Raw genomic sequence first — 57671 nt, forward strand, 5'->3', positions numbered from 1 at the left:
AAAATTTCCTTATGTTAAACAGAAAAAAACCCCGCAAATAAAAAATCCTTTTTAAAAAAAACAATAGATTCAAAAACAAATCAAAATACCCTTTAAAAAACAATTAAGAAAAAAAAAAATATCTTTAACAAACAAAATATATACATTTTGTTTTTGTATAATATTTTACAAAATGATATCCCTTATAAAAATCAACTAACTTATGCATTAATATTCTTAATCCTCTATAGAGCAAATTAATATTTAATCTCACATTTACAGCATAGCAAGCGGATTAATGATCACAAAAAAGCCCTTTCAATATGGAATTGAAAGGGCTAAATCTTCATCAATATAAAAACAATATTATTGCAGTTGTGGCCAGTGGTTAATTCGCCATCACCGCCTTCATTAACACTTCTGTCGTGAACTTATCATTATTGATAACTGGGAACCTGTCATAGGTTTGGAAGATCACTTGGTCTTGAAACTTGATCATCGCCACTACGCCATATTGGATACTTTTATCGATCGATTTAGCGGGCAATGTAAATTTAAATGGCACAGGTGCTCTGGCGATATTGAAGGTTTTTTGTGCGACGATGACACCTGGAGTATTCAAATCAATAATGGCAATAATGATTTGGCAGCCTTGAGGTAATGGGATCTTCTCTAGATAGCCAGCGGCGCCATTGATGATAATCGGTTGTTCAGGTGTTACAGTCACACAGCCATTGAGCAAGACAGCCATGAGAGAGAACAATATAAACGATTTTATTTTCAGATACATACTAACGTCCTTTTACCATGCGTATCAGGCCTTCTTGAGTAGAAGAAGCCATTAACTCGCCTTGTTGATTGAAAAACTGCCCTCTGACGTAACCTCTGCCACCGCTAGCATTAGGGCTATCGATACTGTAAAGCAACCACTCTCCCATATTAATCGGGCGGTGGAACCACATCGCATGGTCGATCGTCGCCATTCGTACCCCAGGACTTAAGAAGGATACACCGTGGGGCTGAGCTGCCGTGACTAAAAAGTTAAAGTCTGAGGCATAGGCGAGTAAATATTCATGGATATGGGCATCATTTGGCATAGGACCATTAGCCCTCATCCAAACATAACGGTACGGCTCGGTTTCTTTAGGCGCAAAAGGGTGCAGTGGATTGACCAATCGCATCTCAATTGGCGCATCGGCCATAAACTTTTCAAGTATGCTCGGCGGTACTTTATCCCGCATCGTCAGCGCCAATTCCTGCTGATTCAACAAACCTTCAGGTCCGGGCACTTGCGGCATAATAGCTTGATGATTAAAGCCTTCCTCAGGTTCTTGGAAGGAGCAGGTCATATGAAAAATGGGGCGACCTTTTTGAATAGCACTAACCCGACGAGCGCTAAAACTACCGCCATCACGCATATTTTCTACTTCATAAACAATCGGCAACTTCTCGTCACCTGCACGTAAAAAGTAGGAGTGTAATGAATGGATCTTACGCTCAGCAGCTACTGTCTGTTTTGCGGCGCTCAGTGCTTGGCCCATCACTTGACCACCAAACACATGCCCAAAACCCAGATCTTGGCTTTGACCACGAAAGAGGCCAATTTCAATTTGCTCAAGGGAAAGTAATGATAAAAGATCGTCTAATACCTGACTCATGGGATCCTACTGCGTAATTAGCAATTAATCTTAAAGGGTAACTCAGTTAGCCTTAAACTGACCAGTCTTCTATCGATTATTCACAATCAAATCATCACTCCAACGGTGAGAAATTAAACGAGGCACGCTGGAGTGTCTATGTTATTTATTGTGGTTAGCATTTACGGATTTATTGAGCCACTTACTGCATTTAAATCGCTATAGATGCAGGCTTAGCTCAAATACAAGCATGATGAATCAATCGATTTTAATGTGATGTTCTAGTGCACTTAACTTAGACCAAGACAATACTTTATCCTCTCCACAGGAGTGCAAAGTCACGGGGAAGGATTGGTGTAACTGTGGCCACTGCTGCGCGAGGTTATCTGGCGTAAAAAGACCTTCATTAAAATACATAGGCTGAAACTCGACAAACATGCCGTGGCTAACACTGCCCGCTCCGGCGAGTAGATGTTGACCATTTGGCGCCTGTTCACTCACCAAGAAAGCCGTAGTAGCCGTTAATGATTCAAAGGAAAATAGCGGCTGAATCGCACTCGCTAAATGTTTGGCCGTCATCGCGGTTACGGCCTGAGGGCATAAGCTATTGACTCGAATATTATGAATTTCACCTTCTAATGATAAGCTATTCACCATGCCGACCAGCGCCATCTTGCTCGCACTAAAACCAACTTGGTGCAAGTCACCGAACAAGGCCGAAACTCCCGTTGTCATCATTATCCGGCCAAAATGCTGTTGTTGCATATAGGGCCAAACAGCTTGAGTGAGATAAAAGCTGCCATTGAGATCGACATCCAATTGGTGCTGCCACTGCTCAAGTTTAATGTGTTCAAAGGGACAAGCACCATAAACGCCCGCGTTATTAATCAAGATATCAATGCGATGCCAGCGTAGGATCACCTCTTCGATCATGCTATTCACTTCATTTCGCTGACTCACATCAAGCACAAAATAAATGCAATCTCCACCGAGTTTAATAATGCTGCAATAGGTCTGCATTAATTCTAAGTTGGCTTGGCTCGTCAGAGCACCGTCGGTGGAAATTGACTCATAGGACGATAACGGCTGGTCGACGAGTATCACTTTTGCCCCCCGTTCAGCCAACATGATGGCATACGCTCGACCTAACCCAGCCGCAGCCCCAGTGACTAATGCCACTTTATTGTCAAAACGCATCCAAATATGTCCTTATCGGCATTGTTGTAGCGGCAAAAAATAACGAGCATAGGGTAACAACCGCCTATGCTATCTACTAAACAGAGTATTTAGCGTTACGCCTATGTCATGGACAGCACAAAGCATCCATCAACATTAACTATGGAAACACAGACTTTTTTGATTTTCTTTGAACTTAACGACAAATCTCATCCTGCATCAGTGAACATATGTGCGCCAATTCAAACTCTGTTAAATGCGTTTATTAGATAGTGCTCACTTTCGTGTTAAATCTTGTTATGCTATGCGCTAATTGAGCCCTTGCTCGGTACCATTTCCATTTACCAATAACGACTGGACGCCATGAATCCTTGGATTTTAGCAATAAGACCCCGTACGCTACCCGCGGCCATAGGTCCCCTACTGATAGGCAACATTCTCGCCCTGCATCTTGAGAGTTACAGCTGGTTAATCGCTGCCACTTCAATGTTGTGTGCTGTCTTATTACAAATCGCCGTCAACCTCGCTAACGACTATTTTGATTTTAAAAACGGCATAGATACAGACGAGCGCTTAGGGCCCGTTCGCGTGACTCAAAGTGGGTTAATTTCACCAACAAGCGTTCGCAATGCCATGATATTTTGTCTCTTAATGGCGCTTGCCGTGGGATCATATCTGATTTGGCACGGAGGCTGGCCCATCGCCATTCTCGCCGCAGCCGCTATTTTAGGTGCTCTTGGCTACAGTGGTGGCCCCTATCCCCTCGCCTCCCATGGGCTCGGTGAAGTAGCGGCATTTGTCTTTTTTGGCTTAGTTGCAGTGGTGGGCAGTTATTATTTGCAGGCGGGCGATACGACTATTAATGCTTGGTTATTAGGCTGTGCGATTGGCTTATTTAACGCTGCGATTATGTTGGTGAATAACACTCGCGACATCCGTACCGACACCCAAGCTGGCAAGCATACTCTAGCAGTACGTATCGGCGAAGCTCATGCAAAAGTGCTTTATCAAGCCTTAATCTATTTGCCCTTTGGTCTAGTCATCGCTGGCTTTTTATTCGGTATCCTACCCGGTTTACCAGTACTACTTGCGGGATTATCTCTGCTTATTGCCCGCAAACTCAGTAGCGATTTTTATGCCGTTTCTGGTGAAGCCTTAAATCCGTTACTCGGCCGTACAGCTAAGTTAACCATGATTTTCAGTACCTTGTTTAGCGTGGGTTTAGTTTTTACCGCATGAGAGTAAATCCGCTAAGCTAATGCTACACCACAGCTCAATGCTGAATATAAAAAGGTTCATATCTTCGATAGATACGAACCTTTTTATTGGCCGCAGCACAACTTCAATTTGGCTTATTATCGACGAGGGAAATCCTACCCCATTTATTGCCAGATATAACCAGAGATCAGCGTGTTTAACAAAATACCATTAAAGTTGCGTTCGGCATGGGATGAACCATTATGGCCTGCACCAAAACACACATGTAGCGGTAATAAATGTTCTTCCCGCGGATGACTGAAACGCGCTTCAGGGGCTGATTTCCAATGAGTTAACGCTTTTTTTACCTCGGCAGCACTATCACTTGCCGTTAAAGTTTGCGTCAACCAATGATCAAATTCTGCACTGCGGCTTTGCACTGTGAGATCGCTTGAGAAAAATGCCCGCATATTGTGAAACGACATGCCAGACCCCACGATCAACACCCCTTGGTCCCGCAGCGGCGCTAAAGCCTCCCCAATCGCTATATGGGTTTTAGGATCGAGGCTGTGGACTAACGACATCTGCACCACGGGAATATTCGCCTCAGGATACATCAACTTAAGTGGTACAAAAGTACCGTGATCAAATGCGCGTTCGCTATCTAAGCGGGCTGTGATGCCCTTATCCGATAGCATATTCGCAATCTGTGCGGCTAATTCTGGCTCACCAGGTGCAGGATATGTCAGCTGATAAGCCTCAGGTGGAAATCCATAGTAATCATACAAAATACTTGGCTTTGGGCTACTCGACAAAGTCACCACAGATTCTTCCCAATGGGCAGTGATCAACACAATCGCCTTCGGAGTGGGCATTGGCGCTGTTACTGAAGTTAAAAATGCACGCAACTCCCTATGATTAACATCATTGAGCAAAGGCATAGGGCCACCACCATGGGGCACAAATAGCACAGGCATACGACTCGCGTTAACTTGCATCATAATCCTCTCGTGTTGATTAACTTATATCTGTACTACTGGCTTTAAACTCAGCATTTCTCACTTAACTCACGGTTCTACATAACACTTCAATGCACGCTTAAAATGCGGAACGACTCTGCACCAACTGCCGCTGAAATCGCACTAAACGCTCAACAATTTCATCGAGTTTAATAATCAGAAAGAGTCCTGCCGATAAGCTCAATGCCGGCAGTGCATTAATCGGCGCTTCATAGTTAAAGTGGAAATAAATCGCCCCCAACATAATCGCCAGTAAACCGCTCGCCGATAGCACTCGGTAGTCACGTAGACACAACCCAAGGGCGCCAATCACTTCCATCAAACCAATAAAATAGCCAAATCCGGTGGGAAGATTCATCAAAGTAAACGGAACATGGAACATAGACACGCTAAATAACTTGGCAAATCCCGAGATGAAAAACACTATGCTCATCGCCAATGTGACGGTTGCAGCGGCGCGATTGAGTGTATTGGCACAAAGGAATAACTTCTGTGTATCAACCTCTGCAACTAAGCCATTGATACTTGAACCCTTAGTATCACATAAGTTTGAAAATCGCATCGCACACACCCCATTAAACGTGATATTTGCCGTCAGTCTTGGGCATAAATTCGCAGAAGACGAGTGAGAATGGAATCGATTATGAGCCGATAAAAGATAAATAAATATGGAATAAAATCTAATATCTCATAAACTAATAATTTATAACTTGCGAGCAATCCTTGTGACCTTAGACCAACTGCTGATGTTTAAAACCGTAGCTGAGGCGGGCTCACTCAAAGCTGCCAGTGACAAGCTACATAAAACCCAACCCGCCATTAGCCAAAGTATCAAACAGTTAGAATCCCAACTCGATCTTATCCTGTTTAATCGCGAAGGTTATCGACTCGCCATCACTGAGCAAGGTCGAAAACTGCTGCAACATACCCTGCGGGTACTGAATGAAGCGCAAGAAATGAAGCAAGTAGCGAAGCATTTAGCCAAAGGTAACGAAGCAAGCATCACCTTAGCTTTTGAAGCCTCCTTTAATCTCGCTCGAATTTTGCCGATTTTAGAGCTGACTCAAAATGAGTTTCCCTATACCCAAATTATTCTCAAACAAGAGTTTTTAACTGGTGCACTCGAAGCGCTGAATCAAGATAAAGCTGAAATCATCATCTCCGCAGGCGGAATTGAGCCCATACGTTCGAGCCATTTAGAATTAGCCTATCTTTTTTCCGGTAGCCTTCTCGATGTTGCAGCACCGCGCATGCTTGAGCGTCATCCGACACTGACCTACGCACGAGAGCTCGTTAATGAATACCAAATCGTGATCCAAGATACAGGCTCAGGCACTGCGAATATTGAGTTTGGGGTACAGGCGGGGCAACGACGTTGGTATGTTAATGATTTTTATACTAAGAAAATGCTTATTCAAAGTGGTATGGGCTGGGGCAAGCTGCCGCACTATATGATTGAAGATTCACTCAAACAGGGCGCGTTGATTGCACTGGATCTGCGTGAAAGGCAAAACAACATTCAACTCGATTACTATGTGATGCGAAAACCCCACTCACCTTTAGGCCCCGTCGCCCAAGCACTCTGGCAAAAGCTGATCGCCTTTGCTGCTGATGAACTTACATAGTTAAAAAGTAAAAAGGGCCAACTGGCCCTTTTAAATCAAACAAAAACTACTGTATTTCTTGTTTGGCAATGGCACGATCTAACTTAGCTCGTTCAACTTCGGGTGACGCCTTAATAGCGTTCACTAAGCTGATGAGATCTGTGCCTTCTTCAGCGGCTAACAAGAGTAAATTACTCTTATTCTGCCAATCCACTTTCAGGCCATGAGCTTTTGCAAAATCTGCAGCTGAAACACCAGGTTTGAGCTTAACAACCAATTTTCCTGTCATTTCTGCAAATGGCTTACCAGACTGAGTTACCACTTTTTGCCCTTTCGTCAACTGTTTTGCTTGCTTCACGCCCGCGTCAGTTTTGACGTAATACTGGGTATCAGTTCCTAAAAACTCAGCACGACTCACGGTGACCCCTTTTGTTTCGCCTTGAGGGTCAACCAAATCAACTTTGTCATGTGCCATAACTTGTGCAGATAACGTAAGAGCAACTGCAACTAATGATAAATTCAACGCTTTCATTTAATACTCCTTAAGATGCAGACTTGGCAGCATGGCCATGGAAACGAATTGACCAACCTTTTAGTTTTCCATCAGCTTCATTAGGAATAGAGATATAACCTTGATCATATTTGATAAATTTATAGCTACCACTATTCACATCAATAAGCTTGATAGTCCATTCTCCCTTAGCTGATTCACCATAGAAAGCATTAGACAGCATAGGCGTTGCATCAAAGCCTGTAATGAGATCTTCAGGATCTGTTTTATCCATAACACCTTGATATACCATACCATTATAAGGTGTCATTAATACACTTTTCGTTCCTGCTGGAGATATTAGCTCAACAGCCAGATCCGGTAGGCGTAAGTGATCTGCCGTTAACTCGATTTGTACAGCTTCAATGATTAAATCATCCGCTACCATCTGAGTATCACTAACACCATTGACGTCTGCGTCAGGAATAGCTTTTGCCAATTCTTGGCTCGCTTGCCATTCAGTTACCACATATTCACCTAAATCCTCTGCATAGGATTTAGCCAATTTTACCGCTTCGCTTACGTTAACTCGGCCGAAACCATAAAAATTATGGAATGAATAACCCGCAGCATTTTGTTGCCATCCCGGAATAGCAGCATATTCTGGAGCACCTTCACCCTCACCAATAGTAACGGTTTTAGTCGCAATATCAGCATTCACTTTAGTTGATGTTTTGGCTAGAACATGACGTACATCACGCCAAGTCAAATCAGGATTTGCACTCATGATCACGGCGACTGCACCTGAAGTATTTGGTGCCGCTGATGAGGTACCGTTCATCGTTGAAGTGTAATCACAATTTGAGTTTAAAGGATGTAATCCACCATGGAACGGCGTACTTGGGCGATCTTCTGCAATCGCAGAGCCATTCTCACAACCTACACGATCTGTTGTCACTATTGCTGGGTTATCTTCACCGTATTCACCACCAGGTGCAGTAACAAAAATGTTAGAACCTACAGATGAATAGCTCGATAACACGCCTTTAGCATTGATTGCACTAACGACTAAGTTGTAGACGTTTGCATTATCACTGGACATGTTTGAATTATGGAAAGGTAATCCATGGTTAGCAGGGTTTTCGGCTGTAGCAGAAAAATAATCACCTGGAAGCCAAAAGGTACTGAAACGGTAATAGTCATAACCATTACCTGCAGATTTAACGAAAATACTCCCTTTTCCATCAAAGCTCTGAGTGGCCACATCGCGATATACCTCAGACTCATCCTCATCAAAACCGTGTGGGAAAGGAACACTGTAACCATAGCTTTGGTTAAAAACACGCGCACTGTCGCTGTAAGCACTAGCGCCATGTGATTTAGTAAAATTTTCAAATGTTTGAACATTTGTCACTTTACCTGTCGGATCGGAATCTAAGAAGTTAAAACCAATTAGTTGTGCCTTTGGGGCGACACCACGACCACCAATACCGTTCCAACCTTCTGCTGCGATAATCCCGCCCACTGCAGTGCCGTGACCAGATTCACCAGAAAAAGGTGTAGGATCAACTGAACCTGTGATCAGATTATACGATCCTCCCTTGACAGTATTATTGACCAGATCGGGATGAGAAATTTCCAAGCCATCATCCACAACGGCAACTGTGATGCCTTGACCCATAACTTGCTTTGAAATTGCTTCACTAACATTCATGTCTTCGCCAGCGATACCACGATTCAATGCAAAAGAATTCTGGCCTGTGTTTTTCAAATGCCATTGATAAGCATATAAGGGATCGCCATTTTTGATATGAATTGTTAATGTGCCCTCTGCTTGATACTGACCGTCAGATACTTTAAATCTGACAACATCAGTGCCTTCACTGGCATTGGAAGCATAAGTAAATTCACCGGTACTTTTATTAACTAAAGTCAAAGTACCTAGTTTTAAATCAGTTGGATCAACTAAAGAGTAAGTCAAACCGCCTTCGGCATCTGTCGCATCTAATTTGCCAGTAAATAATAGAGACTGCGACACATCAATGGTCATATCGGCAGTTGTTGGTGCTGTGTTGATCTTAGCGACTGGCTCTGGAGCCTTTTTGTCACTTCCACAACCTGCCAATAAGGCGGCCGTGATGCTTAATGCAACAATGGACATACGCATGGATAGACATTCCTTCTTGTCATTACATCTTATAATTTAATATTGGATAGCTAGAATTCACTCGCCTTTTATCCGCATTAAATACTGTTATTTTAGTTATTATTTAACCACCAAAAAACCAATATTAGCATTTGATGGTGATACATCTTTTAACACACAAGTAATCAAAATGAAAACAACAATAAACAGAAAAGTAGATTTAATGTGAGCTAAGCATCCATGCACAAAAATAGCAACAGCCTTAACCTCTCATTTGCAAATGAGATAAATACCTACAAAATCAAAAAATTAAGTCAAACCAATAAATATTTAAGTAAATAAAAGCTATTTGGTAGAATGTTTAAAATTTAAAATAAATTGTTACATCTTTACGAAAGATGCATATTTTACAGCATGAAATACCTATTAATGTGAGAAATAAATACGCTAAAGCAAGTATGAAAAAACATACTTAGTCTAAATGCCGAACAGCAATATTATTAAAAAACTATTCTTATGGCGGGTTGAAAAGAGAGAATACATATAAGAATCACTAACCATACTCAGAAGACTAGAATCCATCAACTTGATCTTACTGACTCATATTTAACTTTATAACCCAAGGCATAAGGTTAATCTCGAAAAGTAATAGGCTATTGCGGAAATAAACTATTATCTTTGGCGCTAATGAGTTAATTGTCATTTCGTGCAAGCATAAAAAAACCCTCAATATTGAGGGTCTTTATAAAATACTATATACGAGTTTTCACGAACATTAAACCTTAGCTAAGGTGCGCTCTTTGGCGCTCCAATCTAAGTGATATTTCTCGCCGGCTGGGGTATCGATACGCTCAAATGTATGGGAACCGAAAAAATCACGCTGACCTTGGAGCAAGTTTGCCGGTAATGTTTCGCAGCGGTAACTGTCGTAATACGCCAGAGCTGAGCTAATACAAGGTGCTGGGATGCCTTGCATCACCGCAGTCGCGACTGCGGTACGCCATAGGCCTTGCTTTTCAGACAAGGCAGACGCAAAACTGTCCGCCATCAACAGATTGCTAAGATCAGATTTGTCTTCATAGGCTTGAGTGATTGATTGCAAGAACGTCGCGCGAATAATACAACCCGCACGCCAAATTTTTGCAATTTCAGCAAAGTCTAACTGCCATTTTTGTTCATGAGCCGTCATCGCCATCAACTGGAAGCCTTGGGCGTAACAACACACTTTCGCGCAATATAACGCGCTTTCAAGGGCTTCAATCAACAGTGCTTTTTGTGCGTCATCGATAACAGGTGCATTTGGCCCAGCCAATTTCTGGCTGAGTTGTAGACGTAAGGATTTTTGGGTACTTACGGCGCGCGCATACACAGCTTCAGCAATCGTCGGCGCCGGACAGCCAATTTGTAAACTGCTCACGGCCGTCCACAAACCCGTGCCTTTTTGGCCCGCTTTATCTAAGATCATTTCCACCAGCGGTTTACCCGTTAATGGATCGGCTTGTTTTAAGACTTCGGCACTGATCCCCATCAAATAGCTGTTTAAACTGCCTTTGTTCCAGCGTTCAAACACATCGCCCACTTCTGCAGCGCTCATGCCTAAACCGTCATGCAGCATTTGATACGCTTCGCAAATCAACTGCATGTCAGCGTATTCAATACCGTTATGCACCATCTTCACATAATGGCCAGAACCCGCAGGACCAATATAAGTCGTGCATGGCTCGCCTTCTGTCACGGGATTACCCGGCTCAAAGCGCTCTATGGGTAAACCTGTACTCGCATCAACCTTAGCGGCAATCGCTTTCCAAATCGGCGCAACATGGTGCCATGCATCGATATCACCGCTAGGCATAAGTGAGGGTCCAAAACGCGCACCGACTTCGCCGCCCGAAACTGCAGAGCTGAAAAATACAAACTGCCCTTTGTAGCGCGCTTCACGCTCAACAGTGTCAGTCCATAGGCTGTTACCAGTATCGATCACAATATCATCGGACTCAATTCCGGCAGAAATCAAAGCACTACAGACACCATCGACGGGTGCACCCGCGGGAACAGAAAGCACAAAAATACGGGGTTTTGTGAGACTGGCTAACATTTCGGTAAGATTAGCACAGCCAAGAATGCGAGACTCGAGTCCAGCACGTTCCTGTTTTTCTTGCTGTATTACACCATTAACTTTAACAGGATCGAGGTCAAACGCGCTGACGTGATATTGGTTATCTGCGATGTTTAGCGCAAGGTTTTTACCCATAACACCAAGGCCAATTACGCCGATATCATTAAGATTGCTGTGGTTTTGCATTATATTATTCCCACGGGTCACAGAGGTTAGAGCTAACCAATTTTGAGGGGTAATTATACCGATCTTTGTAACTTAATTACCAGAGACATACGATTGGCAATTTCGATTGTGCCGAAAGTACCAATCGTTTAGGTCTCATTTTATCTAGGGCGTGTTGACGTTTCAGGGTTGTTTTTGCAGCGAGTTAGCTGGCTTTTATGCAAGGCAAAGCCCGTGCAGTGCAGTTATTCTACATAAACGGGTGATAACGCAGCAGAAACGCCGGCCAAACGCTGCCCGAAGGGGTCGTCTGGCAAGCTCTTGCTCTTTGTCACTCGTCATTTGAGTAGAATAACTACACGTCACTCCTCGTTTCGTGATCACGAGCTTGCCAGAGCGAACAAAATTTAATCTCGAAACGTCAACACGCCCTAGTAGAACCGTCAATTAATGGGCAAGTTTAAGCCCTAAAACACCCAGTAATATCAGTATCAAACTGGCGATTTTAAGTAAGCTAACGCCTTCTCCTAAGAGGATAATTCCCGCAATTGCGGTGCCCATAGCGCCAATACCAACCCACACGCCGTAAGCCGTACCGATAGGTAGCTGCTTAACCGCGAGTCCTAGTAGCAACACACTCACTGCCATCGACGCGACTGTAAAGATACTTGGCCACAAACGCGTAAAACCGTCGGTATATTTAAGCCCTATAGCCCAACCAATTTCAAATAAACCCGCAAGAACTAATAAGAACCAACTCATAGTGAACTCCCATAAAGGGGTCGTCCCCATGTTAGATTAGGCGTATTTAGAGTCGTCCCTAAGCCATTTGATTACAGTAAAACTGTAGGTGATGATTGTGCGTGATAGCTGTACGTGATGAGCCTGCAAGACTAGCAAATTTGAGGTGAAAATTTCAATCTTTGATTTTGCCGAAATAAGAAATGCCATGCGCAAAAAGGCGATAGCAAGCTTGGTCAGTTTACTATCGCCTTGATATTTCAACTCTCTATAAGACCTTTACACTCTTTCTATAAAAGCCTTTACGCTCTATTTCTTACACTAAGGCATCGGCATAACCCATGCGAGTGAGCGCGGTACGCACTAACTCTAAGGTCTGTGGATCTTCTATGGTCGCTGGCGCAGTATATTGCTGATTATCGGCAATTTTTCGCATAGTACCGCGTAAAATTTTACCCGAGCGCGTTTTAGGTAATTTTTGAATCGCACTCACTAACCTAAAGGAGGCGACGGGACCAATTTCTTGGCGTACCAAGGTTATTAACTGTTTATGCAGCTCTTCATCACTGATCGTCACGCCTTTCTTGAGTACCACTAATCCGAGGGGAACTTGGCCCTTAAGCGCATCATCTACCCCAATTACCGCGGCTTCGGCCACATCAGGGTGTTGACATAACACTTCTTCGAAGCGTCCCGTCGATAGCCTGTGCCCCGCCACGTTTATGATGTCATCGATACGACTCATAATGTAGAGATAGCCGTCTTCATCAGTATAACCCGCATCGCCAGTTAAGTAATAACCCGGATACATAGACAAGTAACTATCTTGATAGCGTTGATCATTTTGCCACAGTGTCGTTAAGGTTCCCGGCGGTAGAGGCAATTTAATAACCACATTACCTGAAGTATTGGCCGCAACTTGCTCACCTAATTCGTCTAGCACTTCAACCGCATAACCCGGCACAGGTAAAGCTGGCGAACCTGGTTTAATGGTAACCGGCGCTGTGCCCATCAAATTTGCTGCGACAGGCCAGCCCGTTTCGGTTTGCCACCAGTGATCAATAACAGGTTTAGCGAGCTTAGTGTGTGCCCAAACTAAGGTATCGGGATCGCAACGCTCCCCCGCCAAAAACACATTTTTAAGACAATTTAAATCAACACCTTGTAGATATTCACCATCAGGATCTTCACGCTTGATTGCGCGAATAGCCGTCGGCGCGGTGAAGAAACTTTTGACCTTATATTTGGCAATCGTGCGCCAAAATGCGCCGGGATCTGGCGTTCCCACAGGTTTGCCTTCATACATTAAGGTTGTAGCGCCCACCAGCAGCGGTCCGTACACTATGTAAGAATGACCCACAACCCAGCCCACATCGGACGCAGCCCAAAACACATCACCCGCTTGAATATCGTAAATATGCTGCATCGACCAAGCCAGTGCCACTGCATGACCACCATTATCGCGCACCACACCTTTAGGCTGACCCGTGGTGCCTGAGGTATAAAGCACATACAAGGGATCTGTGGCCTTAAGAGAAACACAATCGGCCTTAGGTGCAGTCGCTAATGCGGCTTGCCAATCTAAGTCACGGCCCTCCTGCAAATCGGCTTGATACTGGCTGCGATTTAAAATCAGGCAATGCTCCACCTGATGAACAGCATGTTCCAATGCTTTGTCTAGTAAAGGCTTATAAGGAATGACGCCCGAAGGCTCAATGCCGCAAGATGCCGACAAGACTAATTTAGGCTTGGCATCGTTAATCCGAGTCGCGAGTTCATTGGCGGCAAAACCACCAAAAACCACCGAATGAATCGCACCTATGCGGGCACAGGCCAGCATAGCGAAAGCGGTTTCCGGCACCATAGGCATATAAATCACCACACGGTCGCCCTTCCCTATACCAATAGATTGCATAAAGCCCGCGAGTCGGCTCACTTGAGCCTGTAACTCCCCGTAGCTAATGCCGTATTCCGTATCAGTAACAGGACTCACATACTGGATAGCCACTTGGTCACCGCGTCCAGCCAACACATGGCGGTCAACGGCGTTATAACAAGTGTTCATCTCACCATCGGCGAACCAATGATAAAACGGCGCCTGCGATTCATCGAGCACCGTTTGCGCCGGCTTAATCCAATCGAGCGTCTTCGCCGCTTCTCCCCAGAATTCGGCTTTATTAAGCAAGGATGCTTGGTGCAACGCTTGATGTTTTTGTTGGTTCTGTTTTTGATTTGTGGCTTGCGCTACAGATGCATTTTGCTGTTCGGTCAACATATGTCCTCCAATCAGGACTGCGACTCACATCGTCAGCCGCAATAACTACCCCTTCCTGCTTCTATTATTAGCAAGGAGGTCTAAAGCCCACTATTAGACGTTAGCCTATAACCAGAAGATATTTGTGGTTTTATGTGAGAACACTAATTTAAAGCACACGTTTTAATCTCGCTGCACAAGCTTATGGCAATTGGGATTGACACTTTTATAGCAACAGAATAAAAGCCAAAATCTTTACCTTTACGTAAACTTCATATATCTTGCTTAAAACTGATTATTTAGGGTGCATGAATGAGCGCAACGAACACACCACAAACGACTTACTCGATCAGTGATCTCTCAAAAGAGTTTGATATCACTACTCGTAGTATTCGTTTTTACGAAGACCAAGGTTTGCTTAAACCTAAACGCCGCGGCCAAACCCGTATTTATAGCCTCAAAGACAGGGTGCGTCTCAAGCTCATTCTTCGCGGTAAACGCTTGGGCTTTTCTTTGGCAGAAACCCGTCGTTTGTTCGAATTATACGATGCCGACAAGAGCAGCACCTCACAGCTCAATACCATGCTGGCGCTAGTGGAAGAAAAGAAGTCCGCACTACAACAGCAAATGGACGACATCAAAGTCGTATTGATGGAACTCAATTCCGCCGAGCAGCAGTGCCGTTTAGCCTTAGAAGATAACAAAACGGCAAAAGCCTAAACCCCCGTTGACACAAAATCAAATCAATTTGATGGCGATAACGACTACAGATTTAAGTACAAGATTTAAAAGACTCAAGCACCTAAAAATCATAAAAACTATAACAATCTGAAATTAGAACATCTGAAAGGACACAAGCAATGAACTCTCTCTACACAAGTCTGAATTTTGGCCTAGGCGAAGACGTCGATATGCTGCGCGATACAGTGCAGGATTTTGCCGCGAATGAAATCGCCCCAATTGCCGCGAAAGTGGATCACGACAATGCCTTTCCCAATGAACTTTGGCCTGTGCTTGGAGGAATGGGACTGCTCGGAGTAACGGTACCCGAAGAGTTCGGCGGCGCAAACATGGGCTACCTAGCCCACGTCGTCGCAATGGAAGAAATCTCCCGCGCATCCGCTTCTATCGGCCTAAGTTACGGCGCCCACTCAAACCTGTGTGTCAATCAAATCAACCGTAACGGTAATGCAGCGCAAAAAGCCAAGTACCTGCCAAAACTGGTGAGCGGTGAGCATATTGGCGCGCTGGCCATGAGTGAGCCAAACGCAGGTTCTGACGTGGTTTCGATGAAGCTACATGCCCGTAAAGAAGGCGACCGATTCATCTTAAACGGCAACAAAATGTGGATCACTAACGGTCCAGATGCACACACCTATGTCATTTACGCGAAAACCGACTTAACCAAAGGCGCACACGGTATTACCGCCTTTATCGTTGAACGTGATTCGAAAGGTTTTAGCCAAGCGCAAAAGCTCGACAAACTCGGCATGCGCGGCTCTAACACCTGCGAACTGGTGTTTGAAGATGTAGAAGTACCAGAAGAAAACATTTTAGGCGGCCTCAATAACGGCGTAAAAGTGCTGATGAGCGGCCTAGATTACGAGCGCGTCGTACTGTCTGGCGGTCCGCTGGGGATCATGAATGCCTGTATGGATATCGTTGTGCCTTACATCCACGAGCGTGAGCAATTTGGTAAATCGATTGGTGAATTCCAACTAGTGCAAGGCAAGTTAGCCGACATGTACACAGGCATGAATGCCGCCAAATCCTATGTCTATAACGTGGCAAAATCCTGCGATCGCGGTGAAACCACCCGTAAAGATGCTGCAGGCGCCATTCTTTATAGCGCAGAACTCGCCACCAAAATGGCACTGGATGCCATTCAACTGCTAGGCGGCAATGGCTATGTCAACGAATACGCCACAGGCCGCTTACTGCGTGATGCCAAGCTGTATGAAATCGGCGCCGGCACCTCAGAAATTCGCCGCATGCTGATTGGCCGCGAACTGTTCAATGAGTCGAAATAACGCGAGTTTAAATAATCTCTCACAAGTGAATGGGTAGCACCTCACTGTAACTTACAGTTTGCGCCACCCATTCGAGCAAGGTGATACCGAGTTTCCGCTTTATAAGGACAATCAAAGTGACGCAATTAAGCAGTCGTATCAACGCCCGTAGCGATGAATTTAAAGCAAAATCAGACGATATGGCCGCCCTAGTGGCCGATCTTAAAACTAAACTCAATAAAATCGAACTCGGTGGCGGCCCTGTGGCGCTAGAGCGCCATTTATCCCGCGGTAAATTACTGCCACGTCAGCGGGTTGAAAAGCTGCTTGATGCAGGCTCGCCCTTTTTAGAACTGTCGCAATTTGCGGCGTTTGAAGTCTATGACGAGGAAGTGCCCGCAGCGGGCATTATCGCTGGTATCGGCCGTGTGAGTGGTGTCGAATGCATGATCATCGCCAACGACGCTACAGTTAAAGGCGGCACTTACTACCCGATTACCGTTAAAAAACACCTACGCGCACAAGATATTGCGAGCCGTTGTCACTTGCCTTGTATCTATTTAGTCGACTCGGGCGGCGCTAACCTGCCCCGCCAAGATGAAGTTTTCCCCGACCGCGACCATTTCGGCCGCATCTTTTACAATCAAGCGCAAATGTCCGCTAAAGGCATACCGCAAATTGCAGTGGTGATGGGCTTATGTACCGCAGGCGGCGCCTATGTGCCGGCCATGGCGGATGAATCGATTATCGTAAAAGATCAAGGCACTATCTTCTTAGCAGGCCCGCCATTAGTCAAAGCGGCCACTGGTGAAGAAGTCAGCGCCGAAGAACTCGGCGGCGCCGAAGTACACACTAAAATTTCCGGCGTAGCGGATCATTTAGCCCAAAACGATGAGCACGCGTTAGAGCTTGCCCGCCGCGCGGTATCACGCCTGAATCATCAAAAAGAAATCAAATCACTCTTAAGTCCTGTCAAACCGCCAAAGTTCGACATTAGCGAACTGTATGGCATTGTCGGCACTGATTTGAAAAAGCCCTTTGATGTCAAGGAAGTGATCGCCCGTATCGTCGATGATTCTGATTTTGATGAGTTTAAAGCCAACTATGGCGCAACCTTAGTATGCGGTTTTGCCCGTATTCACGGCTACCCAGTCGGCATTGTCGCCAACAACGGCATTCTGTTCTCTGAGTCGGCGCAAAAAGGCGCGCACTTTATCGAACTGTGCTGCCAGCGCAAAATTCCACTGCTGTTCCTGCAAAATATCACCGGCTTTATGGTGGGTAAAAAGTACGAACACGAAGGTATAGCCAAACACGGCGCTAAGATGGTGACCGCGGTTTCTTGTGCCAATGTACCTAAATTCACTGTGATTATTGGCGGCAGCTACGGCGCGGGTAACTACGGCATGTGTGGCCGTGCGTTCGAACCGACCATGATGTGGATGTGGCCTAACGCCCGTATTTCTGTGATGGGCGGAGAGCAAGCCGCAGGCGTTCTCGCCACAGTGCGTCGCGACGGTTTAGCCCGTAAAGGTGAAGAGTGGTCACTTGAGGATGAAAAAGCCTTTAAAGCGCCGATTGTCGCCCAGTACGATAAAGAAGGTCATCCGTATCATGCCAGCGCCCGTTTATGGGATGACGGCATTATTGACCCAGCGCAAACCCGCGATGTGGTCGGCCTTGCGCTATCGGCGGCATTAAATGCCCCTATCGAAGACACCCGCTTTGGTGTGTTCCGTATGTAAACCATACGTATACACAGCAAATCAATAAGATAGGGAAACAGTTATGACAAATTTACCAATAACGCCACAGGAATTAAGCAACTTGCAGCACGTGAGTTACTCACTCAATAACGGCGTTGCCGAGCTTATTCTTGACCGAGCAGAAGTACACAACGCCTTCGATGAAGTGATGATTAGCGAGATGATTAGCGTCCTTAGCTATTTTGCTGAGCACAAGCAATGCCAAGTGCTGGTACTCAAAGCAAACGGCAAAAACTTCAGCGCCGGCGCCGATCTCAATTGGATGCGCAAACAAGCCAAAATGGACTTTGAGCAAAATCTAAATGATGCCAAAGCCTTAGCAAAACTGATGCAGGATTTAGATACCTTTCCAAAACCCACCATTGCATTAGTGCAAGGCGCAGCCTTTGGCGGCGCACTGGGGCTGATTTGCGCCTGCGATATCGCTATCGCCACGACGCGCGCCAGCTTTTGCTTAAGCGAAGTAAAACTCGGATTAATTCCTGCGGTAATTAGCCCTTACGTTGCCCGCGCTATGGGTAACCGTGCATCGCGCCGCTACATGCTGACCGCCGAGCGTTTTAGTGCAGAAACCGCATTAAAGCTTAACGTCATTCATGAGATCAGCGATGACTTAGACGCCGCCGCAAAGCCTATGATTGACGCGTTGCTAGCCAACAGCCCGCAAGGCATGGCATGGGTAAAAACACTGCTGTCGCATCTTGAAGACGGCGTGATAGACCAAAAAACCATTGAATACACTAGCGAGCGTATCGCCCGCATTCGGGTATCGACCGAGGGCCAAGAAGGCTTAAACGCCTTTTTTGAGAAACGTCAGCCTAACTGGCAACAAGCACACTCAACGCCCTCCAAGCCCATGCAAAAGCCAAGTGATACCCAAGGAGCCCTTTGATGTTGACCAAGCACATGTTTACTAAACTATTAATTGCTAACCGCGGTGAAATCGCCTGTCGCATCATCAAAACGGCCCATGCCATGGGCGTTCGCACCGTTGCCCTATATTCCGATGCCGATAAAGAAGCGCGCCATGTCGCCATGGCCGACGAATCTTTCTATCTAGGCGGCAGTGCGCCGGCAGACTCCTATTTAAAGGGCGATTTGATTATCGACATCGCCAAAAAAGCCGGCGCCCAAGCCATTCACCCTGGTTATGGTTTCTTATCTGAAAACGCCGACTTTGCCCGTAAATGTGAAGCAGCAGGCATCGCATTTGTTGGCCCAGGCAGTGATGCTATCGATGCCATGGGCAGCAAAAGCGCCGCCAAATCTATTATGACGGCGGCAAATGTGCCCTTAGTGCCGGGTTACCACGGCGATGACCAAACCGATGCGACCTTAAAAGCGGAGGCACTGAAAATCGGCTTCCCTATGCTGATTAAAGCGGCTTATGGCGGCGGCGGTAAAGGCATGCGTATCGTCGAGAATGAAGGCGAAATCATGGAAGCCGTTAACTCGGCGCGCCGTGAAGCGGCCTCTTCTTTTGGTAACGATAAGTTATTGATGGAGCGTTATTTACGCCAGCCGCGCCACGTCGAAGTGCAAGTGTTTGCCGACACCTTTGGCAACGCGATTTACTTATCGGATCGCGATTGTTCGATTCAACGTCGCCACCAAAAAGTGGTCGAAGAGGCGCCTGCGCCCGGTTTAAGCGATGCACTGCGCACCCAAATGGGTGAAGCGGCCGTCGCGGCAGCCAAAGCCATCGATTATGTTGGCGCAGGCACTGTGGAGTTTCTGCTCGACACAGACAATAGCTTCTATTTCATGGAGATGAACACCCGTCTGCAGGTTGAGCATCCAGTGACTGAGATGGTCACAGGCCAAGATTTAGTGAAATGGCAATTGATGGTCGCCAGTGGTCAGCCACTGCCCCTTAAGCAAGATGAAGTGCGTATTCACGGCCATTCTTTTGAAGTGCGAATTTATGCCGAAGATCCACAAAATGAGTTTTTACCCGCCAGCGGTAAACTCAACTTTTTGCGTGAACCCGAGCAAAGCAAATACGTGCGTATCGATTCGGGTATTCGCGAAAATGATGTGATCAGTAACTTCTACGATCCTATGATTGCCAAGCTTATTGTGTGGGATGAATCACGTCCGCGCGCCCTGCAACGTTTAGTGCATGCGTTAGAATCGTATCAAATCAGCGGTCTTAAGCACAACATTGAGTTTTTGGCGAATATTGCCGAGCACCCAGCGTTTGCCAATGCCGACTTTAGCACTGACTTTATTGGCCGTTATGGCGACACCTTAATTGGTACAGCGTCAAGCGAAGCCGACACTGCCCTTGCCTTTGCCGCGCTGTATCAAGTGCTTGCCCGTAAAGAAGCCGCCAAAGCGCAAGCGATCAACAGCGCCGATCCTTACTCTCCTTGGGGTCAAGTCAGCGGCTTTAGACTCAACAGCTGCAGCCAGCACAATATTGCCCTACTCGATGATGCCCATGAATTGCAGCAGTTAGTGATGCTCGATTTAGGCGGCATGTATCAGCTACCGCTGCACGGCCAAGATTGGTTGCTCAATGGCGAGTTGAAACAAGACTTACTGCTCGCCGAAATCAACGGCCATAAGAGTAAAGTGCCGGTTAGCGCCCAAGGTGATGACTTTACGCTGTTTTTATCCTCTGGCAGTTACCACTTCAAAGCAGTGCAAACACTCGTGGTCGAAGAACAAGCCAGCAATGCTGATAAGTTAAAAGCGCCCATGAACGGCACGGTAGTGACCCATTTAGTCGATGTCGGCACACAAGTGAAATCGGGCCAAGGTTTGCTAGTGATGGAAGCCATGAAGATGGAATACACCATCGAAGCCCCCTTTGATGGCATAGTCACTGAGTTCTACTTTAAAGCGGGCGAGCTGGTCACCGATGGCGCAACCTTGCTTAACGTTGAGCCGTTAGAGACAAACGAGCCAACCGCGATCAAGGAAGCCTAAGATGTCGTTAGCCAATCTAAGCCAAGCAGCGAACGCCAAAGACAGGGTCAGCATTTTCGAGATGGGCGCACGCGACGGCCTGCAAAACGAAGTCGCAGTGCCGACGGCAGCTAAAATCGCCTTGATTGAATCGCTGGCAAGTGCGGGGCTTAAGCGTATCGAAGCAGGCAGCTTTGTGTCACCTAAATGGGTGCCACAAATGGCCGATTCTGCCGATGTGCTCAAGCAAATACAGCGTCAAAGCGGCGTGGTGTATAGCGCTCTCACACCCAACGTTAAAGGCTTTGAACTAGCACTGGATGCAAAAGCGAGTGAGGTGGCAATATTTGGCGCCGCCTCACAAAGCTTTAGTCAGCGCAATATCAACTGCTCGATAGAAGAGTCGATTGAACGCTTTATCCCTTTGATGGAATTAGCAAAAGCGCACAATATTCCGGTGCGCGGCTATGTGTCCTGCGTGCTCGGCTGCCCCTACGAAGGTGAGATAGCGGTCAGTGAAGTGGCCCGCGTGTCTGAAATCCTTTACAAAATGGGCTGTTACGAAATATCACTCGGTGACACTATCGGTGTAGGCACGCCGCCAAAAGCCCGTAGAATGCTGCAAACTGTGAGTGAACGAGTGCCTATTGAGAAACTGGCGCTACACTTTCACGACACCTATGGCCAAGCATTAGCTAACATTTTGGCCTGCTTAGACTTAGGTGTACGGGTGTTTGACTCCTCGGTTGCAGGTCTTGGCGGCTGCCCCTATGCCAAAGGCGCATCGGGCAATCTTGCCACCGAAGACTTAGTGTATATGCTGCACGGCATGGGATTCGAAACGGGTATCGATTTACCAAAACTCGCGTTAGCAGGGCAAGCGATCAGCACACAGTTAAATCGCAACAACGGTTCGAAAGTGGCCACTGCCCTGTTAGCAAAATAGAACAAAAATAATTAACTACACCAACAACTGTTATTAAAAACGCGCGTTATTTCCCGCGCGTTTTCTAAAGCATAAAAGGACATCACAATGGCAGGACTCAATAAAGTCGTCAGCAGCTATGAAGAAGCGTTAGCAGGCTTATCGGACGACATGACCATTATGGTCGGCGGCTTTGGCCTATGCGGCATTCCAGAAGGCTTAATCAATCAAATGGTTAAGATGGGCGTTAACGGCTTAACGGCGATATCAAACAACGCTGGCGTTGACGATTTCGGCCTTGGCTTACTGTTAAAACATCGCCAAATCGCCACTATGATCGCCTCTTACGTGGGTGAAAATGCCACCTTTGAACAGCAAATGCTCTCTGGCGAACTGAACGTGATTTTAACGCCCCAAGGCACGCTGGCGGAAAAGATCCGCGCAGGCGGCGCAGGTATTCCGGCATTTTTCACCGCTACAGGCTACGGCACGCCAGTCGCTGATGGCAAAGAAACCCGCGAAATCAAAGGTCGCCATTACGTATTAGAAGAGTCGCTGACCGCAGATTTTGCCTTAGTGCGCGCATGGAAAGCCGATACCATGGGTAATTTGGTGTTCCGTAAAACCGCCGCCAACTTTAATCCTATGATGGCAACCGCAGGCAAAATCACTGTGGTTGAAGCCGAGTTTATTGTTGAGCCGGGCGAGCTAGATCCAGATCATATCCACACGCCGGGCATCTATGTTGACCGGGTTATTCAAGGCACGTTCGAGAAACGTATCGAGCAGCGCACGGTAAAAGCCGCGAAATAAAAGGCGCTGGCAAAACCTTGAAACACAGTTAACGCAATTGGCACTTAGCTCCCTAAAGTAAAAACTAAGGGTAAAAACCTAAGAGTAAAGGCCAAAGCGTCAAAGCCAAATAGAAAGGATAGATATCATGGCATTATCAAGAGAACAACTGGCTCAGCGCGTCGCCAAAGAATTAAAAGATGGCTACTACGTCAACCTCGGCATTGGCATTCCAACACTGGTGGCCAACTACATTCCCGAAGGCATGGAAGTCATGTTGCAATCGGAAAACGGCCTACTCGGCATGGGCGAATTCCCGACCGAAGACGCCATCGACCCAGATTTAATCAACGCAGGTAAACAAACCGTTACCGCAGTGAAAGGCGCCTCGTTTTTCTCATCGGCGGAAAGCTTTGCCATGATCCGTGGCGGCCATGTGGATTTAACCGTACTCGGCGCCTTTGAAGTCGATGTCAATGGTTCTATCGCCTCGTGGATGATCCCAGGCAAACTCATCAAAGGCATGGGCGGCGCGATGGATTTAGTCGCCGGCGCCGAAAACATTATCGTGACTATGATGCACGCCGATAAATACGGCAATTCTAAGCTGCTACCCGTGTGCGAATTGCCACTAACCGGTTACGGCTGCATTAAACGCGTCGTCACAGATTTAGCCTTTATCGAAATCAAAGATGGCGCATTTCATTTGTTAGAGCGCGCGCCAGGCGTCAGCGTCGAAGAAATCGTCAGCAAAACCGCCGGTAAATTAATCGTGCCAGAGCATGTACCAGAAATGGTGTTTTAAGCGTTCAGTTTAGCTTTGCTTCTTAACATCACTGCTCAAGTTTTATATATTAAAGCTCAGAAGATAATTCTGAGCTTTTTGTTTATCTAGCAATTAGTTAACGCTGCGACTTGAGAGCTAATCCTAGTCAATTGCACAACTCATTCATTAGATATGAATTACCTGATTAACTCATTAGATTTGAGCAAATGACCTCTTGAAAAAGCGATAATACGCGCCAAATTGTAGGCTATAGCTCATTGCTGTTCGTGATAAGGATGCGGAACGAATACCTTAAGTCCTATAAAACACTAACTAATTGTATATATTAAACAATGCCAAAATAACACCTAAAAACTATCCGCACAAAGCCAGAGGAAAGCTTATGTACCAGATTGCGATTGTTATATTTGATGAATTTACCGATATCGATTTCTTCTTAATGCGCGATATTCTCGGCCGTACAAAAACCGATTGGACAGTAAAAGTACTCGGGACCAAACCTAGCCACATATCAAGCTTGGGGATGACGGTTGCAACCGATGGTCATGTGGCCGAAGTCGCTGATGCCGACGTGGTATTATTCAGCAGTGGTTACAAAGGCGTACCTGCGGCACTTGCTGATACTGAGTTTATGTCCGCCCTTAAATTAGATCCCACACGACAATTGCTTGGCAGTATCTGCGCGGGGTCATTCTTCTTTGCCAAATTAGGGCTACTCGACAATCTCTCGGCAACGACTCACCCCGATGCAAAACCTGCCTTAGTTGCCATGGGCGTCGATGTAGAAGACTGCGCCCTCGTGATTAATGGCAATATTGCCACTGCGGGCGGCTGCCTTTCCTCACTCTATTTAACGGGTTGGGTTGCGGAGCGTTTATTCGACAGTGCGAAACGCCGCGAAATTCACAGGCAGCTTATTCCTGCCGGGCAAACAGATATTTTTGAAGCATTAATCCAATCCTCCATCTCCGCGGCCATTCGTTAAAAGTGATGTAGATACTCTCGATGAATGAAAAAGATCCCATGATAAAACTTAAAAATCTTCTCGAGGCTATAAAAGCCGAGCATCAAATAACCACCCAGAATGAGCTTGTGGCCTTGCTATCGCAAAATGAATTACTCATTCAGCAAATCCAAGCTGCTGATGCGCAGTATTGGGTCAATTTTGCTAAGAATACCTTCGATGGTTGGTATTGCATTCGAACACCTATGCTCAGTACCTTTCATGTTTATTACCAAGAACGTGGACAAAACTGTTGGGGAGAAGATGTTTTTACCGAGCAAAGTGAAGCCATAGCAGCGGTTATTTTTATGTCTGGTATTTGGGATCAAGTACCCTAGCACTAAGCAAGTAAAAGCCTACTCACTCATCCTATATCTTCACCTTCACGAATGGCGATATGTAACGAATCATTACGCGACTTTCAATATCGAAATCATCCTGTTAGGGTGAGTGCTTAGATTGACTCATAATAACAGACACATTTTTAGCGCTCTGTTTATCTCTCTCATTGTCCAAAGGAGCGGTATCTATGGACTGGCTTATTATTGCACTCGCTGGCTTTTTAGGCGGCATGCTCAATGCAGTTGCCGGTGGTGGCAGTTTTATTACCCTTTTAGCGTTAGTGTTTGTCGGGGTTCCACCGATTGCGGCGAATGCCACGGGGACAGCCGCGCTGCTGCCCGGTTATATCGCCAGCGCATGGCGTTTTAGAAAGGATATCGAATATCCGGCGAGTCTTAGCCTTAAGAATCTGATCTTAATTGCTTTAATTGGCGGCAGTATTGGCGCGGGTATTTTGCTGACCACCAGCGAGCAAGTCTTCGCAAAGCTGATCCCTTGGCTGATTCTACTGGCCACCGCGGCCTTTATTGTTGGCCCTTGGTTGCTCAAACGAAGAATCGCTGAGCAAGGCGAAAACACCTCTACGCCAATGTTAAGTCCGATAACGGCACTGATAATGCTGTCGGCTGTGTGTATCTATGGCGGTTATTTTAATGGTGGCTTAGGCATCATACTACTCGCAAGTTTTGGCCTGATGGGGCAAACCAATCTACATGGGATGAACGGACTTAAAAATCTGATTTCAGCCCTGCTCACCGCCATCGCCGTTGTGGTTTATGCCGCGGGCAATGTTATCGATGGGCAATATCTGTTGCTGCTTGCCGTTATGGCGATTGTCGGTGGTTATGTGGGGGCGGCGCTGGCCTACCGTATTTCACAGCCCTTGCTACGCGGCTTTATTGTGATCGTCGGTTTAGCGATGGCCTTAGGCTTTTTCATGCGCTAGTTTTTCATGCGTTAGTTTTCATACGTTAGGCTTTTGATTTGTGAAGCTTAAACTCATAAAAGCTGGACAGGCGAGTTTTCGATACAAGGTCTCACCGATAAATTGCCCTTATGTGACTGACTTGTTACTCTGATCCAACCTATAGGAGAACACTGTGATTAAGGATAGCGATGAAACTGATGACCTTGAAGCTGAGGACCTTGAGACTGAGTAAATTAATGCCAAAGACCTTGAAGCTAAGCACCATAAATCTTGCCCTGTGTCTTATTGCATGCTCACCGGCTATTTACACCGAAACCGCTAGCGCAGCGACCATTAGCGTCAAAACGGAAACGGGTAATATTCAGGTAAAAACCATAGCCCAAGGGTTAGAGAATGTCTGGGGTATGGCATTCTTACCCGACGGCAGTATGCTCGTGACTGAACGTGCTGGCAGAATGCGCATTGTCAGCACCGCAGGCAAAGTGGATGAACCCTTAACGGGTTTACCGCCTATGTATGCCAAAGGTCAAGGTGGTTTACTTGATGTCGTGCTTGCGCCAGATTTTGCCAGCAGCAAAAAAATCTATTTCAGTTATTCAGAACCCGCTGAAGGTGATGCAAGCGAGCTCAATAGCACAGCGGTCAGTTTTGCCACGCTCAATGGTAACAAGCTTGAAAATCTCACTCGCGTTTTTAGTCAACAACCTAAAGTCAACAGCGGCCACCATTTTGGATCTCGTTTAGTGTGGGCGCCTGACGGCACACTGTTTATCACACTCGGCGATCGCTATAGTGAAAAAGATAGCGCACAAACATTGGACAATCATTTAGGCAAAGTGGTGCGTATTCATGCCGATGGCTCAGTGCCTAAGGATAACCCCTTCGTCAATACGGCGGGCGCCTTACCCGAGATCTGGTCTATTGGTCATCGCAATATGCAGGGCGCGGCGATTAATCCCATCAGCAAAGTATTGTGGACGGGCGAGCATGGCCCCCAGGGCGGCGATGAACTCAATATCGACCAAGCGGCTAAAAACTATGGCTGGCCAGTGATTACCTATGGTGAGAATTATGGCGGCGGCAACATCGGCGAAGGCACCCATAAGGTGGGAATGGAGCAACCCGTCTACAAATGGGTTCCCTCTATTGCCACGGCGGGCTTTATGTTTTACACAGGCGATAAATTTCCACAGTGGCGAAATAATCTGTTACTCGCCAGCCTAAAGGAAAAAACACTGGTGCGTTTAGTGCTTGATGGCGACAAGATAATTAAAGAAGAGCGGCTGCTGAAAACTGAATTAGGGCAAAGATTGCGCTCAGTCGTGCAAGGGCCAGATGGACTGATTTATCTCGTAACCGATGAAGCTAAATCAAAAATTTACCAGTTATCGCCGCAGTAATCTTAATCGCTGCACTTTAAATAGAGCGCTTTAACTAAAGCACCTTAACCACAGCAATAAGCTCAATCGATAGAAAATTTAAGCCTTAAAACGACAAAAAGTGTTCATCTGGAACACTCTTTGTCGTTGGCGTGGCACTTATTAATTCATGCCTTTATTCGTTCACCACACACATGCCCTGCTCGGTTTGTACATAGGGAGCTAAAATAGGCATCATGCCCTTCATCACCTGCAATGGCAGCGCCGAAGTAAAACTAAAATCATCAGATTTACTGCCGGGCACGAAGGCGGTCAAAGTACCGAAGTATTTGTCACCTAGATAAAACACGAAGGTCGCGGTGCGGTTCATCGCCGTAGTCGCCACTTTTTTACCTTGCTGCATCTGAGTCACAATACGGTTATCACCGGTGCCGGTTTTCCCGCCTATGGCTAACATGCCACCTTTTTCATCGGTAAAAATGCCCTTTAAACGACGTGCGGTGCCGTTTTGCACTACGTTCGCCAGCGCTGCTTTTAAGGCTTGTGCTACTTCATGGCGCATTACCCGCTCACCTTGGGTGTTCTGATTCTGCAATCTCACTTCATAGGGCGTATCTGCGGCGAAATGCAGTTGATTGATACGCACTGTGGGCAAACGATAGCCGTCGTTTTGAATAATGCCCATCAGCTCAGCTAATGCTGCGGGGCGGTCGCCCGAGCTACCCAGCGCTGAGCCTAAGGATGGCACCATAGAATCAAAGGGATAACCTAAACGCGCCCAACGTTGATGTATGTCGAGGAAGGCTTCAACTTCAAGCATCACTTGCACTCGTACGTCACGGGCGTTTTTATGCCGCGTCCTAAACAACCAACGGTAAACCTCTTGACGTTGTGCTTCACTCGCCTGCTTAACATCGTTCAAGTTGGCATCAGGATTATGATTAAGATAATCCAACACCCACAATTCCAAGGGATGCACCCGTGCGATATAGCCTTGATCTGGCAAATTATATTTATCCGGACCGTACTTGTTGTATAAGCTCTTAATACGACCATCGGTATAGCTCACCTGCGGCAATCTTTGCTTCAAGAAAGCCTTAAATGCCGCCATAGGTTCATTGGGCAGTAAATAGCGATACGCCGCCGTCAACTGCTGCTCCGACTGGGACAAACCATCAAAAAACATGTCGAAACGCTCATTCGCAGCCACTTTTTTGTACTTGCGATAAAACTTAGTAACGAAGGTATTACCTTCTCTATCAGCAAATACCCGCAGATATTCGTCACGGCGCGGATCTTTATCATTACGCAGCAACTGGGCCATATTGCCCTCGTTTTGCATACTACTGCTGTAATTCACGATATCGCGCATGAGGCGCACAAACGGCAAGTTAACCGAATCCTGCAGGGCTTGGTAAAGTGTTGGCGTTTTTAAATCTTCTGTTTTTTTAAAGTTATTAAACACATGCAACCCACCACCGGTAAAAAACTGTTCACTGGTTGAGGCCGAATATTCTCGCTGTAACGCCGCATCTAACATGCGGTCTAAACGTCTGTCGGGATTCAAAATCAAGTAATCAATCGCCCAACGGGTTAAATGATCCCTAGGTTCGATAATGATGGATTCCAATTCAATCCCATGTTTCTTGGAATACTTGTCGTGGATCTCGGCAATGATTTCTAAGTAGGTCGCCATCACCCGCAATTTAGCGGTTGAGCCCAATTCCAACTTGCTGCCCTCGTTAATATCAAAAGGCTGATCGGTGCTATCCGTCTGCACTCTAACTCGGTTGGCGGTCTCAGTGCGCTCATAAAGAGTAAAGCTATACAGTACGTTTTGCAGTTGACTTGGGTCGAGTAACCGTTCGCCAAGCAGACCCACTTTCTCCGCGGTAGGCACTTGCGCCAGACTGCGTAAGTAGTGACTGACTTTCTGCTGTAAGTCACTGTGTAAGCTACTATTGACCGTCAAATCGAGCCTGTCTAAATCATACAGCCCCACATTTAACATGCCTGCGGTGCGAATGCGAACTGTGTTCACGCCCTTATCTGCGCCAGATTGGGTATTACGTTGCGGCTTGGCGACCTTAAACTGCAATTTCTGCGCGAGTGCAGCATCACGTAGGCCACGATCAATCAAATAATACTGGCCGAGTAAACGGATATGGCTATCGACTAAGTTCTCAAGATCTTCATGACCTTGCAATAGATAGTAGGACGGACGACGTTGGGCGATCATCAAGGCAACCACTTGCCGGAATACTTGTCCGCGCTTGGTAGCATTACCTTTGATCTGCGGCGATGCTAACAGCTTGTTTGCAGTATCGAAATCGGTACCAAACCACGCCCACAATCCATCACCAATACCATGTACTTCACCATGATTTGGCGCCGAAGATAATGGCACGGTATTCAGATAATCTTGAACGATGCGCTTACGAGCAGGTTCAGTGTTTTCACCTTGTTGGTACACGCGCACACTGGCCGAGCCAATTTGCAGTAACTTATCTTTAATACTCAAGGTTAAACCTTGGGAAGAATGGCGGAATTTCTCAATCTGAGTCGCGAGTGTACTGCCACCCGCGGTAGAGACATTCATACCAACCATTTCAGCAATTTGGCTCATGCCTGCCACCACAAAACGTGGCCAGTCGATCACAGGATTGAGTTTCTCTTCCGTCGTCCATAACTCGCGGTTTTCAATAAACAGCAAAGTATTAACGATTTCATTGGGGATCTTATCGTCGTCCTGATAAACCCGTTTAGGATAGGCAAATTCGTATAAATCGGTATTGCGGCAATCGAGCAGCGTCAACCCAGATTGCGCCTTTTCGTGGTAAGGCGGAAAAAATCCAAGTTGAGCGTATTCCTGCAACGCTGGCGAAAACGCCACTTGTTGCGTGACCTGAAAATTCCGTTGCAATAACCTATCAATATACTGAGGTAACTTACTGTAGCCATGGCGCTCATCGAAAGGACCATAACTAGGATAAATAACCGCTTGGCTCGGTGAGCTTTCTAATTCATAGGTGAGCGTCTTAGCATATTGATTGATGAATTTTGCTTGGTAAAACGAAGTCTTAACCTCAAGTCCAATCAACAATGCAGCGCAGCAAATCAGAATGAAAAATAAGAACCAGACCCTGCCCTTTGATCTGGCTTTACGCGGCGGCTTAACCTTAGCTTTAGGCTCAGGTTGTGGTGGACGAGGACGATAATTTTCGAACTTCATCTCTGATGTGGAATTAGGCAAAACAGCTCCAAAAAAACACTAAAATATTCATCTTTCATGCAACTCAGCAAATCCGTTGCCACTCAGTAAAGCAAGATATCAAACTCATCTAGCCATTATCCGGCTCTATTAATTAGTCTTAGTACCCATGATGTTCCACACTTTATCAAACCTAACTTCACTGTAAAGAAGGGTGCCTGTGACCCACAACCGCCACTAATCAATACTAATGTTAAGCTGATAGTACATTTTGCCAAATATTAATTTGTTGATATCAAGGTATTTTCAGCGATTAAGGCAACAGACAGTATGACTTAAAAACAAAACGAGCTAATTTAAATCGCATAAAAAGAATGAGTCGCTCAATAATCACGCGCGATTAACGAAGCCTCATCCCACATATTCATGCGCATCCCAGATAAATTCACGAAAATGTTTGCGACAGACAGACTCGTAACTTTCATTACCGCCAATCGCCACTTGCTCACCCTCGCGCATCACCTTGCCTTCACCATCAAGACGCACCACCATGTTAGCCTTACGCCCACAATGACAAATAGTCTTCAACTCAACTAATTTATCGGCCCAAGCTAATAAATAATGACTGCCGCTAAAAAGTTCGCCTTGAAAGTCCGTTCTTAGGCCATAGCAGAGTACAGGAATATCAATATTATCGACCACATGCGTCAGTTGCTTAACCTGTTCTTTACTCAAAAACTGACACTCATCCACCAGCACACAACTTAATGGCGTCGCTTGATGCACATCGCTAATCATTTGAGTTAAATCATCTTGGCTACTAAATACCTGTGCTTCGGTTTCAATGCCAATACGTGAGGCCACTTTACCTTTGCCATATCTGTCGTCTATGGAGGCTGTCATGACCAAAGTATTCATACCGCGTTCACGGTAGTTATAGGATGACTGTAATAGGGAAGTGGATTTACCCGCGTTCATTGCCGAATAATAAAAATACAATTGAGCCAAGACTTATACCCTTTAAAAACGTTAGCGCTTACGCGTCTGCTACCAGAGCCAAATTGAGCGCTAGTCTAACATTGCGCTTCACATCAGAACACTAGCAGCCGCTAAGCTTTTATCATGAAATTCTGCAATGACACCAACTTATCAATCATTTTAATCCCCAATCGCCTCCTGAAATATTTCTAGTCCACTTCATTTAATACTCTTCCCTGCAAAAAACATAAAAAACGCCCCGATGCCGTTCAATTGTTAATGAAAGCTTAACTGAAACTTAAATGTTGTTTCATAAGGAAAAATTAGTAAAAGTTAAATTTAAAAAGTGCGATCTACCTCCAAAGTAATAGGTATAAATGGGCTTGCGCTCAAAAAATAAACATAGCGTTAACAGTAATATTTCATTCGAGACAAAACGTGCTCAATTAAAAAAAGAAAAGTATTCGATAGCTTGCAAATTGAGACCAACGGTCAAAGCACTAATCTACCCTGCAAACTTTAGTGCTCCACTCCGTCCTTTATTCGCATATTGGATCAAATGGAGATTATGATGAGAATTTTCACCTCTAGAAAACTGGCATATTTAGTTGCCTTAGCACTAACTGGCGCCCTTGTTGGCTGCGGCGATGATGGTAAAGATGGTGTAGATGGAGCACCAGGAACGCCCGGTATCCCTGGAACACCCGGTGAACCTGGAACACCCGGTGAGCCTGGAACACCGCCCCCTGTCACCAGTTCTACTATGACTAACGTCAAAGTGATCAACTATAGCTTTGGCGAAGGCAGTATCACTTACGAATTTGAAATTACAGATGAAAACAATAACCTAATCAATGGACTGTTAAATGCTCAAGCCAAAGTGGCTGCACTAACAGATAAAGGCTTCATCACTAACCGCACCGAAGCTGATAAAAATGGTGTTGCAGATAACGTCCATATTGGCGGTGAAGCAACTCAAGCAACCGTCGGCGCTGAATTGACCGCTTTAGCTGATGGTCATTACCAATTTAAAGTACCAATGAAAGGGGTTAATCCAAGCACTGAAGGTATCGTTTGGTTACGTGTCGGTGGTAATAATGGTATTGCGACCTCTAAACCTCTGGTCGTTAACAAACCAGAAGGCACTCATTCAACCACAACTGATAGTTGTTACTCTTGCCATATCGACTACTCAACAAGTCCTCGTCGTCATGCAAGCTATGTCGCTACTGGCATGGACAGCGAAGTCACCTTCGTGGAAGGCTGTTTAGTGTGTCACGGCTCAGTTAGCCGCGCAGTTGTCAATGCTGAAGGTTTCTCTACGGGTGGCTATGCGACAAACACCCTATCTAAAATTGGTCATATCAATCACCAAGATTTTACTAAAGACTTTTCAGTACAAAACTGTACATCTTGTCACGTTGAAGCACCTAAAAACATCAACGTAGCTGGACCCGGTTGTATTGATTGCCATGACAGTGGTGGCGTACCAGGGGCTATTATCCCAAGTAATGGTGCGGATCTGCGCATTATGCACGAAAGCAAAGCGGGTATAACCGAACGCCAAGCGATTCGCGCTAAGTATAAATTGAGTCTATCAACACCTGTTAAAGTAGATGATATTTCTACCAAGACAGACCACTATGCGCCAACAGGTGCTGCGGCTGCAGTAACCGCCCCAGGCTGGTGTACAACGCTGACAGTGAAAGACACCGATGGTAACGTCTTTAGCATTAAAGACAACTTTAACTATTCTAGCCCGCTAGTATATGACGCTAAGAAACCCGTAGTTTATGCGGGCGCTTATTTACATTCCTATGAAAATGGCAGCTTAGTGGGTCGCCCAGGTAACCGTACTAACTACTACTATGGTTACAACACTGACGGCACTAAAAATATCTGTCATTTACTGACAGATATCAGCGCAGTGAATGCTAACTATGTTTATTCTGCCCGCGTGACATTCAGTACCGCTGGTTGGATGGAATATGATGGCAATCAACGTTACCAAAGTAATGGTAGCCTAAGAGCGACAGGTTATGATGGTTCTATGGGCATATCCTTTACGGCTTACTCAGATGTCGTTAACCCTGTCACCACTCAAAAGGTCTCTGGCTTCGAACGTCGTGAGATAGCGAGTACTAACAGCTGTACTACTTGTCACAACGATGCCACTGCGTTCCACAAAAATGGTGCCTTCGATGAAGGTGGTAATGCTTGTATCGCCTGTCATGACAACGGCATGGCACGTACATCAGCAGCCTTAGGCGCTGGTTTTGGTCCTATGGTACACAGCTGGCACTGGGGTAATGGCGCTAAAGTCGGTGAAGTTAAAGCTGATGGAACTCAAGCGCAAACCGCAAACGGTGCAGGCGCAATTGAAGCCTCTACTAGCTGTGTTGCCTGTCACGAAAAAGCGATTGATTTAGGCAAAGTGCCCAATCAATACATTCTTGAGCCAGGTAACAAAATGACCAGTCCTGTCACCGCTAACTGTTATGCCTGCCACACTAGCGATTCTGCTAAGGCGCATATGGCAAGCAACGGTGGTGAAATCAGCGTACCAAGTGTGGCTGATTGGTTTAAACAACCGACCTCTGAATCTTGTGCAGTATGTCATGACACTGGTAGAAGTTCTGGTATTGATAAATACCACAAGTTTACTCGCTAATTAATCATCTCATCATCGCGTGATTAAGAAGTAAGTAAAAAGCGGTACCTATTTTCCCTGCAAGGAAATAGCCAAAGGAGTCTCGCTAATGCGAGGCTCCTTTTTTACTTATACATTACCCGATAACAAGCCATTTTCAGTCCTATTTAAGTTACTAACGTTACAGTCCTAAAAAAACAACAATTCAAAGGAAGTCACTCAATTATGCGTAAAAGTTTTATTGCCATCGCCATCGGCGCCACTCTCACCGCCGGATTCATGGCAGGTTGCAGCAGCACAGAAACTAAAGCACCTAACGTTATCTCGGTACAAACCCAAAACCCGCTGTTCCAAGCCAGTAACCTGCAATATCAAGCCCCTGATTTTAGCCTCATCAAGAATGAGCACTTCGCGCCAGCCCTAGAGCAAGGCATGGCTGAGCAGTATCAAGAAATTCTCGCAATAGCCAATAATCCGGCAGCAGCAACCTTCGATAATACGATTGTCGCTATGGAGAAAAGCGGCGCCCTACTCAACCGTGCATCAAGCGTGTTTTATAATTTAGCAGGGTCGAATAGCAATCCAGAACTGCGTAAAATCCAAGGCGAAATGGCGCCCAAAATGGCGGCCCACTCAGATAATATCAACTTAAACCCAGCGCTATTTGCCCGTATCGAAGCCATCTATAACGACCGCACCAACTTAGGGTTAACCCCAGAAGCCGTACGTTTGGTTGAGGTATATCACCAACGCTTTATCATGGCTGGCGCTAAACTTACCGATGAACAAAAAATTAAAATCCGCGCGTTAAATGAAGAACAATCAACACTAACGAATGAGTTCTCTCAGCGTTTATTACGCTTAACCAAAGAAATCGCCGTTGTGGTGGATTCAAAAAGTGAACTTGCTGGATTAACCGACGGTGAAATCACTTCAGCCGCGAACGATGCCAAAGCGGCCGGTCACGATGGCAAGTATCTGATTAACATCACCAACACCACTCGCCAACCTGTGTTGGCATCACTGGAAAACCGTGAGCTACGCCAGCGTATTTGGGAAGCCTCAGCGAACCGTGGCTTAACTGGTGAAAACGAAACTGCGTCACTCGTATCTCGTTTAGCGAAACTCAGAGCCGAGCGCGCAACACTATTAGGCTATGAAAACTGGGCAAGTTATCGATTAGCACCGCAAATGGCCAAAACACCCGAAGCGGTTTACAGCATGTTTGGTTCAATGGTGCCTGCGGTAGTTGCTAACACAGAGAAAGAAGCGGCCGACATTCAAGCCATGATCACTAAAACCGGTGGGAAATTTGAACTGGCACCGTGGGACTGGGAGTTTTACGCAGAAAAAGTCCGCCAAGAAAAATACGCTCTCGATGCCAATAGCATTCGCCCATACTTCGAATTTAACCGCGTTCTCGAAGACGGCGTATTCTACACACTCAAAGAACTCTATGGCGTCACCTTAAAACCACGCCCAGATTTACCGGTTTACCATCCCGATGTAAAAGCCTACGAAATGTTTGATGCCGATGGCTCAAGCATGGCCATTTTCTACGCCGACTATTTTGCCCGTGAAGGTAAACGTGGTGGCGCTTGGATGAGTTCGTTCGTCGGTCAATCCTTCCTCGAAGGCACTAAACCTGTGGTCGTCAACGTGATGAACATAAAGAAAGCGCCCGAAGGTGAACCCACCTTCGTCAGCTATAACGAAGTCACTACTATGTTCCATGAAATGGGTCACGGCACCCACGGCATGTTCTCTAAAGTGACTTATCCAAGTCTGGCGGGTACCTCGGTTTCACGCGACTTTGTCGAATTCCCATCGACGTTTGAAGAAGATTGGGCCGCCCATCCAAAAGTGTTAGCGAACTACGCGAAACACTATGAAACAGGCAAACCCATTCCCGATGAACTGCTGCAAAAACTGCTGAAATCTGGCAGCTTCAACCAAGGCTTTGACACTCTGGAATACATGGCCGCCGCATTAGTAGACATGGAATGGCATTCATTAAGCCCAGATACGCCGTTGCAAGATGTACCAACCTTTGAAGCCAATGCCCTGAAAAAGCACGGCTTAAACATCAGTGCCGTACCTCCGCGTTATAAGTCGACCTATTTTGCCCACGCCTTCCCCGGCGGTTACTCGGCAAGTTATTACGCTTATATGTGGAGTGAGATTTTAGCGGCGGATGCGTTTGCCTATGTACAAACCCAAGGTGGGCTCAATCGTGAAATCGGCATGAAGTACCGCAAAACGATCCGTGAAGTGGGTAATAGCATAGCGCCAATGGACGCCTACAAAAACTTCCGCGGACAAGAACCCACCACAGAAGGCTTACTTAAACGCCGCGGTCTAGATCAAGCACGCTAAGCTAAGAGTTGATAGCCTTAATGCGATAGGCTATAGATAAAGACAAACTCAGCCTTAACCAAAAAAATCAGCCAGCATAATGCTGGCTGATTTATTTTGACTTATTTGTCGTGAACGTTTGCAGTGAAAGGTTTCAATTAACGTCTAGCTAATTGCGCCTTTAGATTTGATTTTAAGTACGATAATACTGATCACAAATGCCACACTACAAGCCACTAAACCCGCGACAACAGACTCGGTAAATCCAAGTGCCACATAACCCACTAAGCTAATAAACGCCGCAATAAGTGCATAAGGTAGCTGAGTCACCACATGGTCGATGTGGTGGCAACTGGCGCCCGTAGACGACAAGATAGTCGTGTCGGAAATTGGCGAGCAGTGATCGCCAAATACAGCCCCCGCCAGCACAGAGGCAAGCATAGGCAACATCATGCCAGTGTGACTTCCCATCGCCATATCCGCTGCAATCGGCAACATGATCCCGAACGTACCCCAGCTAGTACCGGTTGAGAACGCGGTAATACCTGCTAGCACAAACATTAAGGCGGGTAAAAACGCGAACGGAATATTTCCTGTTGCTAAACTCGCCATAAACTTACCGGTTTCGAGTTGACCAATCACACCTGCGATTGTCCAAGCAAATAACAGGATGTAAATCGCCGGCAGCATAGAGCGAGCACCCTGCACTATACCTTTGACTATCATCAATTTCTCAACGCCTTGCACTAAATTCAATATCAGCGAAACCGCTAGACCAATTAATGCACCAAAGAAAAGTGATGAACTGACATCGGTTTTCTCAAAAGCAGAAATAATATTAAATTCAATCCCTTCCGCCGCGAGTACTTGAGCGCCACTGTTAATCATAAAATAGAGGGTTGCAAATACCAACACGGTAATCGGCAGAAATAGACCTAAAATCTTACCGGTTTCGGCTTCAGGTAAATCCGCGTTCGCCCCAGGCGGTAATCCTTTAGACTCATCGTATAAATTACCACGTTGGGCATTGAGCTCATGCTCACGCATTGGCCCAACATCTAATCCCATAAAGACAACAAAAAGTAATAATAACAAGGAGAAGATTGCGTAAAAGTTCATTGGGATCATTTGAATAAAAATACTCAAATGACCCGTATCAGCAAAACCATGGGCAGTTAATATCCCGCCAATGAGTGCGATAATATAAGCGCCCCAGCTCGAAACTGGAGAAATAACGCACACAGGCGCCGCAGTAGAATCTAATAAATAAGCTAACTTAGCGCGGGAAACATAATAACGATCGGTAACAGGTCGAGCGACCGAACCAACAACTAAACTATTGAAATAATCATCAATAAAAACTACGCAACCTAAAAACATGGTCAATAGTTTAGCGTCACGTTTATTACGTATATGTAAACGAGCCCAATCGGCAAAAGCCCGCGCGCTGCCACTTACGGTAATTAACGCTGTGATCATTCCCAGTACAATTAAGAAACCGAGAATATATAAGTTCCACGAATTTAGACCTTTATCAGTCCAAAAAAGCCCTTTAACGCCATTAAATACAAACTCACCCGTTGCTAAAGGTGAAAATTGATTGAGCAATAAAGCACCAATTAAAATACCTAACCCCAAAGAAAGCAGTACACGGCGAGTCAAGATCGCCAACACGATAGCCACCGCAGGCGGCAACAAGGAAAGTGCCGAATCGGCATAATTCATAACAGTCATTGATTATTATCTTCGTTAAATACGAATGGAGGGCGACTGAACTGGTGGGAAAAGGCAATAGATACCCAAGGTCACCTGTCCTATCAGTAGCGCTCCATAGTAACTATTCCCAATATCCATATCGGAAAATACTATGGCAGTGCTGCACCTATTAGGTACAACCCCAGCAGTTGATCGTGATAAATCGAACCACTTCGGCACCAAATCCTTTCGCAATCGATCAACGGAATCACCCTACTGATCACTACTAATATTTGGCGCGCCTCTACTTCTAAGAACGCCCTTGCACGGGCGTGAGGCACATAAAAACATAAGCGGCTTAGCAGATGCTACCGCAAAGCCACTTAATGTGACCTAGATCACAGATAAAATCAACTGAGACTTGTAATCAGCTCAGGAACCGCCTCAAACAGATCAGCAACGAGTCCATAATCGGCAACTTGAAAAATCGGCGCTTCAGGATCTTTGTTGATTGCAACGATGACTTTAGCGTCTTTCATGCCGGCTAAATGTTGAATCGCGCCAGAAATACCGACGGCAATATACAAGTTTGGCGCAACGATTTTACCGGTTTGACCCACTTGTAAATCGTTAGGCACAAAACCTGCGTCAACTGCAGCGCGTGATGCGCCAACTGCTGCGCCGAGCTTATCTGCAAGTTGCTCCAACATGCCGAAGTTTTCACCACTGCCCATGCCTCGGCCACCAGATACGATAATGCCAGCATTGCCTAACTCTGGACGGGCAGAAACTGTCAGCGATTGAGAAACAAACTGAGTTCTCGCTTCAAACACTTTATCGAGTGTCGTCACAGCCGCACTGTTACCTTCTGGCGCAGCGTCAAACGCACTGGCGCGCACTGTCATCACTTTAATGGCATCATGGCTTTGCACTGTCGCTAAGGCATTACCCGCATATACAGGGCGCACAAAGGTGTCCGCATTGACGACGGTAATAACTTCTGAAATTTGCGCGACATCTAATAAAGCCGCCACGCGCGGAAGCGTATCCTTACCTAAACTTGAAGCAGAGGCCAGAATGTGGCCATAGTTTGGCGCTAAGTCCACCAGCAATTTGGCAAAATTTTCCGCTAAATGCGCTTCATACACGCTGGCATCGGCAACGAGTACTTGGCTAACGCCTTGTAGTGCCTGCACCGCTTGGACAACCGCGCCACATTGGTGACCCGCAACTAAGACATGTACTTCATCGCCTATGGCACGGGCGGCGGTAACAATTTTTGCCGTATCGAGTTTCAGTGCAGCATTATCATGTTCAGCTAATACTAAAATGGCCATTTAGATCACCTTCGCTTCATTTTTTAACTTTTCAACTAGCTCAGCTACCGACGCTACCATGATGCCCGCTTTACGTTCAGCTGGCGGAGTGACCTTCACAATCGTTTGGTGACTCTTTAACGTCACGCCTAAGTCTGCCACAGTAAATACTTCTAATGGCTTACGCTTGGCTTTCATTATGTTAGGCAGTGAAGCGTAACGGGGTTCGTTCAAACGTAGATCAGCGGTCACGACAGCAGGTAAAGGCAGCTTGAGAGTTTGCATGCCGCCGTCAATTTCACGGGTGACTTGTAATGTATTCGCTTCTAATTTGATTTCTGAAGCAAAGGTCGCCTGTGGCATATCCATTAACGCGGCAAACATTTGGCCAGTTTGGTTATTATCACCATCGATGGATTGCTTACCAAAAATCACCAGCTCTGCTTGTTCTTTGTCTTGTACCGCTTTGAGCAATTTGGCAATAGACACTGGCACGAGCTCTTCTTCAGTATCGATATGAATCGCACGATCTGCGCCTAATGCAAGCGCGGTACGCAGTTGTTCTTGCACGGCTTTATTACCAATACTAACAACAACCACTTCAGTAGCGCTACCCGCTTCTTTTAAACGAACCGCTTCTTCTACTGCGATTTCACAAAAAGGGTTCAACGCCATTTTTAGGTTTGCAGTGTCAACACTTGTATTGTCAGCTTTGACCCTGACCTTCACATTGGCATCAACAACGCGCTTAACGGGCACCAATACTTTCATAGGGTTTCCTTCCTACACTTTCATGTACATGGACAAAACATTGGTTAATACCAATGCAGGATAGAGCAACTTTACGTCCTGTTAACGTTAACGTCAACCAAAGTCAAACGCCTGTTTGTATTTTTTAATCCGCTGCAACGGCCACTTTTTTGGACACTTATTTGAGGGAATAAGAAAAGTTCAAAAAATAAATAATATTTAATTTCCTTAAAACGCATAATTTTATTTGATTCGAGCTATATTAGTTTCTATCATTTAGGTGTTGTTCACCATTATCCTGTATTAAAAATAGAGTGGGACGAAAATAGATATGAGCGAATTTTTAGAGATATTAACTCACGGCCGTCGTTTTAAAGCTGCAGTAAAAGAACTTAGCGTTGAAGAGTTACGTGATTTAGCCGACAAATTAGATAAAATTTTAGTAGAACGCGAGTCTATGGCTGAGGAAGAAGAACAAGCCATGGCAGCTCGTAATGCTAAGATTGAAGAAATCCGTCAACAAATGGAAGCCGTTGGTTTATCAATTGATGACTTAGGTGGCGTAGCTGTTAAAGCTGCTGCGAAGAAACGCGCTCCTCGTCCAGCCAAATACCAAATTGAAGTTGACGGTGAAATGGTTCAATGGACTGGCCAAGGCCGTATGCCTACCGTATTTAAGAACGAGATCAACAAAGGTCGTTCTATGGAAGATTTCTTAATCTAATCCAGCCAAGTGTGATGGCGCTAATTTGCCAACACCAGTTTGCATAAAAGCTCGCATTAGTTGCGAGCTTTTTTATATCCATCAATCATTTCAAACTTAAACGACAGCCGTTAATTCCGCACCTCACTCCCACTCAAATTACGTTACAATTCAGCCTTAGTATTTACATCTGCTTTCAGTTACTCTTTGTTCACCCTCACTCGATTGAATAAAATAATGCAGATAAACAATAAGATAATGATAAGCTGCAGCATAATCGCTAGCTTAGTATCACAAACAACATTTGCCCAGCTCAATACTGGAACAACATCCAGTAAACTCACTGCATTTACCCATGCTGAATTAATTATTGCACCGGGAAAGCGTTTAAGCGATGCCACTTTATTAATTGAAAATAATCGAATTAAAGCCATTATTGAGCACAACGACATTCCCGCTGGCGCATTTAGAATCGATTTGAGTGGTTATACAATTTATCCCGGATTTATCGATCCTTTTACCGATTATGGGATTGAGTTCGAATATCCCAAACTTAAGCTCACTCGCCCCGTCTATGATATAAAACGTATCGGTGGTAATGCGGAAAATGGTGCAATTCATTCTGAAAAAGAATGGTTTAATTACGTTTACCCCAATAAAGAACGCGCAAAAGAGTGGATTAATAATGGTTTCACCAGTGTGCAAAGTAGCAAACTCGACGGTATCTTCCGTGGGACGGGTGTCAGCCTTTCATTAGCAGACAAAACGGCTAATGAAGTGATTTATCGCGCCCGCAGTCAACCTTTTATGGCATTTGATAAAGGTTCGTCTGAACAAGATTATCCTTCATCATTAATGGGCAGCATTGCACTTATTAGGCAAACCTTTGCCGATGCAAATTGGTATAACCAAAATAAAAACAAACCTGCCAATGGCGCAATAAACAATCAAGTCGAATTTAATATCGCCTTTGAGCGTTTAGATAATTTAGCCGATAAGCAAATTATCTTTGAAACCAAAAATCTCAACGACCAATTACGTGCAGCCCATTTACTCAAAGAACATAAACTGCCAGCCAACCTACTTGGTAATGGTCAAGAATACTCACGCATCAATGAGTTAAAGGCGCTGAACTATCCGTTGATCTTGCCTTTAAACTATCCGCAGGCACCCGATGTCGGCACAGATGACGCTGATCGTGAAGTATCACTGGCGGATTTAAGACAGTGGGAACGTGCACCAACCAACCCTGCGGTGGTAGCTAACGCGGGTATCCCCTTTGCGTTAACGCAGTTTGGGATTAAGACCGATGCCTTCTGGCCGCGCCTACGCCAAGCCATCGCCCAAGGTTTAAGTGAAGAAAACGCTCTCGCGGCACTCACCACCCAAGCCGCAGAGATGACAGGCACCGCCGACTTTACCGGTAAACTCGCGCCCGGTTATATGGCTGACTTTGTTATCACTAAAGGCAATATCTTTAAAGATGGCCAGATCTACAGTGTTTGGTTGCAAGGTCAGGAGCAAAGTCTGCGCTCACTTCCCCAAGCACGATTACTGGGAGATTACCAATTAAGCCTCAATAACCTCACGCTAGATTTATCGCTACATGATGAAAGTAAAAGTGATAAACCCAACATCCAAGGCAATTTAAGCAGTGGCGAACAAAGTATCTTACTCACCCAACTTAAGTTAGATGATAACGGAAGATTGAGCTTTACTGCCGATTTGAGCGCCGCAGGCATTAATGGCCTTAGCCGCTTTACGCTGTGGATGGCCGATGACGGCATTCAAGGTCGTATGGTCGATGCAAAAAGTCGCACTACAAATGTTGCCGGTGTCGCTTTAACTCAAACTGCAAAGCTCAAAAAAACAGACCAAGCAAACAATCAAGCTCCCAAGAATGAAGCCAACACGAGCCTAGTGAGTCACCTCACCTTCCCTAACGTCGCTTACGGACTAAGCGAAGCACCTAAATTGGAGAAGCTACATATCAAAAATGCCACCCTGTGGACCTCGGATAAGCAAGGCATTCTCGAACATGCTGATCTCTTGATGGCCAATGGCCGCATCGAAAAAATTGGCCAACAATTAAGTACGCCATCAGGTTATCAAGTCCTCGATGCAACAGGTAAACATCTCACCGCCGGCATAGTCGATGAACACTCGCATATCGCCATTAATGGTGGTACTAACGAAGGAACAGACGCAGTAACCTCTGAAGTACGCATTGGCGATATTATTAATCCCGACGATATTTCAATCTATCGGGCCTTAGCGGGTGGAGTCACCAGCGCGCAATTACTCCACGGTAGCGCCAACCCTATCGGTGGCCAATCACAACTGATCAAGATGAAATGGGGCGAGCCAGCCGAACAACTCAAATTTGCTAACGCGCCCGCCAGTATCAAATTTGCTTTAGGTGAAAACGTCAAACAGAGTAACTGGGGTGAGAAATTTGTTCAGCGCTTCCCCCAGACTCGCATGGGAGTCAAAGCCTTATTTGAAGAAACCTTCGACGCTGCTATCGCCTATGAAAAGGCGTTAAAAACCTATGATAATCTGCGCTCCAGCGATAAAAAGAAAACCGTCGCTCCGCGCCCAAGTTACCGTCTGCAAGCAGTGGCCGAAGTATTAAATCAGCAGCGTGATGTGCACATTCATTCCTATGTGCAGTCAGAAATCCTGATGTTTATCCGCTTAGCCGAGGCCTATCACTTTAAAGTACAAACCTTTACCCATGTGCTCGAAGGTTACAAAGTGGCGAGTGAACTGGCTACCCATGGTGCTGGCGCCTCGACCTTTGCCGATTGGTGGGCCTATAAGTTTGAGGTGTATGATGCGATTCCGCAAAACGCGTGCCTGATGCAAAACAAGGGGGTGACCACCAGCATTAACTCAGACGATTATGAAATGCAGCGCAGACTCAACCAAGAAGCGGCTAAGTCTATGATGTATTGCAATATGTCGAAGGAAGACGCTTGGAACATGGTCACTATCAATCCAGCCAAACAATTAAGAGTCGATGAGTTTGTGGGTTCACTCACCCCAGGCAAAATGGCCGATATCGTACTCTGGAACGCAGAGCCTCTGTCTATTTACGCCAAAGTGACGCAGGTATGGGTTGAAGGAAAACGCTATTTTGACCGCGACCAAGACCAAGTTGCCCAGCAAGCTGTGGTGAACGAGCGAGCCGCACTTATCCAAAAAATTCTCAGCAGTGATGACCAAACTAAAGCGGGTGAAAAAGTCACGCCACTCAACGAGCCACAGTGGCACTGCGACACCCACTATCAGGCATGGGGCCACGCTCATGAGGGAGCCAAATAATGCAACATTTATCTAAAACCGTTTTGTTTGTGGCGCTATTCGGCGCAATTTGCATCACGCAGGCCCCAGTTATGGCCAATGATATCGTACCTACGCCTAAACAAAGCAGCAGCGTACTGATAAAAAACGCCACTGTGCACACAGTCACTCAAGGCGTGCTCAGCAACACAGACGTCTTGATTGAAAATGGCAAGATCACGGCAGTTGGGCCTCAACTGACCAGCCAAATCAACAATGCAACCGCAGAAACCAGTGACACTCAAATCATCGATGCCAGCGGTAAACACTTGTATCCGGGCTTAATCGCCCTAGACACCAGCTTAGGCTTAGTCGAAATTGAAATGAGCCGCCCAACGGTCGATAACGCCGAGGTGGGCTACATCAACCCACAGATCAGCACGGCCACAGCCTATAATCCGGATTCGGAGCTCATCCCGACCATACGTTACAACGGCATTACCCACGCACAAATCGTCCCGAGCGGTGATGGGTTAGCTGGACAATCAGTACTGGTGGATCTCGATGCATGGACGATTGAAGATGCGCTGACGCCAAGTGCTGGACAGTTCCATGTCTATTGGCCGCAAATCAAACGCATGCCAGAAGATGAAAAAGAGAAAGCCAAGGCCATCGAGAAAAATCAGCAGGCAATCGACAAGCTCAATATCGCCTTTGAAGATGGCTATCGCTATTTCTTAAGTGATAAGGCCAACGGTAAAGACAAAAACCAGGATGAAGATCCGCAGTCCGCGACCAACAACCTGCGCTGGCATGCCATGTTGCCGCTATACCAAGGCAAAGCGACACTGTTTGCACATGCCGACAGTGTTGGCCAAATTGAGCAAGTGATCGCCTTGACGAAAAAATACCAATTCAAACTGGTAATTGTCGGCGGATACGATGCATGGCGTTTGGACTCAAGCCTAAGGGAAGTTAAGGCTGGAGTCATTTACCCCCATACCTTGAGTCTGCCTAAACGTAAAGATGAGCCAGTTGATTTACCCTTTAAAATCCCATCTTTACTCGCCAATGCAGGTATTCCCTTCGCCCTTGGGTTCTCATCGGACTGGAATAGCCGTAACCTCCCCTACGCCGCAGGTTACAGCGCCGCCTATGGTTTAACGCCTGAACAAGCACTTAAGTCCATCACCTTAGATGCCGCAAAACTGGTAGGTGTGGAGGATTTAGGTGCGATAGCGGTGGGATACCAAGGCAGTGTCGTGCTGTCAGAGGGGGACATTCTCGACCCTATGACCAATAAAATTGAGGCAATCTGGATTGAAGGGCGGCAGATAGATCTGAATAATCGCCATCAGCAGCTTTATCAAAAGTACCTTAAGCGGTAGAATTTACTCAGATAATAATATCGCATCAGCGCAGCCTACAAAGGCTGCGCAGTTTTCTCCTCAACCTCAGGTCAAACCATGAAAATTATCCTCTCAAGTGCATTAGTGCTCCTGCTCAGTGCCTGTGCAAGCGACTACAGTTTTAACAGTAATTTGGACAGTGAGGCGATTAATGATTATTTCAAGGCATCCGATGTCATCCTTTATGAAGGCGATACCTTGCCGAAAGGTCATTATGAATTAAAAGGATTGGTCGAAGGTGAGTCCTGTCAGGCCGATGCTAACGGTGCGCCCGCGTCGCTTGCCGATGCCAGAACCGAAGCCCGTCGCAATGCGGCAGATAAAGGGGCTAACGGCATTATCATCAAGCAATGTGTCATATTTGAAGAAGCAGCCCAAGGTTGTATCAGCCGCGCATTATGCGTTGGTCAAGCAGTAAAAACGGCTACAACAGAGTAAGCCTCACGCATATTAAGCATACTGCTCGCGGCGTGATCCTATAGTGTTATAAGATTGCCCCTATCAACCGCTTAATGGCTAACGCTTCATGACCAACGCTGCATTATTAGCACACAAAGATGGGCCTTAATGATGAGCTTAGAATGATGAACTTAGGCGGTTGTTATACTTACCCTTTAGGTAATTTTTTGCATGACATTTACCAACCAAATTATCGCAGTGGCAACATGCCGCACGCCCTATAAACAAAAATTTGGCATTCCAAGACAACCCGGACTTGTTGAAGCGCGCGGCTATGTCGAGCTCGAGCCCCATGTGAATCATATCGATGCGGTGCGTGGCATAGAGCAATATTCACATCTCTGGTTACTGTTTTGCTTCCATGAGAATCTTGCCCAAGGTTGGAAAACCACAGTACGGCCGCCGCGTTTAGGCGGCAATGAAAAACTCGGCGTGTTCGCCACTCGCTCCACTTTTCGCCCCAATGGTATAGGTCAGTCTGTAGTGAAATTGCACGGCGTAGTGCAGCGCAAGGGCAAAGTATGCCTCGAAATTTCCGGTATGGATCTGCTCGATGGCACACCGATAATTGATATTAAGCCATACATTCCTTTCTCAGATTCGATTACCGATGCTGTAGGCGGCATTGCCCAAGACGCGCCTAAACTGATTTCAGTGGTGTATTCTGACCATGCCAAGGCACAGATTGAGCGTTACGCCGAGCAGGAAACCTACACAGATTTAGCCGTACTTATTCGCGGAGTGCTCGGCCAAGATCCACGTCCCGCCTACAAAAAAGCCAAGGACGATCCTAAGTTATATCAAGTCGCCCTCTATGATTTAGATGTGTTCTGGCAAATGGCGGTCGATGACAATGACCAAGAATACATCTTAGTATTGGAACTCAAACCGGGGAAATGTGGCTAAATGTCCGCGCCAACGCCTACATCAAAACCTGATTATCAAAGCCAGCATAAAAAGCGGCTCTCTTGGATGCCGTGGCTGTATTTTTCTTTAAAAGAGAAACATTTAATCTGGGCCAAACCTTGGCAAGACGATATTCAAGCAAAACTTTGTGCCCTCGAAACGGTAACTATCGGCGAGCACTGTTTTATCGCCCCCGAAGCTCAGTTATTTGCCGAACCCAATCGTGATATCCGCATAGGTAATCGCTGCATGATCGCCGCCGAGTGTTTTTTGCATGGGCCTATCACGCTAGGGGACGAAGTGGCGATTAATCATGGTTGCTCCTTCGATGGCGGCAGAGTCGGGATTCAGATAGGCAATCAAACCCGCATCGCCAATAATGTCACCCTTTACGCCTTTAACCATGGCATGGCGCCAGATACCCCCATATATCAACAAGCTGCCAACTCCAAAGGCATTGTTATTGGCAAAGATGTGTGGATTGGCGCTCAGGCAGGCATAGTCGATGGTGTGACCATTGGTGATCACGCTGTGGTGGGTATGGGCAGCATAGTAACGAAAGATGTGCCCGACTGGGCGATAGTGGCAGGCAACCCCGCCAAAGTGATTGGTGATAGACGGGATAAGTAAGCAGTAAGGATTATCTTGATACTAGCAGTGACGAAGTCACGCTCTAACAGCACAGCGCTCTTCCTTTAGTTATCCGTTATCCGTTATCCGTTATCCGTTATCCGTTATCCGTTATCCGTTATCCGTTATCCGTTATCCGTTATCCAGCATCAAAAAATGCTATTTATCTCCCAGCTAGTTGAATTTAACCTAAATCCCTAGGTGACATCACCAAAGCAGGTGATAAAATGGCGACCATTCAACTCAAATTTGGACATCGGTAATGCGCGTCAGCAAGTACCTGCTATCAACACAGAAAGAAACTCCTGCCAACGCAGAAGTCATTAGTCATCAATTAATGTTACGTGCGGGCATGATCCGTCGTAATGCGTCGGGCCTTTATAGCTACCTTCCCACGGGCTTACGTGTACTGCGTAAAGTCGAAGCCATTGTTCGTGAAGAAATGAACAAAGCCGGTGCAATTGAAATTCTAATGCCTATGGTGCAACCGGCAGACTTGTGGGTAGAAACGGGTCGTTGGGAAAAGTTTGGTCCCGAGCTGTTACGCTTTAAAGATCGTCACAATCGCGACTTCGTACTGGGGCCAACCCATGAAGAAGTGATCACCGATCTCATTCGTAAAGAAGTCAGCTCATACAAGCAATTACCGCTGAATCTTTACCAAATCCAAACCAAATTCCGTGACGAAGTTCGTCCACGTTTTGGCATGATGCGCTCACGCGAATTCTTGATGAAAGACGCTTACTCTTTCCACCTTGACGTCGATACCATGAATGAAACCTATGAGGCTATGTACACAGCCTATAGCAACATTCTATCGCGCATGGGCTTAGCTTTCCGCCCAGTTTTAGCTGATACGGGTTCAATCGGCGGCAGCATGTCACACGAGTTCCATGTTCTAGCACAAAGTGGTGAAGATTTAATTGCTTACTCAACAGGCAGCGATTATGCGGCTAACATTGAGAAAGCCGAATCACCTATGCCAACTGAGCCACGCGGCGCAGCCACTGAAGCATTGCGTTTAGTCGATACCCCAAATGCGAAGACCATTGCGGAATTAGTTGAGCAGTTTGGTTTGGATATCACTAAAACGGTCAAAACCTTGATCGTTAAAGGTGCGACCGAAGCCGCTCCGCTAGTGGCGTTAATCGTTCGTGGCGACCATGAACTAAACGAAGTCAAAGCTGACAAGTTAGACTTAGTCGCATCACCATTGGAAATGGCGCCAGAAGCGCTGATCCGTGACGCCATTGGCGCAGGTCCTGGCTCACTTGGCCCTATCGGTCTTAAAATCCCTATCGTTATCGATCACAGCGTTAGCGTCATGAGCGATTTTGCCGCCGGTGCTAACGTTGATGACCAACACTATTTTGGTATCAACTGGGAACGCGATCTGCCGACAGCGCAAGTTGCCGACATCCGTAACGTAGTCGAAGGCGAGCCAACACCTGATGGTTCAGGCACTTATGCTATGGCACGCGGTATCGAAGTGGGCCATATTTTCCAACTGGGCACTAACTACTCTAAATCGATGAACGCGACTGTACTTGACGAAAATGGCAAGTCACAGGTGCTACTGATGGGTTGTTACGGTGTCGGCGTGAGCCGTATTGTGGCAGCAGCCATCGAACAAAACTTCGATGACCGTGGCATCATTTGGCCAGAAGCGATTGCGCCATTTAGCGTGGGTATTCTGCCAATGAACATGCACAAGTCGCACCGCGTAACCGATATCGCCGAGCAGTTATACAAAGACTTAAATGAAGCGGGTATCGAAGTGTTATTGGATGATCGTAAAGAGCGTCCAGGTGTGATGTTCGCCGATATGGAACTGATTGGTATCCCACATACAGTGGTGATTGGCGATCGCAATATTGATGCTGGCGTATTTGAATACAAAAACCGCCGCACAGGTGAAAAACAAGATATTCCATTCGATCAACTGCTCGACTTCCTGAAAAACGCAGTTAAAGGCTAAGCCTTAACGCGAAATGTAGACAAGCTGAAGATCAAAAACGAAACGCACTTGAGCCCAGCTTAAGTGCGTTTTTTATTGGACTTTTTATTGACCTTCATCGTTCACATTGGCTCGCAACATGACTTTTTATATGCGGCTGTTTACCGCTGTATTTTGGGCAAGGTATTTTGCGCTAACAGGTACTGACTCGGAGCGACACCCATCAACTGCCTAAACATATAACCAAAGGCTGAACCCGAGGCATAACCTAAGGATAACGCTGTAGTGAGCACAGATTCACCTCGGCTGAGCATTTGAATCGCCACCTGCAATCTAAGCCTTTGCAACCATTGGCTATAACTCAGCCCTGTTTGCTGTTTAAATAATCTCGCTAACGTGCGGGCAGAGGCACCGACCTCCCGCTGCCAATCAACCAAAGTACGTTGCTCACTTGGATCGGCAAGCAAAGCCTCGGTAATGCGCAGTAATTTTTTATCCCTAGGATAAGGTAAATCCAAGGCGACCTTAGGGGCGAGTACCATAAAATCACGGATCACCATCAAGAGCCGCATGACGCGATCCTTAAAATCGGGATCAATTAGCCCAGCCTCACTCTTCACTAAGGCATTAGCCTCTTGCAGCAATAACTGCAAAACAGGCTTCACACTCAAACAAGTGCAGTCGGGTGGAAACCCGCCTATCCGGGTTTCATCCAAATACAGACTACTCAATTGCACCTGACCTAGCGCGATAACCTCATGATCGACAAAGGGAGGCACCCACACCGCTTGCTCAGGCGGCACAATGTAACGCCCCGCAGGCGTGATCACACTCAACACGCCTTGACTGGCATAAATGACCTGTCCCCAGGAATGACTATGGCGCTGCACATGTTCAAACGGCTTGAGTGTTCGCTTAAGCAACATGATGGAGGCACTTAGCCCTGCGGCGGCTAAACGTGAAGGTGCGACCTGCGTGTGCTGAGTAATATGCAGCTGGGATAAATGCGTGTCAGTGACTTGATTCAAGATGTTATCGCCCAAAGTGATTTTTATATCGAAGCTTCTTTTCGTATTATCGAGCCTCTTCCCTATAGAAGCGCCTCTTTGTTTAGAAGCACCTTTTGTAAATAAGTGTCTTTTTATCTAGACATTAAGTCAATCTATCGAGCCTAAGCCAAAGCAGCAAACGCTAACATGTCATATCAGACTGAATAAATTGGAGATGACATGAGTATCCACATGGATAAAAACCGCGTAACGCCCGTTACATTACAAAAAATGAAAGGTAAAACCCCCATAGTTGCTCTCACCGCCTATGAAAAGCCGATGGCAGAAATTATCGATCCCCATGTGGATATGATTATCGTCGGCGACTCCGTCGGCATGGTGGTTTATGGGCAAGACTCTACACTCGTGGTCACATTAGAAATGATGATTAATCATGGTCTTGCTGTCACTCGCGGCGCAGCACATGCCTGCGTTATTATCGATATGCCCTTTGGGAGTTATCAAGAATCGCCTCAGCAAGCCTTCAGACATGCCAGCCAAGTATTAATACGCACAGGCGCGCAGGCGGTAAAACTCGAGGGTGGCGCAGAGATGCTCGACACCACTCGTTTTTTAACCCAGCGAGGGATCCCTGTAATGCCACACATAGGATTAATGCCGCAACACGTGAATCAATTGGGTGGATTTAAAACCCAAGCAAGGGATGCTGCCGCCATCGAAGCCCTCGTTAGTTTAGCGAAAGACTTTGAGCAAGCAGGCGCTTTTAGCATACTGATTGAAGGCACATCCGAGCTCGCGGCGCGCACAGTGACGGCAGGAGTCTCAATCCCAGTCATAGGCATTGGCGCCTCACCCGCCTGCGATGGTCAAGTGCTCGTGACTGAGGATATCTTAGGCTTATTTTCTGACTACACGCCTAAATTTGCTAAACGCTATACAGACTTAGGACCATTGATCACTAAGGCCTGCGCACAATATGCCCAAGAAGTAAGAACGGGTGAATTTCCAACATCGGAGCATTGCTTTGGCCTCAGTAAAACGACCAAGGTTACAGCGGATTAATTGTCTAAAGCGAAATGTTCCAGCAATCGAATAAACGATAAATCGAAATTTACAACTAATTGAGTCTACCGACTTGCTTTTTATAGGGGGGCGTTGCTTTAATAAAACTATTAAAACAATAAATTGAGTCTGAAGATTGCCTACATCAACTGCATTAGTCTTAGGCGGTGGCGGCGCTAGGGCGGCCTACCAAGTCGGCGTGTTAAAAGCACTGGTCCAGCTTTATCCACGCAATCATGGTATTCCCTTTAAAATTATTTGCGGAACCTCTGCGGGTGCCATCAATGGCACCGCTATCGCTACCCATGCCTCTTGCTTTCACCTTGGTGTCAGAAAACTCGAATGGGTTTGGCGTCACTTTGAAACTCGAAAAGTCTACCGAGCTTCGATCACAGGCGTTCTCAGCCATCTAACGAAAATGGCCCTCAAAGGCATGCAAGATGATAAGGTCAATACCGATGCAGGCAGTCTGCTCGATAATGATCCGCTCAGAGGCTTACTCAATGAGCTAATCGACTTTAAACGTATCGACCGTAATATCCGTAATGGCTCACTGACCGCGCTGAGTGTGGATGCCTCTTGTTATAATAACTCTCGCTCAGTGACCTTTTTCCAAGCCGCGAAAGAAATCGAAAACTGGACCCGTGCCCGTCGCAGTGGCGAACGTATCATGCTCAATACCGAGCACCTACTCGCCAGTTCGGCAATCCCTATGGTATTTCCATCCATTAAACTCAACCAAGCCTATTATGGTGATGGTTCAGTCCATCAGCTAGCACCGCTCTCAAGCCCTATTCATTTAGGCGCCGAAAAACTCTTAGTCATTAACTTAGAGAGCCCGCACAAGCACTTTCCTATGGAACTAGAATATCACCCAAAAACAGCGACCATAGCAGGTCATCTGCTCGATACCATCTTTTCAGATACCTTAAATAGCGACCTTGAGAGACTAGAAAGGATCAATAACACTTTAAGCCTGATCCCTGAGTCAAGCCGTAACAAACTCGCCTTGCATCCAATTAAAGCCCTAGTCATCAAACCTAGCGAAGATCTCAGCAAAATTGCTGCCCGCTTCTATGACGACATGCCATGGGCCGTTAAAACCTTACTCGGCTTCATTGGTATAGACAGGCAATCAGACTCAAGTATTGTGTCCTACCTACTCTTCGAAAAAACATATACCAGCGCTTTAATCGACTTAGGCTATAAAGATGCCATGGAAAATATCGATGAACTTAAAGATTTCTTTTGTTTAAAATAAGCTAACGACTTAATCAGTTTCTTCACTAAAAATCATGCAAAATGGATAGATATAGCTTGAATATTAGTGCCGAAATTCAAACTTTCGCATGAGCAAGAAGATGGATTTAACATTGATAATTTTGTTTGCATCGCTTACTATGCTGTACTAGATTATCAAAAAATCATGCACATTTTTTCAAAAAGGGAATCACGATGAAAAAAACTTCACTAGCACTTATCGTTGCAATGACAGCATTCAGCTCTATGGCTGCAAATGCAGTTGAAGGCAAAGCAGCAGGCACTAACGCTGCAGCTAACAGCACTGGTTTAATCGTTGCTGGTTCTGTTGCTGCTGGTGCTGCGATTGCCGGTGCTGTTGCAATCTCTAACAGCTCTGATGGCAACCCAATCACGAGTACAGGTACTAACACTGGTACTGGCAACTAATCAGTCTGATATAGCTATCAAACAACCGCCTACTGGCGGTTGTTTTTTTTGTTTCTCTAGAGAGTAGGAATTGCTCCATTTCTTGAAATAAGACTCACCTCTCTCTACATTTGATATTTATGACTATTGAGAATAAGCAACTCGGATGCGTATAAATAAAAAACTACTATCACTACTCACAGCCTCCATTGCATTAATGGGAATTTCTGGCTGTAGTCAACGAATTAGCGCCCTCAACGATACGATGAAATTGGCTTTCGTTGGAGATAGCGATGTTAAGCTCACAACCGAGCAAGTGAAAGCTAATCCCTATGCCAGCATTTATGTCAAGATTGATGACACCCCCCAAGCATTTGTTGTTTTAGCCTTTGCGGAACCGAGACAAACTCTCACCCCAGTCAGACCCGTACCGGAAGTAATTGAGCTAAAATGGCTCTCCGCGGATAACGCTATGTTAGTGACAGTGAACGGACGTTTAGTAAAAACTCAAAGTCTACTTACTGGCAATTTAGCCGCAATAGAAAGCTCTGAACCCGATCCTATTCTCTTAGGTTTGCATTTAAGCAGTACCCCTAAAACTTGGACTCGAACTATTGATTGGCAGCCAGGATACCATTATGGATATAAAATTAACTCGCAGTTTGCTTTTATTGCCGAGGAAGAGATACTCATCAACGATGCGCCAACCCAAGCACTGCATTACAGTGAGCTAGTATCAGTGGAAGGCCTGAATATCCAGTATCAAAATGAATTTTGGTTAAAGCCAGATAATGGACACGTCATTAAAAGTCGCCAGAAGATAGCACCAAATCTACCTTTTATTGATATCACTTTACTTAAGCCATTTGCATCCTAGTGGAACCATTATGAGATATTACATAGCACCATTGGCACTTGTACTTAGTTCGGTATTAACGACAACTGTTCAAGCTGAAACTCAGCTATTCATCAGCACATCAATAAATCAAGATGCTCAGGTTCAACTGAACTATCCTGCAGCAGTGCGTATTGAGCAAATAGTGCAAGATGGATTAGTCCAACTTCCAAAATATAATAAAACCAATCAAAATGAAGTCGTGCCTATTTATTGGTTAGGTGTGGCATTACTCGATATTGAGAATACCGCCGTATTAGAGACTAAACGCCAGCAAGTCTTAACCCTACTATCCAAAATGGGCGAAGTTAAAGACGACAGTGCTTACATCGCCAAGCTAGCTAAACTTGCACAATTCATTCGCAACTTAAAACTTGGACAACGTGTAATACAACCACTGGATGTTGATGTTATTCGAATTAATGATTCGTATAACACGCTGATTAATGGTCGTTTTCTATTAGTTTTACCACCTCGCCCAACAACCGTCACTGTACTTGGTGCTGTGGCTCAAACGGGGAGTTTTACATGGCAGAATCAACTAAGTAGCAAAGATTACCTCAAGCAAGCAGGCATACTAGATAATGCTGAAACTAGTTTTATATGGATAATTCAACCCGATGGACAGGCAATAAAACAACCTATCGCCTATTGGAACCATCAGACTCAGGATATTGCACCTGGGGCAACACTTTACGTTGAGTTTTCAAGCGGCTTTGGTGACGACACGAGTTTGAATGAAAACATAATTGAATTACTCAGGAATCGGGCTCTGTAATGAAAAACTCTCTCCATTCTTTAGGTCGTCTATCCGCACTATCTTTGGCACTTTTGCCACTATTACATGCGACTGCCGATGAATTTTCCTATCCCACACTCTTAGCCTCGCAATCAGATTTTGGCGGTGTTGGTTTAATGCAGATGCCAACGGGGCGTATGGCATCTGAAGGCGAGTTTAATTTTGCCACTAGCTATAACGACGAATACCAACACTTTACAGCCTCTGTACAACTTTTCCCTTGGTTTGAAACGACGGTACGTTATACTCAAGTGCAAGATTTACTCTATAGTAACGATCCTAGCTTTAGTGGAAATTCTAAGCTAACAGATAAAGGTATAGACTTTAAAGTCCGGTTGCTTGAAGAAACTAACTGGCTTCCAGAAACGTCTATAGGTGTGCGTGACTTTGGTGGTACTGGATTATTTGATGGTGAGTTTATTGCAGCCACTAAACGAGTTGGGCCGTTAGATTTCACCTTAGGTATTGGCTGGGGATATATCGGTAATAGCGGCAACCTGACATCGGATAAAAAAGATCTCAACTATAACTGCGATCGAGATACGTCCTATGGTGGTAAAGGTGGCACAGTTGATTATCAACGTTGGTTTAAAGGTTGTGCGGCCCTCTTCGGCGGTGTCGAATATCAAACGCCTTGGGACCCACTACGCGTCAAAGTCGAATACGATGGTAACGACTACCAATCCGATTTTCCAGTTGTTCGCGGCGGTATTGCTATGCCACAGGACAGCAAATTTAACTATGGCCTATTATATCGGTTCGGAGACTGGGGAGACCTGCATTTAAGCTATGAGCGCGGAAACACTTGGACGCTTGGTTTTAGCCTACAAACGAATTTTAATGAGTTAACACAGATTAAACGCGATCCTGCTGCAGCGAAATATAAGCCAATTCCTGCGGCACCGTTAACACATGCGCAAACAACCAATACGCCATTAGATAGTGTTAATTCTTCAGAACAAACGCCTGCAATAGCCAGCGCCACCATAGATACCACAACAGAAATCGCAGACGTTCATTTAATACAGCCACAAGAGGGCATGTTAGAAACAGCAATTAACTGGTCGAAAGTAGCACAGGATCTACAATCCATTGCGGGCTATAACAATCCTAAAATTTACCTCGACTCTGACAGCATCACTGTCGTTGGTGAGCAAACTAAGTTTCGAGATAGAAATGAAGCCCATCAAAGGGCGGCAACCATACTCGCCAACAATAGCGATCTAACTCGAATCAAAGAGTATCGCTTGATTGAAACTCACTATAGCCAACCAATTATCGAAACTCGTATTGATGCGGAAAAATTTGCGCAAGTAGCAAGTTTTGGCTATCTGAATGCGAAGATTACAGACGCAAGTCAAGTCAGTGTCCCTTCATTACCTCAAGGCCAACTAGTCACACACTCAGACAAAAATTGGTTAGACAAGCTTGGCTTTGATATTTCACCAACTATGGTGCAATCCTTCGGTGGTTCGGAAGGCTTCTACATGTTTAATATCGGTGTTACAGGTAGTGCCAACTATCGATTTACCGATAACTTCGAATTTGGCGGTTCTCTCTACCTTAATTTATACGATAACTACGATAAGTTTTTATATGACGTGCCACCAGACGGCACCGACTTAAAACGAGTAAGAACCTTAATCCGCCAATATGTTCACGATAACCCAGTGAGAGTTAATAATCTGCAACTCACTTGGATGGACAATCTTAGCGATAATATTTCCTATCAAGCCTATGGTGGCTATTTAGAGATGATGTATGGCGGTGTTGGTACTGAGTTTCTATATCGCCCACTTAATAGTCAGTGGGCCTTTGGGTTCGATGTTAACTATGCTAAACAGCGAGATCCCGATAGCATGTTTGGGTTCTTTAAGGATGAAAATCAATTTGACCCTCTCACCAATCGTGCCTATCGAGTTCAGACTGGCGTAGTGACTGGACATGCAACTGCTTATTACCAACCGGAGTGGTTTCCTAACACCTTACTCAGAGTCAGTGCTGGACAATATCTCACCGAAGATAAAGGCGTGACGGTTGATTTCTCTAAACAGTTTGATAGTGGTGTTATCGTCGGCGCATTTGCGACTAAAACTAATCTATCGGCAGATGAATACGGTGAGGGAAGCTTTACCAAGGGATTCTATATTTCAATCCCATTCGATCTAATGACGGTTAAGTCTACCCATAGTCGTGCTTTCCTATCATGGATGCCGTTGACCCGCGACGGCGGTCAAATGCTTGGCCGTAAGTACAACTTGTTTGATGTAACTGATGCACGTGCGCTTTGGTATACCAGACCCAGTGTTGACCCCATTAAATAATTAGTACGCAGTAAAACCTCAAAACGGGCAAGATAATTCTTGCCCGTTTTGTTTTCTGCTATTAGGACTAACTTACAATAGTAAAATCTGCACTGCCAAATTAGCTCATTACTTTATTGGCGATTTAATCCCATGTGGCGATGAACGTAAGTACTGTGGCGGCGCTTTCACAGTTGCACCTAATATTGCTGCCGCATGCCAAGGCCAATGTGGGTCATAGAGCATAGTGCGAGCAAGTGCA

46 protein-coding genes and 1 riboswitch (1 of these 47 running past the window's edge) are annotated in these 57671 nt (G+C 45.8%); of the genes, 29 read left to right on the plus strand and 17 right to left on the minus strand.

All coding sequences use genetic code 11. The annotated features are described in order from the left end of the window. Positions 1–367 precede the first annotated feature (367 nt). From KFE26_RS14635 to KFE26_RS14645, 3 genes are all read right to left on the minus strand, one after another. Positions 368–769 (minus strand): YbaY family lipoprotein, encoded by a 402-nt coding sequence (locus KFE26_RS14635; RefSeq protein WP_131523152.1) that lies wholly within the window; start codon positions 767–769, stop codon positions 368–370. Between the two features lies 1 nt (position 770). Next, the gene (tesB, locus tag KFE26_RS14640) at positions 771–1637 is read right to left on the minus strand and encodes an acyl-CoA thioesterase II (RefSeq protein ID WP_212600838.1); all 867 of its coding nucleotides are present in this window, start codon (positions 1635–1637) and stop codon (positions 771–773) included. A gap of 237 nt (positions 1638–1874) precedes the next feature. Continuing rightward, on the minus strand, positions 1875–2813 hold the full coding sequence (locus KFE26_RS14645) for an SDR family NAD(P)-dependent oxidoreductase (protein ID WP_212600839.1): 939 nt from the start codon (positions 2811–2813) through the stop codon (positions 1875–1877). 342 nt (positions 2814–3155) lie between these two features. Between KFE26_RS14645 and KFE26_RS14650 the strand changes: the two genes are divergently transcribed. Further along, on the plus strand, positions 3156–4031 hold the full coding sequence (locus KFE26_RS14650) for a 1,4-dihydroxy-2-naphthoate polyprenyltransferase (protein ID WP_212600840.1): 876 nt from the start codon (positions 3156–3158) through the stop codon (positions 4029–4031). Positions 4032–4174: 143 nt separating this feature from the next. Here the strand turns inward: KFE26_RS14650 and KFE26_RS14655 are convergent, their stop codons facing one another. Next, the gene (locus KFE26_RS14655; protein ID WP_212600841.1) at positions 4175–4990 is read right to left on the minus strand and encodes a class III extradiol ring-cleavage dioxygenase; all 816 of its coding nucleotides are present in this window, start codon (positions 4988–4990) and stop codon (positions 4175–4177) included. A gap of 97 nt (positions 4991–5087) precedes the next feature. Next, positions 5088–5570: a DoxX family protein gene (locus KFE26_RS14660; RefSeq protein WP_212600842.1), complete on the minus strand. Its 483-nt coding sequence runs from the start codon at positions 5568–5570 to the stop codon at positions 5088–5090. Between the two features lie 163 nt (positions 5571–5733). Here KFE26_RS14660 and KFE26_RS14665 point away from each other — a divergent pair, with 163 nt between their 5' ends. Further along, complete coding sequence (locus tag KFE26_RS14665) at positions 5734–6633, plus strand: LysR family transcriptional regulator (RefSeq protein WP_212600843.1); 900 nt, start codon at positions 5734–5736, stop codon at positions 6631–6633. 46 nt (positions 6634–6679) lie between these two features. Here the strand turns inward: KFE26_RS14665 and KFE26_RS14670 are convergent, their stop codons facing one another. From KFE26_RS14670 to KFE26_RS14690, 5 genes are all read right to left on the minus strand, one after another. Continuing rightward, positions 6680–7144, minus strand: a complete 465-nt coding sequence (locus tag KFE26_RS14670) for a hypothetical protein (protein WP_212600844.1) — start codon at positions 7142–7144, stop codon at positions 6680–6682. 10 nt (positions 7145–7154) lie between these two features. Next, on the minus strand, positions 7155–9269 hold the full coding sequence (locus KFE26_RS14675; protein ID WP_212600845.1) for a S8 family serine peptidase: 2115 nt from the start codon (positions 9267–9269) through the stop codon (positions 7155–7157). Positions 9270–10023: 754 nt separating this feature from the next. Continuing rightward, positions 10024–11550: an NADP-dependent phosphogluconate dehydrogenase gene (gndA, locus tag KFE26_RS14680; protein WP_212600846.1), complete on the minus strand. Its 1527-nt coding sequence runs from the start codon at positions 11548–11550 to the stop codon at positions 10024–10026. A gap of 426 nt (positions 11551–11976) precedes the next feature. Beyond that, the gene (gene sugE / locus KFE26_RS14685; protein WP_028761104.1) at positions 11977–12291 is read right to left on the minus strand and encodes a quaternary ammonium compound efflux SMR transporter SugE; all 315 of its coding nucleotides are present in this window, start codon (positions 12289–12291) and stop codon (positions 11977–11979) included. Between the two features lie 295 nt (positions 12292–12586). Then, a complete protein-coding gene (locus tag KFE26_RS14690; protein WP_198573821.1) occupies positions 12587–14545 on the minus strand; it encodes a propionyl-CoA synthetase in 1959 nt (652 codons plus the stop codon). Positions 14546–14836: 291 nt separating this feature from the next. On the opposite strand from KFE26_RS14690, the gene KFE26_RS14695 reads away from it, so the two are divergent. The 12 genes from KFE26_RS14695 (at position 14837) to KFE26_RS14750 (ending at position 27389) form a co-directional block, all read left to right on the plus strand. Further along, the gene (locus KFE26_RS14695; protein ID WP_006082318.1) at positions 14837–15244 is read left to right on the plus strand and encodes a MerR family transcriptional regulator; all 408 of its coding nucleotides are present in this window, start codon (positions 14837–14839) and stop codon (positions 15242–15244) included. A 140-nt stretch (positions 15245–15384) separates the two neighbouring features. Continuing rightward, positions 15385–16554, plus strand: a complete 1170-nt coding sequence (locus tag KFE26_RS14700) for an isovaleryl-CoA dehydrogenase (RefSeq protein ID WP_212600847.1) — start codon at positions 15385–15387, stop codon at positions 16552–16554. A gap of 116 nt (positions 16555–16670) precedes the next feature. Further along, on the plus strand, positions 16671–18278 hold the full coding sequence (locus KFE26_RS14705) for a carboxyl transferase domain-containing protein (RefSeq protein ID WP_105252050.1): 1608 nt from the start codon (positions 16671–16673) through the stop codon (positions 18276–18278). 43 nt (positions 18279–18321) lie between these two features. After that, on the plus strand, positions 18322–19191 hold the full coding sequence (locus KFE26_RS14710) for an enoyl-CoA hydratase-related protein (RefSeq protein ID WP_212600848.1): 870 nt from the start codon (positions 18322–18324) through the stop codon (positions 19189–19191). Next, positions 19191–21233, plus strand: coding sequence for an acetyl/propionyl/methylcrotonyl-CoA carboxylase subunit alpha (locus KFE26_RS14715; protein ID WP_212600849.1), 2043 nt, complete (start codon positions 19191–19193; stop codon positions 21231–21233). The genes KFE26_RS14710 and KFE26_RS14715 overlap by 1 nt, the downstream gene beginning before the upstream one ends. Before the next feature lies 1 nt (position 21234). Continuing rightward, a complete protein-coding gene (locus KFE26_RS14720; protein WP_212600850.1) occupies positions 21235–22158 on the plus strand; it encodes a hydroxymethylglutaryl-CoA lyase in 924 nt (307 codons plus the stop codon). An 87-nt stretch (positions 22159–22245) separates the two neighbouring features. Continuing rightward, positions 22246–22950, plus strand: coding sequence for a CoA transferase subunit A (locus KFE26_RS14725; protein WP_105252046.1), 705 nt, complete (start codon positions 22246–22248; stop codon positions 22948–22950). Between the two features lie 127 nt (positions 22951–23077). Beyond that, positions 23078–23734, plus strand: coding sequence for a 3-oxoacid CoA-transferase subunit B (locus KFE26_RS14730; RefSeq protein ID WP_173243940.1), 657 nt, complete (start codon positions 23078–23080; stop codon positions 23732–23734). Positions 23735–24098: 364 nt separating this feature from the next. Further along, positions 24099–24701 carry a DJ-1/PfpI family protein gene (locus KFE26_RS14735; RefSeq protein ID WP_113940987.1) on the plus strand — a complete coding sequence of 201 codons (603 nt, stop codon included), beginning with the start codon at positions 24099–24101 and terminating at the stop codon, positions 24699–24701. A 38-nt stretch (positions 24702–24739) separates the two neighbouring features. Continuing rightward, a complete protein-coding gene (locus tag KFE26_RS14740; RefSeq protein WP_212600851.1) occupies positions 24740–25057 on the plus strand; it encodes a cytoplasmic protein in 318 nt (105 codons plus the stop codon). A gap of 191 nt (positions 25058–25248) precedes the next feature. Next, the gene (locus KFE26_RS14745; RefSeq protein WP_105252043.1) at positions 25249–26007 is read left to right on the plus strand and encodes a sulfite exporter TauE/SafE family protein; all 759 of its coding nucleotides are present in this window, start codon (positions 25249–25251) and stop codon (positions 26005–26007) included. 170 nt (positions 26008–26177) lie between these two features. Then, positions 26178–27389 carry a PQQ-dependent sugar dehydrogenase gene (locus tag KFE26_RS14750; protein ID WP_212600852.1) on the plus strand — a complete coding sequence of 404 codons (1212 nt, stop codon included), beginning with the start codon at positions 26178–26180 and terminating at the stop codon, positions 27387–27389. A gap of 154 nt (positions 27390–27543) precedes the next feature. On the opposite strand, the gene KFE26_RS14755 is transcribed toward KFE26_RS14750, so the two are convergent. Then, on the minus strand, positions 27544–30621 hold the full coding sequence (locus tag KFE26_RS14755; RefSeq protein ID WP_212600853.1) for a transglycosylase domain-containing protein: 3078 nt from the start codon (positions 30619–30621) through the stop codon (positions 27544–27546). A 369-nt stretch (positions 30622–30990) separates the two neighbouring features. After that, a complete protein-coding gene (locus KFE26_RS14760; protein WP_028761119.1) occupies positions 30991–31587 on the minus strand; it encodes a thymidine kinase in 597 nt (198 codons plus the stop codon). Positions 31588–32128: 541 nt separating this feature from the next. Here KFE26_RS14760 and KFE26_RS14765 point away from each other — a divergent pair. Then, positions 32129–34228 carry a multiheme c-type cytochrome gene (locus KFE26_RS14765; protein WP_212600854.1) on the plus strand — a complete coding sequence of 700 codons (2100 nt, stop codon included), beginning with the start codon at positions 32129–32131 and terminating at the stop codon, positions 34226–34228. Positions 34229–34432: 204 nt separating this feature from the next. Continuing rightward, positions 34433–36583: a M3 family metallopeptidase gene (locus KFE26_RS14770; RefSeq protein ID WP_212600855.1), complete on the plus strand. Its 2151-nt coding sequence runs from the start codon at positions 34433–34435 to the stop codon at positions 36581–36583. A gap of 144 nt (positions 36584–36727) precedes the next feature. Here KFE26_RS14770 and KFE26_RS14775 read toward each other — a convergent pair whose 3' ends face one another. The 3 genes from KFE26_RS14775 to KFE26_RS14785 form a co-directional block, all read right to left on the minus strand. Beyond that, complete coding sequence (locus tag KFE26_RS14775; protein ID WP_028761122.1) at positions 36728–38296, minus strand: Na+/H+ antiporter NhaC family protein; 1569 nt, start codon at positions 38294–38296, stop codon at positions 36728–36730. 79 nt (positions 38297–38375) lie between these two features. Continuing rightward, positions 38376–38572, minus strand: a riboswitch (Lysine riboswitch). 95 nt (positions 38573–38667) lie between these two features. Further along, a complete protein-coding gene (locus tag KFE26_RS14780) occupies positions 38668–39594 on the minus strand; it encodes an electron transfer flavoprotein subunit alpha/FixB family protein (RefSeq protein ID WP_212600856.1) in 927 nt (308 codons plus the stop codon). Then, positions 39595–40344 carry an electron transfer flavoprotein subunit beta/FixA family protein gene (locus KFE26_RS14785; protein WP_028761124.1) on the minus strand — a complete coding sequence of 250 codons (750 nt, stop codon included), beginning with the start codon at positions 40342–40344 and terminating at the stop codon, positions 39595–39597. A 310-nt stretch (positions 40345–40654) separates the two neighbouring features. Between KFE26_RS14785 and KFE26_RS14790 the strand changes: the two genes are divergently transcribed. The 7 genes from KFE26_RS14790 to KFE26_RS14820 all read left to right on the plus strand — a co-directional run bounded on the left by KFE26_RS14790 (position 40655) and on the right by KFE26_RS14820 (position 49693). Further along, positions 40655–41047, plus strand: coding sequence for an H-NS family nucleoid-associated regulatory protein (locus KFE26_RS14790; protein WP_028761125.1), 393 nt, complete (start codon positions 40655–40657; stop codon positions 41045–41047). Positions 41048–41263: 216 nt separating this feature from the next. Continuing rightward, entirely contained in the window at positions 41264–44353 is a 3090-nt protein-coding gene (locus KFE26_RS14795) for an amidohydrolase family protein (protein WP_212600857.1), read from the plus strand. Beyond that, positions 44353–45699 (plus strand): amidohydrolase family protein, encoded by a 1347-nt coding sequence (locus KFE26_RS14800; protein WP_212600858.1) that lies wholly within the window; start codon positions 44353–44355, stop codon positions 45697–45699. The genes KFE26_RS14795 and KFE26_RS14800 overlap by 1 nt, the downstream gene beginning before the upstream one ends. Positions 45700–45777: 78 nt before the next feature. After that, on the plus strand, positions 45778–46158 hold the full coding sequence (gene rcsF / locus KFE26_RS14805) for an Rcs stress response system protein RcsF (RefSeq protein ID WP_113940978.1): 381 nt from the start codon (positions 45778–45780) through the stop codon (positions 46156–46158). A gap of 192 nt (positions 46159–46350) precedes the next feature. Continuing rightward, positions 46351–47085, plus strand: a complete 735-nt coding sequence (tsaA, locus tag KFE26_RS14810) for a tRNA (N6-threonylcarbamoyladenosine(37)-N6)-methyltransferase TrmO (protein ID WP_212600859.1) — start codon at positions 46351–46353, stop codon at positions 47083–47085. Beyond that, a complete protein-coding gene (locus KFE26_RS14815; RefSeq protein ID WP_105252033.1) occupies positions 47086–47715 on the plus strand; it encodes an acyltransferase in 630 nt (209 codons plus the stop codon). Positions 47716–47977: 262 nt separating this feature from the next. Then, positions 47978–49693 (plus strand): proline--tRNA ligase, encoded by a 1716-nt coding sequence (locus KFE26_RS14820; RefSeq protein WP_168824371.1) that lies wholly within the window; start codon positions 47978–47980, stop codon positions 49691–49693. Positions 49694–49833: 140 nt separating this feature from the next. Here KFE26_RS14820 and KFE26_RS14825 read toward each other — a convergent pair whose 3' ends face one another. Then, the gene (locus KFE26_RS14825) at positions 49834–50715 is read right to left on the minus strand and encodes a helix-turn-helix domain-containing protein (protein ID WP_212600860.1); all 882 of its coding nucleotides are present in this window, start codon (positions 50713–50715) and stop codon (positions 49834–49836) included. Positions 50716–50901: 186 nt separating this feature from the next. Here KFE26_RS14825 and panB point away from each other — a divergent pair, with 186 nt between their 5' ends. The 6 genes from panB (at position 50902) to KFE26_RS14855 (ending at position 57430) form a co-directional block, all read left to right on the plus strand. Continuing rightward, positions 50902–51744 (plus strand): 3-methyl-2-oxobutanoate hydroxymethyltransferase, encoded by an 843-nt coding sequence (gene panB, locus KFE26_RS14830; RefSeq protein WP_212600861.1) that lies wholly within the window; start codon positions 50902–50904, stop codon positions 51742–51744. Positions 51745–51880: 136 nt separating this feature from the next. Beyond that, entirely contained in the window at positions 51881–53005 is a 1125-nt protein-coding gene (locus KFE26_RS14835; RefSeq protein ID WP_212600862.1) for a patatin-like phospholipase family protein, read from the plus strand. Positions 53006–53199: 194 nt separating this feature from the next. Next, the gene (locus KFE26_RS14840) at positions 53200–53433 is read left to right on the plus strand and encodes a hypothetical protein (RefSeq protein WP_212600863.1); all 234 of its coding nucleotides are present in this window, start codon (positions 53200–53202) and stop codon (positions 53431–53433) included. 145 nt (positions 53434–53578) lie between these two features. After that, positions 53579–54289, plus strand: a complete 711-nt coding sequence (locus KFE26_RS14845) for a YjbF family lipoprotein (RefSeq protein ID WP_212600864.1) — start codon at positions 53579–53581, stop codon at positions 54287–54289. Between the two features lie 10 nt (positions 54290–54299). Then, complete coding sequence (locus tag KFE26_RS14850) at positions 54300–55085, plus strand: capsule biosynthesis GfcC family protein (protein WP_212600865.1); 786 nt, start codon at positions 54300–54302, stop codon at positions 55083–55085. After that, on the plus strand, positions 55085–57430 hold the full coding sequence (locus KFE26_RS14855) for a YjbH domain-containing protein (protein ID WP_212600866.1): 2346 nt from the start codon (positions 55085–55087) through the stop codon (positions 57428–57430). The genes KFE26_RS14850 and KFE26_RS14855 overlap by 1 nt, the downstream gene beginning before the upstream one ends. A gap of 108 nt (positions 57431–57538) precedes the next feature. Here the strand turns inward: KFE26_RS14855 and KFE26_RS14860 are convergent, their stop codons facing one another. After that, positions 57539–57671, minus strand: partial view of an NADH:flavin oxidoreductase/NADH oxidase gene (locus KFE26_RS14860; protein ID WP_212600867.1) — the final stretch only. It continues 962 nt past the right edge of the window; 133 of the gene's 1095 nt are visible here — the last part of the coding sequence; its start codon lies beyond the right edge, outside the window; the stop codon is at positions 57539–57541.

It is taken from the genome of Shewanella sp. M16 (genome assembly GCF_018224605.1).
In the GTDB taxonomy this organism is placed as follows: Bacteria; Pseudomonadota; Gammaproteobacteria; order Enterobacterales; family Shewanellaceae; genus Shewanella; species Shewanella oncorhynchi.

Excerpts from the sequence above, each read along its gene's own strand:
- KFE26_RS14735 (WP_113940987.1), top strand. The coding sequence starts at position 24,099 with ATGTACCAGATTGCGATTGTTATATTTGATGAATTTACCGATATCGAT.
- KFE26_RS14635 (WP_131523152.1), bottom strand. The coding sequence starts at position 769 with ATGTATCTGAAAATAAAATCGTTTATATTGTTCTCTCTCATGGCTGTC.
- KFE26_RS14765 (WP_212600854.1), top strand. The coding sequence starts at position 32,129 with ATGAGAATTTTCACCTCTAGAAAACTGGCATATTTAGTTGCCTTAGCA.
- KFE26_RS14820 (WP_168824371.1), top strand. The coding sequence starts at position 47,978 with ATGCGCGTCAGCAAGTACCTGCTATCAACACAGAAAGAAACTCCTGCC.
- rcsF (WP_113940978.1), top strand. The coding sequence starts at position 45,778 with ATGAAAATTATCCTCTCAAGTGCATTAGTGCTCCTGCTCAGTGCCTGT.
- KFE26_RS14845 (WP_212600864.1), top strand. The coding sequence starts at position 53,579 with ATGCGTATAAATAAAAAACTACTATCACTACTCACAGCCTCCATTGCA.
- KFE26_RS14675 (WP_212600845.1), bottom strand. The coding sequence starts at position 9,269 with ATGCGTATGTCCATTGTTGCATTAAGCATCACGGCCGCCTTATTGGCA.
- KFE26_RS14655 (WP_212600841.1), bottom strand. The coding sequence starts at position 4,990 with ATGATGCAAGTTAACGCGAGTCGTATGCCTGTGCTATTTGTGCCCCAT.
- tesB (WP_212600838.1), bottom strand. The coding sequence starts at position 1,637 with ATGAGTCAGGTATTAGACGATCTTTTATCATTACTTTCCCTTGAGCAA.
- KFE26_RS14710 (WP_212600848.1), top strand. The coding sequence starts at position 18,322 with ATGACAAATTTACCAATAACGCCACAGGAATTAAGCAACTTGCAGCAC.
- KFE26_RS14690 (WP_198573821.1), bottom strand. The coding sequence starts at position 14,545 with ATGTTGACCGAACAGCAAAATGCATCTGTAGCGCAAGCCACAAATCAA.
- KFE26_RS14815 (WP_105252033.1), top strand. The coding sequence starts at position 47,086 with ATGTCCGCGCCAACGCCTACATCAAAACCTGATTATCAAAGCCAGCAT.
- tsaA (WP_212600859.1), top strand. The coding sequence starts at position 46,351 with ATGACATTTACCAACCAAATTATCGCAGTGGCAACATGCCGCACGCCC.
- KFE26_RS14660 (WP_212600842.1), bottom strand. The coding sequence starts at position 5,570 with ATGCGATTTTCAAACTTATGTGATACTAAGGGTTCAAGTATCAATGGC.
- KFE26_RS14670 (WP_212600844.1), bottom strand. The coding sequence starts at position 7,144 with ATGAAAGCGTTGAATTTATCATTAGTTGCAGTTGCTCTTACGTTATCT.
- KFE26_RS14840 (WP_212600863.1), top strand. The coding sequence starts at position 53,200 with ATGAAAAAAACTTCACTAGCACTTATCGTTGCAATGACAGCATTCAGC.
- KFE26_RS14745 (WP_105252043.1), top strand. The coding sequence starts at position 25,249 with ATGGACTGGCTTATTATTGCACTCGCTGGCTTTTTAGGCGGCATGCTC.
- KFE26_RS14740 (WP_212600851.1), top strand. The coding sequence starts at position 24,740 with ATGATAAAACTTAAAAATCTTCTCGAGGCTATAAAAGCCGAGCATCAA.
- KFE26_RS14650 (WP_212600840.1), top strand. The coding sequence starts at position 3,156 with ATGAATCCTTGGATTTTAGCAATAAGACCCCGTACGCTACCCGCGGCC.
- KFE26_RS14800 (WP_212600858.1), top strand. The coding sequence starts at position 44,353 with ATGCAACATTTATCTAAAACCGTTTTGTTTGTGGCGCTATTCGGCGCA.
- KFE26_RS14720 (WP_212600850.1), top strand. The coding sequence starts at position 21,235 with ATGTCGTTAGCCAATCTAAGCCAAGCAGCGAACGCCAAAGACAGGGTC.
- KFE26_RS14725 (WP_105252046.1), top strand. The coding sequence starts at position 22,246 with ATGGCAGGACTCAATAAAGTCGTCAGCAGCTATGAAGAAGCGTTAGCA.
- KFE26_RS14795 (WP_212600857.1), top strand. The coding sequence starts at position 41,264 with ATGCAGATAAACAATAAGATAATGATAAGCTGCAGCATAATCGCTAGC.
- KFE26_RS14775 (WP_028761122.1), bottom strand. The coding sequence starts at position 38,296 with ATGACTGTTATGAATTATGCCGATTCGGCACTTTCCTTGTTGCCGCCT.
- KFE26_RS14770 (WP_212600855.1), top strand. The coding sequence starts at position 34,433 with ATGCGTAAAAGTTTTATTGCCATCGCCATCGGCGCCACTCTCACCGCC.
- KFE26_RS14780 (WP_212600856.1), bottom strand. The coding sequence starts at position 39,594 with ATGGCCATTTTAGTATTAGCTGAACATGATAATGCTGCACTGAAACTC.
- KFE26_RS14695 (WP_006082318.1), top strand. The coding sequence starts at position 14,837 with ATGAGCGCAACGAACACACCACAAACGACTTACTCGATCAGTGATCTC.
- KFE26_RS14850 (WP_212600865.1), top strand. The coding sequence starts at position 54,300 with ATGAGATATTACATAGCACCATTGGCACTTGTACTTAGTTCGGTATTA.
- KFE26_RS14715 (WP_212600849.1), top strand. The coding sequence starts at position 19,191 with ATGTTGACCAAGCACATGTTTACTAAACTATTAATTGCTAACCGCGGT.
- KFE26_RS14785 (WP_028761124.1), bottom strand. The coding sequence starts at position 40,344 with ATGAAAGTATTGGTGCCCGTTAAGCGCGTTGTTGATGCCAATGTGAAG.
- panB (WP_212600861.1), top strand. The coding sequence starts at position 50,902 with ATGAGTATCCACATGGATAAAAACCGCGTAACGCCCGTTACATTACAA.
- KFE26_RS14750 (WP_212600852.1), top strand. The coding sequence starts at position 26,178 with ATGAAACTGATGACCTTGAAGCTGAGGACCTTGAGACTGAGTAAATTA.
- KFE26_RS14700 (WP_212600847.1), top strand. The coding sequence starts at position 15,385 with ATGAACTCTCTCTACACAAGTCTGAATTTTGGCCTAGGCGAAGACGTC.
- gndA (WP_212600846.1), bottom strand. The coding sequence starts at position 11,550 with ATGCAAAACCACAGCAATCTTAATGATATCGGCGTAATTGGCCTTGGT.
- KFE26_RS14645 (WP_212600839.1), bottom strand. The coding sequence starts at position 2,813 with ATGCGTTTTGACAATAAAGTGGCATTAGTCACTGGGGCTGCGGCTGGG.
- sugE (WP_028761104.1), bottom strand. The coding sequence starts at position 12,291 with ATGAGTTGGTTCTTATTAGTTCTTGCGGGTTTATTTGAAATTGGTTGG.
- KFE26_RS14790 (WP_028761125.1), top strand. The coding sequence starts at position 40,655 with ATGAGCGAATTTTTAGAGATATTAACTCACGGCCGTCGTTTTAAAGCT.
- KFE26_RS14855 (WP_212600866.1), top strand. The coding sequence starts at position 55,085 with ATGAAAAACTCTCTCCATTCTTTAGGTCGTCTATCCGCACTATCTTTG.
- KFE26_RS14730 (WP_173243940.1), top strand. The coding sequence starts at position 23,078 with ATGGCATTATCAAGAGAACAACTGGCTCAGCGCGTCGCCAAAGAATTA.